At 59.0% G+C, this 53,594-nt stretch carries 68 protein-coding genes and 3 pseudogenes (1 of these 71 running past the window's edge); 17 read left to right on the top strand and 54 right to left on the bottom strand.

What is annotated here, in order from left to right:
* Positions 1–674, top strand: a 674-nt coding sequence (locus tag C7534_RS25575) for a polymorphic toxin type 44 domain-containing protein (protein WP_256594817.1), incomplete at its 5' end; no start/stop codon positions are given.
* A 10-nt stretch (positions 675–684) separates the two neighbouring features.
* Positions 685–1,074 (top strand): hypothetical protein, encoded by a 390-nt coding sequence (locus tag C7534_RS25580; RefSeq protein ID WP_177412278.1) that lies wholly within the window; start codon positions 685–687, stop codon positions 1,072–1,074.
* Between the two features lie 415 nt (positions 1,075–1,489).
* Here the strand turns inward: C7534_RS25580 and C7534_RS25585 are convergent, their stop codons facing one another.
* The 26 genes and pseudogenes from C7534_RS25585 to C7534_RS25710 all read right to left on the bottom strand — a co-directional run bounded on the left by C7534_RS25585 (position 1,490) and on the right by C7534_RS25710 (position 22,809).
* On the bottom strand, positions 1,490–2,023 hold the full coding sequence (locus C7534_RS25585; protein ID WP_109787421.1) for a glycoside hydrolase family 19 protein: 534 nt from the start codon (positions 2,021–2,023) through the stop codon (positions 1,490–1,492).
* 57 nt (positions 2,024–2,080) lie between these two features.
* The gene (locus tag C7534_RS25590) at positions 2,081–3,127 is read right to left on the bottom strand and encodes a phage late control D family protein (protein WP_109787511.1); all 1,047 of its coding nucleotides are present in this window, start codon (positions 3,125–3,127) and stop codon (positions 2,081–2,083) included.
* Positions 3,128–3,207: 80 nt separating this feature from the next.
* A complete protein-coding gene (locus C7534_RS25595) occupies positions 3,208–3,414 on the bottom strand; it encodes a tail protein X (protein ID WP_109787422.1) in 207 nt (68 codons plus the stop codon).
* The gene (locus C7534_RS25600; RefSeq protein WP_109787423.1) at positions 3,389–4,249 is read right to left on the bottom strand and encodes a phage tail protein; all 861 of its coding nucleotides are present in this window, start codon (positions 4,247–4,249) and stop codon (positions 3,389–3,391) included. Before C7534_RS25600 ends, C7534_RS25595 begins: the two co-directional genes overlap by 26 nt.
* 12 nt (positions 4,250–4,261) lie before the next feature.
* Complete coding sequence (locus C7534_RS25605; RefSeq protein ID WP_109787424.1) at positions 4,262–7,009, bottom strand: phage tail tape measure protein; 2,748 nt, start codon at positions 7,007–7,009, stop codon at positions 4,262–4,264.
* 149 nt (positions 7,010–7,158) lie between these two features.
* Complete coding sequence (locus C7534_RS25610) at positions 7,159–7,479, bottom strand: phage tail assembly protein (protein WP_109787425.1); 321 nt, start codon at positions 7,477–7,479, stop codon at positions 7,159–7,161.
* 13 nt (positions 7,480–7,492) lie between these two features.
* Entirely contained in the window at positions 7,493–7,996 is a 504-nt protein-coding gene (locus C7534_RS25615; RefSeq protein WP_109787426.1) for a phage major tail tube protein, read from the bottom strand.
* A 12-nt stretch (positions 7,997–8,008) separates the two neighbouring features.
* Complete coding sequence (locus C7534_RS25620; RefSeq protein WP_109787427.1) at positions 8,009–9,175, bottom strand: phage tail sheath subtilisin-like domain-containing protein; 1,167 nt, start codon at positions 9,173–9,175, stop codon at positions 8,009–8,011.
* Positions 9,176–9,279: 104 nt separating this feature from the next.
* Positions 9,280–9,891, bottom strand: a complete 612-nt coding sequence (locus tag C7534_RS25625) for a phage tail protein (protein ID WP_335739952.1) — start codon at positions 9,889–9,891, stop codon at positions 9,280–9,282.
* A 10-nt stretch (positions 9,892–9,901) separates the two neighbouring features.
* Positions 9,902–11,362, bottom strand: a complete 1,461-nt coding sequence (locus C7534_RS25630; protein ID WP_109787428.1) for a phage tail-collar fiber domain-containing protein — start codon at positions 11,360–11,362, stop codon at positions 9,902–9,904.
* Entirely contained in the window at positions 11,355–11,963 is a 609-nt protein-coding gene (locus tag C7534_RS25635; RefSeq protein WP_109787429.1) for a phage tail protein I, read from the bottom strand. The genes C7534_RS25630 and C7534_RS25635 overlap by 8 nt, the downstream gene beginning before the upstream one ends.
* Positions 11,960–12,847, bottom strand: a complete 888-nt coding sequence (locus C7534_RS25640) for a baseplate J/gp47 family protein (RefSeq protein WP_109787430.1) — start codon at positions 12,845–12,847, stop codon at positions 11,960–11,962. Before C7534_RS25640 ends, C7534_RS25635 begins: the two co-directional genes overlap by 4 nt.
* Positions 12,844–13,170, bottom strand: a complete 327-nt coding sequence (locus C7534_RS25645; RefSeq protein WP_109787431.1) for a GPW/gp25 family protein — start codon at positions 13,168–13,170, stop codon at positions 12,844–12,846. Before C7534_RS25645 ends, C7534_RS25640 begins: the two co-directional genes overlap by 4 nt.
* Positions 13,171–13,175: 5 nt before the next feature.
* Positions 13,176–13,421: a hypothetical protein gene (locus C7534_RS25650; RefSeq protein ID WP_109787432.1), complete on the bottom strand. Its 246-nt coding sequence runs from the start codon at positions 13,419–13,421 to the stop codon at positions 13,176–13,178.
* A gap of 63 nt (positions 13,422–13,484) precedes the next feature.
* Positions 13,485–13,787: a hypothetical protein gene (locus C7534_RS25655; protein ID WP_109787433.1), complete on the bottom strand. Its 303-nt coding sequence runs from the start codon at positions 13,785–13,787 to the stop codon at positions 13,485–13,487.
* Positions 13,788–13,794: 7 nt separating this feature from the next.
* The gene (locus C7534_RS25660; RefSeq protein WP_109787434.1) at positions 13,795–14,457 is read right to left on the bottom strand and encodes a phage baseplate assembly protein V; all 663 of its coding nucleotides are present in this window, start codon (positions 14,455–14,457) and stop codon (positions 13,795–13,797) included.
* Complete coding sequence (locus tag C7534_RS25665; protein ID WP_109787435.1) at positions 14,454–14,984, bottom strand: hypothetical protein; 531 nt, start codon at positions 14,982–14,984, stop codon at positions 14,454–14,456. Before C7534_RS25665 ends, C7534_RS25660 begins: the two co-directional genes overlap by 4 nt.
* A complete protein-coding gene (locus tag C7534_RS25670) occupies positions 14,977–15,633 on the bottom strand; it encodes a hypothetical protein (protein ID WP_109787436.1) in 657 nt (218 codons plus the stop codon). Before C7534_RS25670 ends, C7534_RS25665 begins: the two co-directional genes overlap by 8 nt.
* On the bottom strand, positions 15,630–15,950 hold the full coding sequence (locus C7534_RS25675) for a head-tail joining protein (RefSeq protein ID WP_109787437.1): 321 nt from the start codon (positions 15,948–15,950) through the stop codon (positions 15,630–15,632). Before C7534_RS25675 ends, C7534_RS25670 begins: the two co-directional genes overlap by 4 nt.
* Positions 15,951–15,952: 2 nt before the next feature.
* Positions 15,953–16,948 carry a major capsid protein gene (locus C7534_RS25680; protein WP_109787438.1) on the bottom strand — a complete coding sequence of 332 codons (996 nt, stop codon included), beginning with the start codon at positions 16,946–16,948 and terminating at the stop codon, positions 15,953–15,955.
* A gap of 63 nt (positions 16,949–17,011) precedes the next feature.
* Positions 17,012–17,356 carry a head decoration protein gene (locus tag C7534_RS25685; RefSeq protein ID WP_109787439.1) on the bottom strand — a complete coding sequence of 115 codons (345 nt, stop codon included), beginning with the start codon at positions 17,354–17,356 and terminating at the stop codon, positions 17,012–17,014.
* Positions 17,353–18,528, bottom strand: coding sequence for a head maturation protease, ClpP-related (locus tag C7534_RS25690; RefSeq protein ID WP_109787440.1), 1,176 nt, complete (start codon positions 18,526–18,528; stop codon positions 17,353–17,355). Before C7534_RS25690 ends, C7534_RS25685 begins: the two co-directional genes overlap by 4 nt.
* Positions 18,525–20,007, bottom strand: a pseudogene (locus tag C7534_RS25695) (phage portal protein). Before C7534_RS25695 ends, C7534_RS25690 begins: the two are co-directional and overlap by 4 nt.
* Entirely contained in the window at positions 20,007–20,213 is a 207-nt protein-coding gene (locus tag C7534_RS25700) for a phage head-tail joining protein (protein ID WP_109787441.1), read from the bottom strand. The pseudogene C7534_RS25695 and the gene C7534_RS25700 overlap by 1 nt, the downstream one beginning before the upstream one ends.
* Before the next feature lies 1 nt (position 20,214).
* On the bottom strand, positions 20,215–22,230 hold the full coding sequence (locus C7534_RS25705; RefSeq protein WP_109787442.1) for a phage terminase large subunit family protein: 2,016 nt from the start codon (positions 22,228–22,230) through the stop codon (positions 20,215–20,217).
* A gap of 3 nt (positions 22,231–22,233) precedes the next feature.
* Positions 22,234–22,809 carry a terminase small subunit gene (locus tag C7534_RS25710; RefSeq protein ID WP_109787443.1) on the bottom strand — a complete coding sequence of 192 codons (576 nt, stop codon included), beginning with the start codon at positions 22,807–22,809 and terminating at the stop codon, positions 22,234–22,236.
* Positions 22,810–23,171: 362 nt separating this feature from the next.
* On the opposite strand from C7534_RS25710, the gene C7534_RS25715 reads away from it, so the two are divergent.
* Positions 23,172–23,501, top strand: a complete 330-nt coding sequence (locus C7534_RS25715; RefSeq protein WP_109787444.1) for a hypothetical protein — start codon at positions 23,172–23,174, stop codon at positions 23,499–23,501.
* 60 nt (positions 23,502–23,561) lie between these two features.
* Here the strand turns inward: C7534_RS25715 and C7534_RS25720 are convergent, their stop codons facing one another.
* From C7534_RS25720 to C7534_RS25810, 19 genes are all read right to left on the bottom strand, one after another.
* Positions 23,562–23,981, bottom strand: coding sequence for a hypothetical protein (locus C7534_RS25720; protein ID WP_109787445.1), 420 nt, complete (start codon positions 23,979–23,981; stop codon positions 23,562–23,564).
* 45 nt (positions 23,982–24,026) lie between these two features.
* Positions 24,027–24,356, bottom strand: a complete 330-nt coding sequence (locus C7534_RS25725) for a phage holin, lambda family (RefSeq protein WP_109787446.1) — start codon at positions 24,354–24,356, stop codon at positions 24,027–24,029.
* A 282-nt stretch (positions 24,357–24,638) separates the two neighbouring features.
* Complete coding sequence (locus tag C7534_RS25730; RefSeq protein ID WP_109787447.1) at positions 24,639–24,941, bottom strand: hypothetical protein; 303 nt, start codon at positions 24,939–24,941, stop codon at positions 24,639–24,641.
* A gap of 79 nt (positions 24,942–25,020) precedes the next feature.
* On the bottom strand, positions 25,021–25,374 hold the full coding sequence (locus tag C7534_RS25735) for a hypothetical protein (protein ID WP_109787448.1): 354 nt from the start codon (positions 25,372–25,374) through the stop codon (positions 25,021–25,023).
* A gap of 212 nt (positions 25,375–25,586) precedes the next feature.
* Positions 25,587–25,973 carry an antiterminator Q family protein gene (locus C7534_RS25740; RefSeq protein ID WP_109787449.1) on the bottom strand — a complete coding sequence of 129 codons (387 nt, stop codon included), beginning with the start codon at positions 25,971–25,973 and terminating at the stop codon, positions 25,587–25,589.
* Positions 25,970–26,257, bottom strand: a complete 288-nt coding sequence (locus tag C7534_RS25745; RefSeq protein ID WP_109787450.1) for a hypothetical protein — start codon at positions 26,255–26,257, stop codon at positions 25,970–25,972. Before C7534_RS25745 ends, C7534_RS25740 begins: the two co-directional genes overlap by 4 nt.
* A complete protein-coding gene (locus C7534_RS25750) occupies positions 26,250–27,611 on the bottom strand; it encodes a tyrosine-type recombinase/integrase (protein ID WP_109787451.1) in 1,362 nt (453 codons plus the stop codon). The genes C7534_RS25745 and C7534_RS25750 overlap by 8 nt, the downstream gene beginning before the upstream one ends.
* Positions 27,608–28,981, bottom strand: a complete 1,374-nt coding sequence (locus C7534_RS25755; protein ID WP_109787452.1) for a replicative DNA helicase — start codon at positions 28,979–28,981, stop codon at positions 27,608–27,610. Before C7534_RS25755 ends, C7534_RS25750 begins: the two co-directional genes overlap by 4 nt.
* Positions 28,978–29,775 (bottom strand): ATP-binding protein, encoded by a 798-nt coding sequence (locus C7534_RS25760; RefSeq protein WP_109787453.1) that lies wholly within the window; start codon positions 29,773–29,775, stop codon positions 28,978–28,980. Before C7534_RS25760 ends, C7534_RS25755 begins: the two co-directional genes overlap by 4 nt.
* Positions 29,759–30,547 carry a hypothetical protein gene (locus tag C7534_RS25765; RefSeq protein WP_109787454.1) on the bottom strand — a complete coding sequence of 263 codons (789 nt, stop codon included), beginning with the start codon at positions 30,545–30,547 and terminating at the stop codon, positions 29,759–29,761. The genes C7534_RS25760 and C7534_RS25765 overlap by 17 nt, the downstream gene beginning before the upstream one ends.
* Positions 30,544–30,768, bottom strand: a complete 225-nt coding sequence (locus tag C7534_RS25770; RefSeq protein WP_109787455.1) for a hypothetical protein — start codon at positions 30,766–30,768, stop codon at positions 30,544–30,546. Before C7534_RS25770 ends, C7534_RS25765 begins: the two co-directional genes overlap by 4 nt.
* Positions 30,765–31,097, bottom strand: coding sequence for a hypothetical protein (locus C7534_RS25775; protein ID WP_109787456.1), 333 nt, complete (start codon positions 31,095–31,097; stop codon positions 30,765–30,767). Before C7534_RS25775 ends, C7534_RS25770 begins: the two co-directional genes overlap by 4 nt.
* On the bottom strand, positions 31,094–31,822 hold the full coding sequence (locus tag C7534_RS25780; RefSeq protein ID WP_109787457.1) for a Rha family transcriptional regulator: 729 nt from the start codon (positions 31,820–31,822) through the stop codon (positions 31,094–31,096). Before C7534_RS25780 ends, C7534_RS25775 begins: the two co-directional genes overlap by 4 nt.
* Positions 31,819–32,115, bottom strand: coding sequence for a hypothetical protein (locus C7534_RS25785; RefSeq protein WP_109787458.1), 297 nt, complete (start codon positions 32,113–32,115; stop codon positions 31,819–31,821). The genes C7534_RS25780 and C7534_RS25785 overlap by 4 nt, the downstream gene beginning before the upstream one ends.
* Positions 32,112–32,417, bottom strand: a complete 306-nt coding sequence (locus tag C7534_RS25790) for a hypothetical protein (RefSeq protein ID WP_109787459.1) — start codon at positions 32,415–32,417, stop codon at positions 32,112–32,114. The genes C7534_RS25785 and C7534_RS25790 overlap by 4 nt, the downstream gene beginning before the upstream one ends.
* On the bottom strand, positions 32,414–32,689 hold the full coding sequence (locus C7534_RS25795) for a hypothetical protein (RefSeq protein ID WP_109787460.1): 276 nt from the start codon (positions 32,687–32,689) through the stop codon (positions 32,414–32,416). The genes C7534_RS25790 and C7534_RS25795 overlap by 4 nt, the downstream gene beginning before the upstream one ends.
* Entirely contained in the window at positions 32,686–33,018 is a 333-nt protein-coding gene (locus C7534_RS25800) for a hypothetical protein (RefSeq protein WP_109787461.1), read from the bottom strand. Before C7534_RS25800 ends, C7534_RS25795 begins: the two co-directional genes overlap by 4 nt.
* A gap of 197 nt (positions 33,019–33,215) precedes the next feature.
* Positions 33,216–33,554 (bottom strand): hypothetical protein, encoded by a 339-nt coding sequence (locus C7534_RS25805; RefSeq protein ID WP_109787462.1) that lies wholly within the window; start codon positions 33,552–33,554, stop codon positions 33,216–33,218.
* Positions 33,551–33,844, bottom strand: a complete 294-nt coding sequence (locus C7534_RS25810; RefSeq protein WP_109787463.1) for a transcriptional regulator — start codon at positions 33,842–33,844, stop codon at positions 33,551–33,553. Before C7534_RS25810 ends, C7534_RS25805 begins: the two co-directional genes overlap by 4 nt.
* Before the next feature lie 110 nt (positions 33,845–33,954).
* On the opposite strand from C7534_RS25810, the gene C7534_RS25815 reads away from it, so the two are divergent.
* The 11 genes and pseudogenes from C7534_RS25815 to darG all read left to right on the top strand — a co-directional run bounded on the left by C7534_RS25815 (position 33,955) and on the right by darG (position 41,370).
* Positions 33,955–34,716, top strand: a complete 762-nt coding sequence (locus tag C7534_RS25815; RefSeq protein ID WP_109787513.1) for a helix-turn-helix domain-containing protein — start codon at positions 33,955–33,957, stop codon at positions 34,714–34,716.
* 117 nt (positions 34,717–34,833) lie between these two features.
* Positions 34,834–35,148 (top strand): response regulator transcription factor, encoded by a 315-nt coding sequence (locus C7534_RS25820; RefSeq protein WP_109787464.1) that lies wholly within the window; start codon positions 34,834–34,836, stop codon positions 35,146–35,148.
* 112 nt (positions 35,149–35,260) lie between these two features.
* A complete protein-coding gene (locus C7534_RS25825) occupies positions 35,261–35,776 on the top strand; it encodes a Rha family transcriptional regulator (protein ID WP_109787465.1) in 516 nt (171 codons plus the stop codon).
* Positions 35,777–35,861: 85 nt separating this feature from the next.
* Positions 35,862–36,110, top strand: coding sequence for a hypothetical protein (locus C7534_RS25830; RefSeq protein WP_109787466.1), 249 nt, complete (start codon positions 35,862–35,864; stop codon positions 36,108–36,110).
* Entirely contained in the window at positions 36,107–36,934 is an 828-nt protein-coding gene (locus C7534_RS25835; RefSeq protein ID WP_109787467.1) for an SPFH domain-containing protein, read from the top strand. Before C7534_RS25830 ends, C7534_RS25835 begins: the two co-directional genes overlap by 4 nt.
* A 53-nt stretch (positions 36,935–36,987) precedes the next feature.
* Positions 36,988–37,158: pseudogene (csrA, locus tag C7534_RS32960) on the top strand (carbon storage regulator CsrA); the annotation flags it as partial.
* Positions 37,159–37,663: 505 nt separating this feature from the next.
* On the top strand, positions 37,664–37,858 hold the full coding sequence (locus C7534_RS25850) for a hypothetical protein (RefSeq protein ID WP_109787470.1): 195 nt from the start codon (positions 37,664–37,666) through the stop codon (positions 37,856–37,858).
* Complete coding sequence (locus C7534_RS25855) at positions 37,851–38,228, top strand: hypothetical protein (RefSeq protein WP_109787471.1); 378 nt, start codon at positions 37,851–37,853, stop codon at positions 38,226–38,228. The genes C7534_RS25850 and C7534_RS25855 overlap by 8 nt, the downstream gene beginning before the upstream one ends.
* A 159-nt stretch (positions 38,229–38,387) precedes the next feature.
* On the top strand, positions 38,388–39,566 hold the full coding sequence (locus C7534_RS25860; protein ID WP_109787472.1) for an Arm DNA-binding domain-containing protein: 1,179 nt from the start codon (positions 38,388–38,390) through the stop codon (positions 39,564–39,566).
* A 50-nt stretch (positions 39,567–39,616) separates the two neighbouring features.
* Positions 39,617–40,216 (top strand): DUF4433 domain-containing protein, encoded by a 600-nt coding sequence (locus tag C7534_RS25865; RefSeq protein ID WP_109787473.1) that lies wholly within the window; start codon positions 39,617–39,619, stop codon positions 40,214–40,216.
* Between the two features lie 5 nt (positions 40,217–40,221).
* Positions 40,222–41,370 carry a type II toxin-antitoxin system antitoxin DNA ADP-ribosyl glycohydrolase DarG gene (gene darG / locus C7534_RS25870; protein WP_109787514.1) on the top strand — a complete coding sequence of 383 codons (1,149 nt, stop codon included), beginning with the start codon at positions 40,222–40,224 and terminating at the stop codon, positions 41,368–41,370.
* A 294-nt stretch (positions 41,371–41,664) separates the two neighbouring features.
* On the opposite strand, the gene C7534_RS25880 is transcribed toward darG, so the two are convergent.
* The gene (locus tag C7534_RS25880; protein WP_046031887.1) at positions 41,665–41,928 is read right to left on the bottom strand and encodes a hypothetical protein; all 264 of its coding nucleotides are present in this window, start codon (positions 41,926–41,928) and stop codon (positions 41,665–41,667) included.
* A gap of 216 nt (positions 41,929–42,144) precedes the next feature.
* On the opposite strand from C7534_RS25880, the pseudogene C7534_RS25885 reads away from it, so the two are divergent.
* From C7534_RS25885 to C7534_RS25895, 3 genes and pseudogenes are all read left to right on the top strand, one after another.
* Positions 42,145–42,219: pseudogene (locus C7534_RS25885) on the top strand (hydrolase); the annotation flags it as partial.
* A 51-nt stretch (positions 42,220–42,270) separates the two neighbouring features.
* Entirely contained in the window at positions 42,271–42,474 is a 204-nt protein-coding gene (locus tag C7534_RS25890) for a hypothetical protein (RefSeq protein WP_109787515.1), read from the top strand.
* A 329-nt stretch (positions 42,475–42,803) separates the two neighbouring features.
* Positions 42,804–43,112 (top strand): DUF6124 family protein, encoded by a 309-nt coding sequence (locus C7534_RS25895; protein WP_109787475.1) that lies wholly within the window; start codon positions 42,804–42,806, stop codon positions 43,110–43,112.
* Positions 43,113–43,242: 130 nt separating this feature from the next.
* On the opposite strand, the gene C7534_RS25900 is transcribed toward C7534_RS25895, so the two are convergent.
* The 8 genes from C7534_RS25900 to C7534_RS25935 all read right to left on the bottom strand — a co-directional run.
* Positions 43,243–43,665 carry an organic hydroperoxide resistance protein gene (locus tag C7534_RS25900; RefSeq protein WP_046031885.1) on the bottom strand — a complete coding sequence of 141 codons (423 nt, stop codon included), beginning with the start codon at positions 43,663–43,665 and terminating at the stop codon, positions 43,243–43,245.
* Between the two features lie 136 nt (positions 43,666–43,801).
* Positions 43,802–45,172, bottom strand: coding sequence for an exopolysaccharide Pel transporter PelG (gene pelG / locus C7534_RS25905; protein ID WP_109787476.1), 1,371 nt, complete (start codon positions 45,170–45,172; stop codon positions 43,802–43,804).
* Entirely contained in the window at positions 45,173–46,687 is a 1,515-nt protein-coding gene (gene pelF, locus C7534_RS25910) for a GT4 family glycosyltransferase PelF (RefSeq protein ID WP_109787477.1), read from the bottom strand. It abuts the gene before it with no gap.
* Positions 46,684–47,673: a hypothetical protein gene (locus C7534_RS25915; RefSeq protein WP_046031882.1), complete on the bottom strand. Its 990-nt coding sequence runs from the start codon at positions 47,671–47,673 to the stop codon at positions 46,684–46,686. The genes pelF and C7534_RS25915 overlap by 4 nt, the downstream gene beginning before the upstream one ends.
* Positions 47,651–49,018 carry a PelD GGDEF domain-containing protein gene (locus tag C7534_RS25920; protein WP_223522694.1) on the bottom strand — a complete coding sequence of 456 codons (1,368 nt, stop codon included), beginning with the start codon at positions 49,016–49,018 and terminating at the stop codon, positions 47,651–47,653. The genes C7534_RS25915 and C7534_RS25920 overlap by 23 nt, the downstream gene beginning before the upstream one ends.
* A 5-nt stretch (positions 49,019–49,023) precedes the next feature.
* Entirely contained in the window at positions 49,024–49,542 is a 519-nt protein-coding gene (locus tag C7534_RS25925) for a hypothetical protein (protein WP_046031880.1), read from the bottom strand.
* A gap of 28 nt (positions 49,543–49,570) precedes the next feature.
* The gene (locus C7534_RS25930) at positions 49,571–53,164 is read right to left on the bottom strand and encodes a tetratricopeptide repeat protein (protein WP_109787479.1); all 3,594 of its coding nucleotides are present in this window, start codon (positions 53,162–53,164) and stop codon (positions 49,571–49,573) included.
* Positions 53,142–53,594, bottom strand: the final stretch of a protein-coding gene (locus C7534_RS25935) for a bifunctional glycoside hydrolase 114/ polysaccharide deacetylase family protein (protein WP_109787480.1). It continues 2,361 nt past the right edge of the window; 453 of the gene's 2,814 nt are visible here — the last part of the coding sequence; its start codon lies off the right edge, out of view; its stop codon occupies positions 53,142–53,144. The genes C7534_RS25930 and C7534_RS25935 overlap by 23 nt, the downstream gene beginning before the upstream one ends.

Raw genomic sequence — 53,594 nt, forward strand, 5'->3', positions numbered from 1 at the left:
TGATGGAAGAACTGGCTGCATATATTGCCAGCGAAATGAATACCAACATCCACCACCCATCAGTCTTGAAGATGAAGGAACTATTGAGCTACGACGTTGCTGAAGAGACCCGCAAGCAGATGGCCCTGCCTTGGTATGCCCAGATTGGCACCACCAGCCCCCAAGCGATTGCTGCTTCCAACGGCACGGCTGCTATGGCCCTTTTTACTGAGCGTGTGGGTCAAGATCGTCCGTGGGACCACAAGCCCACATTGCTAAAACTCTTCGGTGGCAAACCCCGCCACAAACAAGGCGCCTACGACTACTTTTACGACATCTGGTCGAACATCCACTATGGGTATGTAGGTAGGGCTGGCGGGCTTTCAGAAAGCGTTCTTTCCGATGGTGCTGGGGCCGAGCAAATTGTCTCGGACTCCGAACGGAAATTACGAGAGCTGGTCGGGCTGAACTCAGGCAAAAAACCACTCCCAGGCCCACATCGTTCAGCAGATGTTGACGGGCTAAGGGCTTGGGATGATGCTCCTGACCGGATATCGATTAGCATCGGCATAAAACTCTATAACCAACACCCCAATGGAGGCATCACAGCCAAGATGGTCATGGACGAAGTATTGGCAGTATCGCCAGAGGAATGGGGGGACGGTGCAAGTGAGCACAAATGCGAAACCAACTAGATATGGGCGGATATTCCTAGCGCCCCTGCTCCTGTTACTTTCCCCGTTTGCATTCTGGTATTTCGCAACACCTACGGTAATCGTCCACTACTCAGAGGATGCGACGGAAAAGCTGGGCTGTGTCTGGAATACACAGCACAGGATCTACAGGAGTGGTCGCGGAGGGTTGTACCCCGGCGAGAACTCGTTGGACTTCGGCCACATCTTTCCAGATGAAAACTTCTTTATGGAGTTCTACTGGTGGGGCAAAAAGACCCGCAACCACTGCGTTAATGTCACTCCAAAGTGGCCGACGACACATATCTATCTGGATGCAAACGGCGATATCGACACCAGCGAAGGCAGCGGCACGGACATTGATCGCTTGAAGCAATGCACCACCGACACGGCGAAACCATAGGGCGATATATTCCAGAACTGGCCCCCGATTTTTTGGAGAGTTGCACAGAGTGCGCGGTCTGTGGGCCAGGTGGAAACGATAAGTTGGTGGCCCGCTCACACCAAAGGACTGTCATCCTGCACTGCGGTTAAACTGAAGATGTGAGCGAGCAAGAGAATTCTACAATACTCGCTCCCGTCAGCTTCCCTACCGCCGCCAAAATTTCCAGCCTCATTCATACGGAGTTAGTAACTCTGGCTGGATAATAATGGAGGGGGTCCTCCTCGGCGTCCTGCCGAACGAACACAATCCCACAATTTTAGTAGTGAATTTCCAACGCATCGCTGGTAGCCTCGTCGCCACGTTCGCCAGGCATTGAGGGATGCCGTCGAAAATAGAAGCCCCGAGGCCGCGAATTTTGGGGCTTTGCTTTTTCTCAAACCAGCACCGCCATCGCACTGCCCCAAAGCTTCAACCGATCCTCCTGACCATTGAGCCCTCCATTGATGCGCCGGGTGATCTTCTCGAAGTCGCCCTTGTCGGCGAAGGTATTCAACCCGGCGCGCTGCCAGAACCAACCTGCCGACAGGCAGGCGTATTGCGGCTGCTCCAGCAGTTCGGGGTGCGCAATCAGATCAATGCCCAGTGCATCCCCGCATGCCGCGTAGTTGGCACGCCCGGTGATCTGGATCAGGCCCCGACCGCGATACTTGAAGCCGTCACCGGCCACGGTGTTGCCCAGGTCTGCCCTGCCCTCGTATCGCGCCTGGGCGGGTGTCGGCCCCCAAATCTCACGCACGTAGACCAACTGGCCGGATTCATGGCCGATCTGGGCAATGAAGGCGGCAACCCGTTTACTGCCAACAATCTGATAGCGCTGCATGGCAGTGTTGAGAGCAGGAACAAAAACGCCGGCTTTCGTGCCGGCGTTCGGAAGAATTTGCAGCAATTGCTTCGTTGTGATGGACATACAAACTCCAGGCGTAAAAAAACCGCACTCGGCGGCTATGGATGCGCGATAGCGCAGTTACAGGTTCACGACTTCGAGCGGTTTAGTTGGTTTCTTCGATTTCTTGCCCTTGGCTTTCGCCTTGCCATGCTTGCCGCCGTTGCACTCGACGGTGGTCGACCAGCCGGCTTGGGTATACACCTGCTCGACCGAATCGGTCAGGTACTCGCCATCGAGGCCGACCTTGAAGCCTTGGGCAATGATCGGACGCTCGGCAAACAGGTCCGTGCGGCCCGGCATCTCAAACCGCACGCCGGCGCTCGAGCGATTGAACGCAGCCAAGCGCGCCTTGGCGGCGGCCTCGGCGGCGGTTTTGTCATGGTAGATATGCCGATCGGTATGCACCGAGGGCAGCCCGGTCGGCAGGTCGTCATTGTCCAGCGACACGACCTCCAGCTTGCCGGTTTTCTTGTCTTGGTGTTTGGCTCCCACCGACTTGTGCGTGTTGCGGTCGCCCAGGCTGAACTGCCAACGACTGACGTCCGCCCGGGTCAAGGTGATCGCGCCAAAGGCCTTGCCGCTGGCCGTCTGTCCGCCCTGACGCGGCACGACCAACAATTTGCCATCCGCGACCTTGGCCGTGCAGTCGTATTGCTTAGCCAGGCGCGTGATGAAGTTAAAATCAGACTCGCCGTGCTGGTCCGCCCGGGCGACCTTGGTCGACACCGGACACCCCGCCGCCCAGCCATTGCGCGCGGCGATGTCGCCGACGATCTTCGACAACGGCACGTCCTCCCAACTCCCGCTGCGGATGGTCTTGCCACTGCCGCGCATGTCGCTGGCCTTGCCTTTGATCACGATCGTATCCGGCGGGCCGGACACCGTGACCTCATCGACCACGTAACGGCCCAGCCGGGCCAAGCCGGTCTCGGCGTAGCCCAGATAGACCTCGATCCCGATGCCACGCCGAGGCAGCGTCACCAGCCCATCACGGTCATCAATGCGCAACTCGAAGGTGTCCGAATCCATGCCCGGCTTGTCGGTGGTGCTGAGTTGAATCAGCCGGTCATTGATCAGCCCGGTGATATCGGCTCCGTCGGCCACGATGCGAAATTGAGGTGTCATGGATTTTTTCCGAAAAAAAACCCGCACAAGGCGGGCCAGAAAGTAAGGATTTGAAAAGGGAGCAATGAAAGTGTAGATCATCAATCCCATAACGTGACCTGCTCCTGGGCGGGTGCGACCAGCGCCGGCAACACGATCAGCACGCCGTCGCGGTAAGGCTGAGGTTCATCGGCCAACCCCTGATTGGCGTCCAGCACCGCCTCCACGCTGCCGATGAGGTGGCCATAAAAGTTATGGCAGATGGTGTCCAGCAGATCCCCTTCAGACGTTCTGCATGTCGTCGCCATAGCGCGCAAACTCCAGAGTGAACCCTTGTTTACGCGGGATACCGCCCTGCATCAGCGCGCTTTGTTCTTCCTCGAGGCTTTTCAGGCACCAGGTACCCAGCGCATCGCCATAGCCCGTCGTCAATGTCAGCGGCTTGAGCTGGGCGCCGATCGCGCGCAACGTGTCGAGCTGCTTTAGACCACCCTTGAACCCGGGAAAAATCGCGCCCTTGAGCGTGATTTTTTCGTCGCCCATGCCGACGCCTTGCTGGGCCGGACGGCGCGACAGGCGCTCCTGGGATGCCCAGCGGAATTCGGTCGAGCGGCGCAGCTCGTCAAACGCCGCGGTGTCGAGGTTGAAGAAATACGGCTGCGCCTTGGGGTCTTCCGGCTGGATAATCAGCAGGTGCGGAAACGGCTTAACCGCCTCCGGCGCCGGCGTCTGATCCGTGGCAAAGGCCCCCGTGGGCACGATGTTGGCCAGCGACGGACTGACCATACCGGCGATCTTGTTGATCGCCGTCGCCGCCTTGCCCGCCTGTTCCTTCAGCACGCCCATGCGTTCATCAATTTGCGACAGCGCCCGGGTGGCCGTGCCGTACATGGCCACCACTTTCCCGACTTGAGCCTGAGCGGCATTCACCCCGCGCATGACGCGCTGAAGCTGGGCGCCGACCGCCGGCCCGACAAAGGGCAGCCCCTCCAGTTCGGACGCGGCGCCGGTGATTTCCCCGATCGCGCCATTCACCGGCCCCAGCATACCGTCCAGACTGCGTCGCCCGGTCTCCCCGGCCGAGGCCAGGTATTTCAGCCCTGACTGTAACTGCTGCAATGCCGTCTTTTCCTGATCAGACATACGCCCTCCTGATTAAACGTGCGGCTCGTCATAGAGCTGACTGCTGCCCACCTGCTTGGCCATGTCGCGATAGTACTGATCGAGCTGCGGCTTGATCTGCGCAAAAAGCTGATTACCATCCTTCACGTCACCGTTGACCGTCAGCGTAAACGGCGCCTGAATGTCCACCTTAGACTCGATTTTTGGCGCTTCGGGCTTCGCCGCCATCGGTTTCACCAGCGCCGCCGCGTCCGCGCTGGCCGGTGGCAGCATCATGGCCTTGGCCGCCGCTCCCGGCGCCGGCGCGGGATCTTCAAGGCCCGACTTGATCACCGGCGGACGACGCAGCTCCGAACCCGGAAAGCGCACCTTATTGGCAAAGTGCGGCAACAACATAGCGTCTTTCGAGTTGAGGTCGCGCGGGTCATACGACACCGGCGACGCCGGTACGACCGGTGCGGTGGTATTCGACGTGGCCGCAACACTCGCCCCCGGATTGGCCAGCATCAACGGCCCACTGGTCGACGGGGCAAATGACTGGGCAATCCCGCCCAGCACCGGAGGAATGTCCTTGCCAGCATTGGCCATCATCAGCGGCCCGGCGGCCGGCATCCGCTTCAGGTCGTCCGGCGTGCCAAACGCTGCCTTGCCCAGAGAACCGCCCAGCGCGTCACCGCCCATACTGCCGAGATACCCGCCAATCAAGCCGCCGACAATAGTGCCAATTACCGGAACCACCGAACCAACCGCCGCCCCCGCAGCGGCACCGGCCAACGTGCCCGCCAGTCCACCGACCGCCGCGCCATACCCTTCAGCTTTTTCGTCTTGCGTCACCGCGTTGTCGTAGGTGTCCTTGGCTTTCAGACCGGCCTGAACGACCGCAAAAATCGCCGGCCCCTTGACCCCGGTCGCCACGGTTTTACCGATACCACTGACCGCCTTCCCGACCGAACTGGCGGCGCTCGCCGCGCTGGCCACTTTGGCCGTGTTAGACGCCACCTTGGCCGTGGTGTTGGCCGTCGACGCCACGCGCTCCAACTTGCCCGCCCGCCCGCCACGCCGCCCCCTGCGGCCTTTTTTATCTTTTTTATCGCTGTCCAGATCACCCGCATCCAGACCACTGCCGCCCCCGCTGCCACCCACCACAATGACCTTTTGCGGGATGTTCGGATTGCCCATCAGCGACGACCCGCGCCCGATGTTCAGCAAACCCTTGGCGATCTTGAACGTGCTCATCGCACTCTGAAAGGCAATCACCGCCGCGACGGCCGTGCCGATCCCCGTCACCACTTTGGGCGACTCGTCGGCCAATTTACTCAGCCCTTGGGTGACATAGGTCAGTCCATCCGCCACCTTGTCCGTGACCGGACGCATCGCGTCACCAATAGCACGCATGGCCTCGTCCATGCCTTGCGCCATCTCCGCCCACTTCTGCGCCGACGTCTGGCGGCGCTCCTCAAGGTTTTTGTCCAAAATCCCCGTGGCGCTGGCCGAGTCTTTTTTCAGCCTGTCGTACAAGTCCTTGTTCTGCATGTAAGCGGTCAGCGCCGCTTTGACCTGCATGTCGGCAAACAGATCGCCGGTGCGCAAGGCTTGCTCCAGGGAGGCAATCATGGCCTTGGCTTTTTCCGGGTCCGTCTCTTTACTGATCTTGGCCGTGGCTTCGGCCATGGCTGCGGCTTTCTTCGGATCGGTCGCCGCAATGTATTTTTGCGCCAGCTCAAAGCTCGATTCCAGCGTGGACTTGCCATTCTGCAGCCCGGTGTTCATCGACCCTTGATAATCGATCCCGGCCTTTTTATACGCTGCTACGGTTTCGCCGGAGCCGATCTTGCCCATCCAGTTTTTCAGGTTATTGGCCGCCTCATCCGAACTGCCAGCCGTTTTCATCTGTACCTGGAGCATGGAACCCAATTGAGTCACCGCATCCATGCCGGTGATGTTCAGAGCGCCCATGTTCGCCAGCAGTTCAGGAAACCACTTAGCCATGTCGGCCGCTTCAAAGCTGCCGGCTTGTCCTTGATAGGCGATCGCCTCCAACGCCTGCTGCATCACGGCCGGGTCGGAGATCTTGGCGTTTTGCCCCAGGGCGTTGATCATCTTCGCCGTTTCGGTGCCATCCGAACCCTGCCCCACGACGAACTTCGCCGCTGTCGGGGCATACGCCATGGCCTTGTCCAGTTCCATACCGGCGCCCACCAGGGCATTCACCACCTCGGCCACCTGATTACGCGCCATGCCGGTGTCGCGCGAAGTGTCGATAATGGTCCTCGACATCTGCGCTTCTTCGGGTTTGTTGGCAATGTTCGACTTGATCGCAATGTCGCGGATGATCGCGCCATAGTCCGCGCTGACCTTGGTCGGAATGGCCATCGCCGCCGTGGCAGCCACCGCCTGACCGACACTGCTTTTGAGCTTCTGCTTGCCCTCATCAACCTGCAGGTGACCTTTGGCTTTCAGTTCGGCCTTGTGCGCCACCTGCCCCATGGCTGAATAAGCCTTGGTCAAATTGCGTACTTCCACACCCTCTTTCTTCAAGATGCCGAGGTTGCGTTCCAACTGCTTTTCCAGCGCCGAGGCGCCTTTCTCGCCCGCCAAGTGCGCCTTGCGCCATTCATCGCGCAGACGCATGGTGTCGCCAATGGTCTTTTCCAGCACCCGGGCTTTTTTGCCGGTGGCCTCTAGCCGCTCGATGCGACCGGTGACGTCCTTGAACGCCGAGCCCACCGTGGAACTGACCGCCCCGCCAATGACCAGACCGAGCGCGAGTTTGTTCGCCATTTGCGTGCCCTATACGTCGGAGGAGTTCAAAGGCGGCTCAATCCGTGAGCCACCACAGCATCTGATCAAAGGGCAGCGACTCAATCTCGGCCACAGAAAACCCTGTTTCTCTGGCCAAGCGTTGAGCCGTGTCCCTGAGCGTGACGGCGTTAAACGTCGTCTTCTTCGACCAGGCGAAAATAGCCAGCCGAAAGGCGGTTGTAGTCCTTGTATTTCAAGGTCAACAGTTCCGCCTCGGTCAGTCCCACCAGGCTGCTGAACAACGACAGCTCCTGCTTTTCAAAGTCGCCATTGCCGGCGGCCTTGGATGCGCGCCAGTCGAGCATGCTGGGCGCACGCATGGTCAGCGCGTCGGTCTGCACACCGCTGATTACGGTTTTGTATTTGAGCGTTACCGTAACGCCCTCGTCGGTCAGCTTCAGCCACTTCGGCAAGGTCGGTTCGCTGGTGTCTTGGGAAACTTGAGTCATGTGCTTTTAGTCCTTAGAGGCCAACGGCCGAGCGTTCTGCGGCCAGTTGATCGACGCCGTCGATCACCTGAATCATGTTGAGCGGGTCGATTTCGTACATCACGCGACCCTCGATTTCGAGTTTGTAATAAACGGCCTTGATCGCGTGTTTGATTTCCGCCTTGTCGCCCGGCTTCCAGTCGCCCATGTCGACCTCTTTGATGCCACCGCGCAGGGTGACCACGACCGGCGTCATTTCGCCTTTCAGGCCTCGGAAGGCGCCACGAAAGACAATGCTGCACGCGGTCTGATCGGCCAGACCGAAGTACTTCAGCGACTCACGGCGCACGCCGTTGGTGGTAAACGCCGCTTCCAGCTTTTCCAGCCCCATGGCCATCTCGATCGGGGCGGACATGCCGCCGCCCTGATAGTCATCGGTCTTTTGCGTAAGCTTGGGCAGCGACAAAGTGGGCACGTCGCCGGCGAAACTCACGCCGTCGACAAAGGCGTTCATGTTGGAGAGAACTTGAGGAATCATTACGCGGCCCCCTTAGGCGGTTTCAATAACTTCGGTCAACCATTCGTTGGTGACTTCAATGAGGAAATTCGGGTTTTCGGCCGGCGGCACGTCGGTGAAGCGGATGCGCCAGAACACTTTGCCCTGCTCAATTTGGCTGGCCGTGTTCTTCTCCTTGTCTGCGTAGACTTCGAAGTTGATCACCGCGCCGGCGTTCTTCTGATCGCGCATGAACGCCTGAAGGCCCTCGGTCACGTCCTGCACGTAGGTCTTGGTGATCGAGCGGTCGACCGCCCACTTGTGCCCCGCCTGGATCGCATCCATCAGGATGTCGCAGGTCCGTACGCGGGTGACGAACGCCCATTTCGGATCGCTGGACAGCGTGCGGTTGCCCCACAGGCGATACCCACCGTCACGCAAAATCGTCGCGATGTTCGCGTTGTTCAGCAGGTTGGCCCGGCAGGTTTCGTCGCCGTCCAGGTACTCGATCGGGCGCGTGGTGCCGGTGATGCCGACAAACTCCTTGTTCGACGGCGACGCCCAGTAGCCGTAAGTGGCGTCGGTCCAGGCAAACAGCCCCGCAACCCACGCCGAGCCCGGCGCGTCGATGGTTGCGCTCAACACCGTGTCCCAGTACTTCACGCCGGGATCGACCATGTACAGACGCTTGCTGCCGAACTCCAGCGCGTAGGCCATGGCCGCCTCATCGGTCGTGTTCGGGCCATCGATGATGGCCATCGCGCGCAACTTGCCGGCCAGCGCATCCATGGCGGTGGCCACGGCCTGGGTCGACGAATGCCCCGGGGCGATCAGCAGCTTGGGTTGGGCGTTGTGCTTGCTCTTGCCGTCCAGCAGCGCTTGCAGGCCGGTACGCTGGCCCGAGGCCAGAACGCCACCAATGACGGCGGACGTTTGCAGCGCTTCGTCAGCGAGCTTAGGCACGCCAATGGCGACGATCACCGCCTTGGCCCGCACGTAGATCGCCTGACAGGCCTTGGTGATCGCCGAGTCGGGACCGAAGGCAGCGATCGCCTCGCGCTCGGTGGTGATCAACTTCAGCTCGCCGGCCTTGGCCGTGCCGCCACCGAGGATGCCCGGGGTGAAGGTGTCGCACAGGCCGATGATCGACGACGACGGCAGCGAGATGGTGCGCGCGCCGGTGTCGATCAGCGAGGTGGTGACGCCGTGAAAGAAACTCATAAGGCTCAATCTCCAGAAACGGAAAAGCCCCGCATTCGCGAGGCTGTCGGGGGTGTTCGTGTTGCGCGTAACGGAAAAGAAAACGCCCCGTCAGTGCGGGGCGTTTATTGGATCAACGTGGCGATCCAGTCCGGGGCCGAGGGTCGATGCTCGATCAAAGGGAACCCGCCCGCGTCGGGCCATTTGCGCAAGGCGAAGCGGTACGCCTGAAGCTCGGTGTATTGAGCTGGCGTCAACGTCGTTGAACCGCCCTCCAGTTCGTCGCGGTGCCGCGAAACAAGGCCGTCGGTGGCAGCAAGCAGTCCACCCCGCCAACCCCGCTCTATTGCAGCAAGATCCTCCGGAGAGGGCGGCGGCGGACCAATCAGCAGCGGGTAGCCATCTTCGCCACTTGAAATTTGCTTACCCATGGCCTGCCCCGCAAAAAGTTCTGCATGTCGCTCCTGGGTGATTTCTACCGCATCCGCCGGAATCAAGCAGTCCGGGTTATCAACCTCCAGCATGTCAGGCGTTGCGTTCATGTCGGGAATATTACGGTAAGTAATCGGCTCAGCCCCAGTGTTCGACGTCAGCTCGTCGCCCACCCATGCCGACTCACCCGGTTGCACGACGATATCCACCGATGGTCTGATCCAAGCCGGGTCCTGAATCTTGACCAGGCGCGCCCCATGAATCGCGCCGTCATAGAAGCCGCCAGTTTTTGCGAAATAGAACATTTTTTACTCCTTAGTAGCCGATGGCCGTCCAATAGAAGGTGCCAGCCGCTGCCGTCTTGTACCAAGCCTGGAAGGCTGACCCACCAATGATTTGCGCGCCCATGGGCTCTACAGAACCCTGGCTCGACGCTTGGTCGCTGACAACAACGTTCAGACCAGCATTGGGGAATGTAATAGGGAAATACACCGTTGTGCCGCCGTTCGCGGGAACACTTCCCGCACCCCATTGAATGATCAGCCCGGTCGGGAACTTCTGGTAACCGTTAGCACTAATCAACCCCACAAACTCATCGGCGAACTTCTGCATTGTCGCTATCGCGGTGCCCCGAACACCGGTGTCGGGGGTCGGCGCAGTCGGCAACCCCGTAAGCGCAGGGCTGGCAAGGTTGGCTTTGAGTGCACCCGCAGCGGCAACAAAGGCTGTTGTTGCAAGCTGCCCCGTATTGGTTCCCGGCGCAGCCGTGTTCGCGATTGGGATGCCCGTAAGCACAGGCGATGCAAGTGGGGCTTTCTGGGCATCAGCCGCAACCAGAGCCACCCGCACCGCCTCCACGAATGCCGTGCTCGCAATTTGCGTGGTGTTAGTACCGGCTGGGGCTGTGGGCGCCGATGGAGTCCCCAGCAAGGCCGGGGAGTTGATCGGCGCATAGCCCTGAGTGACGTCCTGAAAAGTCAGGGCCGTGGTGCCCAGGACAATCACCCCATCGGTAACCAACTGCCAACGGGTGTCGGCCAGCGTGGCGCCTTGCTCAACGGACACCATCAGTGCCGAGGTGACCTCGGCACTGATGTCGGCATCCGGGGCGCGCGTCCACACGCCGGCGGCGGCGATGTACAGGCCGTTGTCCTTGGCCACGTTCTGGTTTTTCACCAGCACCCGATCACCGGCCACCAGGACGACCGTGTCGAGAGCCTGAAGCCCGGCCAGTGCGATGTTAGCCGTAGTGGCCGCCCGCACCGACTGCTTGCTGTCGAGTTTGTACAGCTCTTCTATGATTCGCAGATCGACGTATTCACGCGTCGCCAGCACGACCGCCGGATCGATTTTAAGCGTGATGTTGCCGGAGTTGTTGACGATGAAATTCATCCGTACCACTTGCGTGCGGCCCGAGCCCTGCGACAGCAAAGGCTTGAAGCTTGGCGCACAGTTGGCCACCGCCACCATGTCCCCGTCCGCGTCATACAGGGCGATTTCGCGAATCCACTTACCGCCCTCATCCGCTGGAATCACCTGTTCGGCGATAATCACCGCCGCATTCGCCGGGTCGACCTTGAGTTGATTCAACGGCCGGCGGCGCCATTCGTTGATCAGATGGGTTTGTATTGCGCTGGGGATCGGGTCGGTGCCGCTGGCATCGCCCACGCCCATGTCCGTAATTTTCCACGGCACACCGAGCGCGTCGGCGTTCGCCTGCTTGGCCATCCCCACATTCGTGAGGATCGCAAAAAACTGTGAATTCACATCAACCATGGTAAATATCCAGAGTGTCTATGGAGAGTTCGCGCCCCACCACACCGAAGGTGCCGCTGACCTCGATGTCGCGCATCACCGGCGGGTACACGTCGATTTCGTCGCCTTCGTAGAGGCAGGCGGCAATGTTCAATTGGCCTTGTGTTTCGAGGCTGATCGCCAGCCCGGTGAGGTGCCGCGTAACGGGCTTGGCGTCGTCAATCAGGCGTTCCAGTTCCTGATACATTTCCTCGGTGATGCCGGTATCCAGCACGCCGACCTTCAGCGCGAAGGTGCCCGGCGTCCCCTCCGGCACCGTGTTGAACCACTCGGTAATCTCGATCAGGTAGCCCAGCGGCTCGACCACCCGACGCAACGCGCCGATGGTCCCCTTGTGGGCATGGATGTAATACGACGCCTTGATGGCCGCGCGCTTGGTCGCCTCCGACCACCGATAATCCCAACGGTCGACCGACCACGCCCACGCCAGGTGGGGCAGCAGACGCACCGGACAGGTATCGGGGTTGTACAGCGTGCGCAGCGGAACAATCGTTCGCTCGTAGAAACCCGCCTCCAGGGCGCGCTCCAGTGGCGTGCTATTGCTCGGCAGCAGACTGTTCATGTCGCCCCCGCCAGTGTCACCGTGTAATCGATACACCACGCCGCCTGGGCCTTGGTCGGCACCAAGTCGACCCAGCCGACCAGTTCAACCCGGGCCACGCCGGCGACGTGCAATTGCGCGTCCACCGCCGAACGGGCCACCTCGACCCCCAAGCGCTTGCGCGGATTGATCCACGCCGCCAAGCGTTTCTTGGCCTCGACCAAACTGGCATCCCCTTCGGGGCCGGCGCCGCTCATGTGCAGAATGGCGTCAATGCGGTAGTCGAGAATCTGCGCACTCTGCACCGCGACCCGGTCGCCCACGGGCCGCACGTCGTCGTCATTCAGCGCGGTCGCGACGGTGGCCAACAGCGTGGGACCGACCTCGCCGCGCCCTTCTGCACCCAGCACCGTGACCGTCACGTAACAAGGCGCCGGGCTTTCGGCCGTGGCATCGGCCACCAGACCCGAGGCATTACGCGCGTGCAGGATGTAGCTGTTACGCGGGCCGGCCGTGGTCAAACCTTCAAAGGCTAACTGGATGCGCTCGCGAAACGGGTCGTCCAGCTCCTTGACCTCGGGCACCGGCGGCACCGCCGCCAGATCCGCCGCCTGAATCACCAGGCGCTTCAGGTTGTAGTTCGCCCCCAACTGATCAAGATCAGGGCCGATCGCATGCGCCAGCAACAGCGCCTTGGCGGCATCGTTGACCCGGGCGCGGTTACCGACCTTCAGATAGGCCGCCACCTCCAGCAACTTCACCACCGGATCACTCTCCAGGTGCGCGCTCCAGTTGTCGCCCATGTAAGCGCGAAAGGTGCTCAGCGTTTCGTCATAGGTGACTTCAAAGTCCAACCCTTCCAGCACGTCCGGTGCCGGCAACGCCGACAGATCAACGATGCTCATACGCTCACCTCAAACAGAAAACGGTCGCCGAGGTATTCGCCGGCCAGACTCAGCCCGACCTTGCCGCCCAATACCGACACGACACGGATGCGCTCCAGCTTGACGCGCGGCTCCCACCGCCCGATCGCACGAACCGCCTCGGCTTGCACCGAGCTTTTCCAGCCCTCGTTAACCGGCATGTCGACGTATGAGGGAACTTTGCTGCCGTACTCCGGCCGCTGCCGGCGACTGCCCAACCGCGTGCCCAGGATGTCCGCGATGGACTGGCGCAGGTGCTCGATGCCGGAGATGGGCTGGCCGGTGTGGCGATCCATTCCGATCATCTAACTCACCCCAACGGTTCGAATTCTTCGTGAGCTTTCAGAAACCTGACGGCCTCGATGTCGGAGTCCGGCACTTCGACCACGCCCTTGAGCACCGGCAGGGTGCGCCGGGTCTCAGGCAGGATTAGCTGTCGAGAGGTGTAGACCTTGTCGCGAAACTTCAGCGGTGTCGAAGCCGACACCGACGCAGGTTGCGCCAATGGTTCAGGATTCGTTAGGGGAGCGTTGTTCGTCGCATCGATCTTGGCCATGTGTTTACTCCAGGCATAAAAAACCCGCGCTATGCGGGCTGATAGAAATAGAAGGTTTGAAAGCTACGGGTACCCGGCAATGGCAGTCTTTGCCACAGCATCTGCAATCGCGACCGGATCGCCACCGCTACAAGTGATGGTGATATTGGTCACTATCGAACGCTGTTCGCGCGTTACGTATCGGCCATGGCTCAACACCCGAACGAGGGCTTCGGCAACGTCTTCCGGATTAGCCTTGTTCAAGATGATTGGCCAGCGACTACGCATTCGATAGGCGTCGTAATGCTGGGCAATCTGTCCTTCCAACAACTTCACGATTGTCTCAATGTCAAACGCCGATTGCTCGGAGATGGGTTCGCCCGCCATTTTGACCTCAATGTTTGTGATGGTTGCTGTTCCCAGCGGTATCGATGATCGACATATCACTGTTGATATTCTGGGTAACGTGGAGTGGACCCTCGATCAACACCGCGCCCACCAACTGGATGACCATGGCTTTAACCGTCGCCGATTCCGGCGTGAGCTCTACCTTGGAACCACCGACTTTGGCCGTCACGGCGTCACCCGTAACGACCACCTCAGTACTACCGACCCTGGCCGTCACCGCGTCATCGGTAATGACCACCTCGGTGCTACCGACTTTGAGGGCGACCGTCCCGGTCGGCAGGGTGATGCTGTAGGCCTTGGCCTGCCAGTCGTAAACCAACGAGCCACCGTCGTCAAAACGCCAAACTTCCACGTGGTCGCGATTGTCCGGTGGCGGACCAGCATCACCGTACAGACCCGGAATAAACGTGCCTTGTGCCATGTCACCGCTGGCACTAACCAGTGTGCCCTGCTCGCCGATGGACGGTGCCCGCCAGTGCCTGGCCTTGCCGGCGGCGAGACTGTGCCAGCGCACCCAGGCGCTGACCCATTCACCGTCCGACACCCTGCACGCAGGGGGCGAGGCAGCCAGATCGACCGCCACCACATAACAATCCTTGACCACGCCTGCGAGCATTCGGTCATGCTGGGCGTTTGCGTAGCCGCTCATACACACGGGTCCAAATCAAAGTTTCCCGTCGGGCCGAGTATCACTTCAACGGGGAATTCACCACCTGCTGGCACTTCGGGGGGCTTGTCGGACCACGGCCATTCTTCAACACCCAGGTAGAGCTGATGGGTCCACTCCACCACCCAGACGGTGTAGCCATCCAACGCCGGCCGGCTCCAATCCTGCATCGCTTGGACGAACTCGGCAGGCTCCACCGCAATGCCCCAGGTTTGCATACGCAGCAGCACCGCCAATTGCGCCGCTAGGTGCGCGGCATGCTGACAGTGTTGAGGCTGTATGGGGTCAACAATGATCCGCGCCTCAAACCGGCAATTGAGAGTGATCTCCCCCGTTCCGATGTCCGGGCCAGGCTCCATCTCGGCCATCTCAAGGAACACCGCCGGCAGTGCAATACGGTCCTTGATATCCGGCCAAGCTGTCACCGCTCGGACTCCCGGCAGGTGAGCCAAAACCCCCTGCTCCATTGCCCGATAGAGTTGTTCAAGACTAAAAGGCTCTTCAGACATTGGCTGCCCCCTTCAGGTATTTTTGCAATTCAAAATTGAGTTCTTGTTGGAGGACAACCAGCAAGTGCTCATCCGCTTGCCGCACCCAGCTCTCAAAGTGGGGCCGGGCTTGTTCCAACGAAACCTTGGCCTTGGCCAGGGGAAAGCGGTGGTCGTTTTCTTCGATAAACCCCGAGCGGCGTCGCCCTTGCTCTGTATCGGGATAGTCATCCTCGGAAAAGTGCTTGCTCGCCGTGCGGATCCAGATGTCGGCTTTGCCGCCATACACTTTTTTATAGAAGGCTCCCTGAAAACGACGGCCGCCTACCGAGACCCCGCTGCTGGTTTGACGTGCTCGACCGGTGCGACTGGCTTCAATGGCATTGAGACCAAACCACAGCTTGCCGCGCATCGTGCCGCCATTGACCGGATACGCCTTCAGTCTCTGTCGAACAGCGGCGACGGCGATGCCCTCTTGCCTACCTACCGCCCCCGCAATTTTCGAGCGTAGCCATCCCAGGGTTTTGTTGATCGCACGTCGTTGGGCGGCGGCGGCCGCCTTCGGAAGCAATCTGGCAAAGTCCTGCAGCACTTGGATGTGCGCCGTTGACGGCTGGATAGTGAGCATGCCGCTGTTACGCTTTTGCTCGGAATAGCTGCCGACACTCATGCGCGCATCCTCAGGATCAACGCCACCAGACCGTCGCCGCTCGGCTCCAGCTGCAGCAAGTCGTAGTCGCCGCCGCCATCCAAGGCGGGCAAATCGACACTGACCAACAGACCGGGCTCCAGCCCTTGCGAATCGCTGACGCGGATTTCGAATCGCGGTTCACGCAGCCCGGTGTTGAGCTTGCCGAACTTGGGCTGTAACCAGGGCGCGGCGAACATCCCGAACACCGGTTCTTCGCGACCCTCGATCCGTGCTGTGTCGCCCAGCGTTTCGAACACCACCGCATCGACGTCGGCGATCAGATCGCGAAAGCCCACCGTCAGAGCTCCAGCAGAATCTGCGCCCGAGGTCGCGTGCACAGGTGCAACGGGTTGGACTGGGCTTCGCCGGCCATCCCCTTGCCGAATTGCATCGGCTCGATCTTGCTGTAGTAGGGGATACCCTGAGTGTTGACCGTTTCCATGTAGTCCGCCGGCGCAAACACCGAGATGTACAGATCAGGGACGCCCTCAGGGATCAGCAACGCCTTGTCGTCATGGATGAACGACACGCCGGCTACCTTGCCACGGTAGCGCTCCCAGATAATGCCGCCGAACTCGAAGCTTTCCCGGGCGTCCCCGCGCAACGCCGCGGCCTGCTGGCTGTTGAGGTAGGTCTCCTCGACCGACTTGTGCACAATCAGCTTGCTCCAGAAGTGCTTGCCACAGAAGGCGCGGGAACTGGTGCTGGTCACGGAGCCCAATGCGTCTTCTTGCATGTCCAGTGCTTCAAGGCACTTGACCCGTAATTTCGTGCTCGGGTCGGCCAAGCCCATAGACATCGTCTGTTTCTCGACGCCAAAGCGATCGTAAATATTCAACAGCGGCGTTTGGCCATCGGCATCGAGGATTACGCCATTGAGTGCACCCATACGCTGGAATTCGTGGGTCGCGTCCAACTGACGGCGCGCTTTGGCCAGACGGGTATTGACCACGTCCTGCACCGCCTGCAACTCGGTGCGAGTACCGAAGGCGCGAATACCCTGAATTTCGTCAGCCTTGATGGTGAAGCGCTCCGGCAGGTGCACGGTGTTGAACGGGATCAGTTGGCGCTTGCTGGCCGCGACCACCAGGCCCGAACTGCCCCGCTCACCGGCCGGTACCAGGGCCAGGGTGTCGCCGTCCTTTTCGATCTGCAGGGTCAGGGTGGTGATGCCCTCTTCGCGAAACAGGCCCAGGGCGCTGATACGACCCGGCAGGTAGGGTTGATCGTTGAGCGCAGCAGTCAGTGCAGTGACGGTGAACGCTTCGTCGTCAAAAATGGCGATATCGGCCATGGGTACTCTCCAGAAATGAAAAAACCCGCTCAAGGCGGGCTGGGGCAACGTGTCTGAGGGGCTTTAACGCACGATCAGGAAATGATTGGCCAAGTCTGTTTCAGCCTCTGGGTCCAGCCCAGTCAGGTGCACTTCGCTGACTTCAGCCAAACGCACCACCGCACGCCCACGGCGCACGATGTCCGATTCGCCCAAAGGGGCAAAAAGGATCGCGACGGCCGTCTGGGTACCGTCGTCGGCAGCCGGATCATAGGGGGCAAACTCGCCCGAGGCGGTGACCAGGCCGAGGACTTGGCCCGACATCAGCGCGGGGCCGGCCGCGACGTTGATGGTTTCCCGTGAAATGTTGCCGGCCCCCTCAGAAAGGAGAAACTCACCGGCGTGAATCGGTTCTTTTTTGATGGTCATACTCTTGCTCCTTTTGCGCCGCGCGTGGTGGCCGATAGAGCCGCTTGTCGCGTGGCCCAGATCGAAGTGGGATCAGGTTGTTTGGCCAGCACCTTGGGGGCCGGGTCATTCTCTAGGGGCAGGCTGTTGTCGATTTCAAAGCCCTTACCGCTGGTGACAATCTTGTCGAACAGACGCGCCCGCACCGCCGGGGCATCCAGCCCTGCAGCTACATATTCGGCACTGAACTCCGGCAACCGGGCCGCCACGCAGAGATCATTCACCGCCTTGGCTCGGACCAGCCCTGCCTCGACGATGGCTTCACTTTCGAGACGGGTCGAACTGAGCAACGGCTCAACTAGGTTGCTGATGCCCGCCGCGGCGCAACGCTGGGTGATCATCAGGGCCAGCTTGGCCGAATCGACCACGGGCGCCGGTAAGGGGTCGACAATCTCCACCGTTGGGTCAGGGTCGGGATCCGCATCGGGGTCCGCCTCCACCGGTTCATCGAGCTGGGCCAGCAATTCAGCCGGGGCGTGCTGATAACGCTGCAGCACACCACCCTGGCCGAGGCAGGCCTTGACCTTGATTCCCTCTCCGATTTCGTCGGCCAAGCCCAAGGCCACCGCTTCATTGGCGGTCAGCCAGGTTTCAGCGGCGACCAAGCGGCGCAACTCGACCTCATCGATGTCCGGGGCCTTGGCCTTGTAGGCCGCGATGATCGCCTCCATGGTCTGGTCGAGCACGTCGGCCACTTTGCGAAAGTCTTCGGCGTCCCCGGCCGCATACGTCCAAGGGTTATGGATCATCAACATGGCGTTAGCCGCGATCACTACCTTGTGTGCACCGCAGACCGCCACGCTGGCGGCACTGGCGGCCAGTGCATCGACCCGCCCGGTGCAGCGCTCCCCCAGGCGCGACAACGCATTGTGCATAGCAAGTCCGTCGAACAGATCACCGCCGATACTGTTGAACGCCACGATTACCGGCGAGACGCCGTCGTCCATCGCACGCAGATCCTGCACGAACTGATTGGCGGTGATGCCCCAACCGCCGATCTCGCCGTAGACAAAGACCTCAATGACGCGCTCGGTGGCCTCACCGCTGGCGTGTACGGCGTACCAGGTCTTGTCCTGCACCGGCACGCGTTTGCCCGCCCGGTTGTAAACGCGCGGTCGCGTTTTTTTGCTCATGGTTGCTCCTTGTCGTCGTTGGTGTCGACGGCATCCAGGGTGTTGTAATTGAGGCCCAGCTTGGTGGCCCGCGCCAGATCAGCGGCGTTTTCCAGATCGACCGTTTCCGCGTCGTAGCCGGTGCGCAGCACCATCTCGCTACGCGAGGAGAAACCGGCCTGCACTTCCATGCGCCGGGCCTGCACGTCCTGCACCGGCTGAATGTAAGCCCAGCCCTGCGGCACCCAACGGGTACGCAGGTAATGGCGGCGCTTCTGCGCGTAATCGTCCAGCACCAGTGCGCCTGACAATACCGCCATATCCATCCAGGCGGCTCGCACCGGGCGGCACAGCTGGTGGACGTACACGCTAAATTGCAGCTGCTCTAAACGGCGGCGGAACTCGTTGAGCACCACGCGCAGCGCTCGGTCGTTGATCCCGCGCATGTCGCCAGTGAGGATCTCGTACGGCGTCGCGGTGCCCGCGGCGGCGGCCATCAATTGCTGTCGCATGAAGTCATGGGTAGTTGTTGCCTGCGTCCGGTGGCTTGGAGAACTCCACCTCTTCACCGGGTCCCAGCTCCTGCATGGTGCCGGGCTCCAGCGCGACCATCGGGGTGAAACCGTCGCCGTCCATGTCCAACAGCTGACCGGTGACCGGATCGCGGGGTGTCTGCCCGGCGTCTGGCGCCGGGCGACTGATAAAACCGGCAAACAGATTGGCTACTTCCTGACGAAACAACACCGCGTCGTCGTAGTTGTCGAGACTGCGCAGGCGTTTGAGCACTGGCGACAAGCGCGGAACCCCACGCAACTGACCCGGTTCGACCGGCTCGAAGATGTGCAGCACCTGGGCGGCCGGCACACGGACCAACTGGTTGAACCCCGCGTTCAGCGACGCCGCATCGCGCGGATGGGACAGGTACATCCAGTACGCCGCGCGCTTGCCACCGGGCGTGAACTCAATGCCGGCGCGGATGATGTTGCCGCTTTTGGTGGTCTCGAATTTGTCATGGGGCACAAACTCTGGCGCCAGGATCTGCAGCTGCAACGGCACGGCGAGACCTTCGTCCAAGCCGCGTGGACGCAAGCGCACAAAGCACTCGCCCGAAGTTTCCACCGTGCGCGCCACCAGGGCTTGCTGGCCGTAAAAGTCGGTGCGTTCATCGGCGTCCGCTTCATCGACCCAATCCGCCCACAGCTCCTGCTGCACCTTGCGTAACACATCATCGTCGAGGGTCGGTCGCGGGGTGATGCCCGTGCCGATCAGGTTGCTGACACGCTTGTCGATGACGTTGAAGGCATACGGGTCGTTACGAACCGCCGCCCGGGAACGCGCGCGCAGGTTACGCAGGGCCGGTGTATTGATGCTGTTGATGCCGTTGTCCGGCGCATCCCAGCCCGCGGAGCGACGACCCTCGCCGGCACCTTCGTAACTGGCCTTGATGTTCGACGGCAGGACAAAGCCATTACGGGTCAGGGTTGGGAATTGGCGAGCCATTAGAGTCCTTTGCCTCCATGGTATAGCCGCACCACACGCGAGCGTGGTCCGGCCGAGTTGACCAATGACGTGCGGATCTGGTCGCGCGCCTTGAGCAGCTCATCGACCGTACGGTACTCCACGGTGCGGTCGGTGTAGCGCACGGTTTTTTCACCGCGTGCGATGGCCGCCTCAACCGCGTCGAGGTGCTTTTTTGTAAATGACATATCAGCGTCTCTTCAGGTAGCTGCTGCTGGAACTGCGGCGTGGAGGAATTCGTGCGGGTGGCGCTGGAGCCGCCGAGGCTTTGCGTGGTGCAGCGGCTTCGGCAGGCTTTTGCATCGGCACCGCAGGGGTGCGAATACGTTCGGCGACGATGGGTTTCTCCTCGAACAAACCGGACGATGTGCCAGCCTGCATCAAGGCGTTTTTAACCCGCTGCCAGTCGTGTTCCTTGTAGCGGTTGAGCCCCAGGTAATGCGCCATGGCTAGGGAGTACACCATCAGGTCGAGGGCTTCGTTGCGTTCAGCTTTGCCTTTGACCCACTCAATCTTTTTGTACCCTTTGACATACCGGGCCACCTTGCGCTCGGCCACACACTGGGCAAAAAAATCATCCGGCAAATCGTTGGCAAAGTGCAGTGCACCCGGACCGTCTTCCACCGGGTAACGGTTGTAAATCCAGTCCTTGGCGGTGTCCGTGCCGATGAGCCAGAGTTCAACACCGTTGCGCTCGGTCAAACCTTTCCAGGTCACGTCCATCATGGACGGGCGCTGGGCAATCACTGGCCGGCCAGGTTTACTGGCACCCTTGACCGCAAAAACATTACGCCAACGGCGCAAACGACAGAACTGGTACACCTCATCCACATGGTTGCCGCCGGAGTCGATGGCCGTGGCCAAAATGGCCAGTTCCACGCCGCACGGATGCGGGTACCGAGCCTTGAGCTTTTCATCGAGCGCCGCCCAGGTGCGCTCATCGGACGGGTCGCCCCAGATAATCTGGTAATCAATGATCCAGCGCTCCATGCCAGCGCCCCAGCCCACCACCATGAACTCCAGGCGGTTGCCTTGGGTGTCGACCGAGGCGGTGAGCATCAGGACCGCGGACGGCATCGAACCCAGGCCAAAATGCTCCAAACGCGCCCGAGCCATCAGCACCGATGCCTTGGTTTGTTCCTGAGCACTGTCCCAGACCTTGGCCAGACGCGTGTTGTAAAACACCTGCATGGGCTCAAGATCGCCTTTGTTCTGAGCCACCTTGGCCTTTTCAAACTGCATGGCCAATGCCGCCCAACCGGTCCAACCGGGTGGCGAGTACAACGCATTGAGGTTAAAGCCGACGGTTTCGCCATCGCCTTGAGCATGGGCGCGCCACTCCCCCTTCGCCAGCATCTCGCCCTTGTGGTGCTCCTCAATCAGCACATCACAATCAGGCCCGGCGCATTGGTAATGCACCACCTTGTAATCGCTCGAGTAATGCAGGCGCTCCCACTCCAGAATCTGCATGTGTCCGCAGGTTGGGCAAGGCACGTAGTAGTAGCGCTGGTCGCTGCTATCAAATAGATCCGCAATGCGCGAAGCGCCCTTGATCGTCGGCGAGCTGGAAAAGTAGAACTTGGCGTTGCGGCCAAAGGTACTGGCCCGCGTTTCCGCCAGCTCGACAGGATCGCCCTCTTCACCCACGTCCACGACCCAACGGTCCACCTCGTCGCCATATATATAACGGGCCGACAGCTCCGATAGGTTGGCCGCGGAGCCGGCGGTGGTGATGTACAACGATCCGCCTTCAAACTCCTTGGTGTCCATGGTGTTGCGCGCATCACGGGAACGGTTAGCTGCCACACGCTCACGCAACACCGGTGTCGCCTTGATAGTTTTGCCAATCCGCGATGACACGCGCTTGGCCAGACCCAGGCTCGGCAACAACGTCAAGACATTGGACGGCGCCATATGGATCAGACCGCCGATCCAGTTCAGCGCAATCTGGGTTTTCATCAGCTGCGAGGCCACCATGGTGACCACACGTTTGCAGGGGTGTGCCGGAGACAGGCAACGCATGGGCTCCCGGGCATAGGGTGTACGCGAAGTGCGGTACTTGCCTGGCTCAGCAGCCCCCGTATCGCGTGGAATACGCATGTACTCATCAGCCCATACATCAATCCAAACATCCGGTTCTGGTCTTAGCCCACGGAAATAAGCCTCACGGTACGCCTCTGCACCGTTTAGCATTTCCGGTGACATAGGTTAGCTCTCAGCAGTTAATACATGGGCAAGGTCCGCCGAAGACATGCGCTCTGCATCCTCAAGAACTCGGCGCAACTCCGCCGTCAAACGCTTTTCGATTTCCCAGTGACTGGTCATCGCGGCCAGTTCGGGTGCCAATTGCGGTGACATGCCCAGCAACAGATCACGCAGCGTGCGACCGGCGCTGTAGGCGGCGAGTTCCACTTGGGTCCGCTCAACCAAGAGACCTCGTCGCTCGGACAATTCGATCCCGGCCAGCTGCGCCAGATTGTGCTCACGCAGGGCACGGGCCTTCTGGAACTCGGGCTCTTCGTCCTGACCGAAAGTCGCTGTTAAGGACATCGGCAGGCCGTGACCGTCGCGCTGAGCACGATCCTGCTGGTGACGAGCGGCAACGGCGGCCTTGCTGGGATCGGCGGTTTCAAGAATCAAGGCCTCGGTGGCGAGGACATCGACCTTTTTCCCATCCGGGGCCAGCACCAAGCGGCTGCTTTCCTTGAGCTGGGTGACATAGCTGGGCGACCTGCCAATACGATCCGCAAAGGCCTTCTTTGACAGGTAGATGGGCGCCGTCACCGTCTTTTCCTTAGGATTTTTCTTACTGAAATTTTTCGCTGAAAATTTTTCTTACTGAAATCCTTACTGAAATTTCGCGCGACGCGCTTTAGCTCGGGGCTTTCAGCCTAATTTTTGAAATTTCAGTAAGGCATATTTCAGTAACTTTGCAGGGGTGCCGCTAACGCTTTCTCGCGGGTTTGCGACCCCGTGTCCTTTGGATAACTCCAGGGTCCCCGGCGTTTTTCGGCACATCAACCCTATGAACGGCCAATGGGTGTCGCAATTGGTCAAGGTTGCTCAGAAACACGGTGCTAGCATCGCGCGCACCACTGACCCATATCAGCGAGACACGCGCAGCAACCGGAGGCAAGTGACAATCAATGGCCATGGACTTCTCCCAAAAGATTTTTACAACACTGGACAAACTCGATAGCGTCTTTCAGCGACACAATCAGCCGGGCATTAATCAGTCCGCCCTCAATCAGGTACGTTCTCTCTGCATTGATATGAAAGGGCATGACGACTACATCACCGATAAGGCAAGCCGGATCACTCGCTTGGCGATCATTTACTACAGCGCCCGGAAATACCTAAAGCACTCCGGCGGCCACGAGTCGCTTATGACTGAGATGGGCTACCAACTGCCGAATGTGATTCGTAGCCAGGTCTTTCACCTAATCTCTTTGTCGACACACCCAAAATACGATTAGGGGTAGTCACGGATTAATTCCGGGCAGTAGCTATCGCCTGGTAGTAAACGGCCTCCTTGCCTATTGGAGACAAGACGGCGCCTTCACTGCCGCGCACAATTGAATGCGTTGTTCGCTCAGCAAAATCTCAAGATGGACAGACATAGCACCTAGCGCGGCCAAACGATCCGGGCGACCAGAATGGCAATCCTGAATCTCCAGATCAGCAACGACCCGCGCCGTGGATTCGATCGCCTCGACCAAAGGGCTGGCCGGCGATAAAAAGGAAGACACGACACCAGGGGTGTAGCTGATCGGCTCTGCGGCAGACAGAGCGGGCAACGGATCCAGCTCATTCACCACGACACTTTCTATGTGCGGAAAATGGGCTTTGATTTGGTCGCCAACGAACAGAGTCACCTGCTTGTCGATCAACTCCATACGCTCAGCCTTGACCAGTACGGACGATTCTTTATGCGGAGTAATCCAGTATTTTTTCAATTTATCACCTCGTTATAAGTTACGGGAGTTGATCAGTTGCATTGATCACTCCTGCCGTTTCGGCAATTTGATGTCAGTAAAACGGTCGGCCAGTGCGGCCACTTTCTTCACGCCAAGAGTGCCGATGACAGCACCGACAGCCGCCGCTAGGCTCGATGGAAGGTGAAAGTACTCGAGCAGCGGGAACGCACCCGACGTGATTGCGCCGCACAAGCAGGACTCAAGCACGGCCTGTCGCCGCCCCCCTCCCCCGTAGATGACGCGCAAGAAGGCGATCCAGCACGACAACGTCGCGGCATAGAACATCGGGGAATGTTGGCTGAGCCAGGCCATGACGATCAGCCATGTATCTGGTTTGTCGGGCATGTTTGGCATCCGGATTCCTCCCTTTCGGGGAGAGCGAGAATAGGTCCGGCACTCCCCGCCTCTCTCATCCGCTCGGAGCAAAGACGATGGCGTGGGTGCCAGATACGAAAAAGCCCCTGCGGATGCAGAGGCCTGAATGAGACCCTCTGTGAGCGAGCCGATTACGAGCTCAAGAGGGTGAGGAAAAATGTGTACAACCGGGAAAGCGTCCACACGGGTAGCTGCTTTCCTCGGGGGTACAAAAAAGCCCGCGGCATGTGCGCGGGCTTTTTCCATTGCAACCAGACGTATTCAGCAGGGGGTCAAGCCGACACCGTCAGGCGAAGCCTTGAACGTGGTTATCACGAAGTGATTGCTGGATGCGCGGAGGTTGCTTTTCAGGGCCTGGCCTTCGGGCTGACCACACGTTCGCCACATGGCCAGGGTCAGGTCCAGTCGCTGCATGGCGACACCCTGCGGCTCGGCAAGAGCCGACAGGTAATGCGCGGCGTAGTTGACGCCCGTGCGGATCGGCTCGGCAAATGCGCCAATCGAAAAACAGGACAGGCAGGCGGCGAACGCCAGCCCCAGGTACATCGTGACTCGCTTCATCATCGGTCATTCCTTGCTGGTTAGTTTTTCTTGGGACACAAAAAAACCCACACTAGGTGGGCTTTCGAGAACTATCTTCGAGTTACCAGTTACGCCGTTCAACCACCAAAAACGAACCTAAAAATGCACTAGCAGCCCCTACTATGGCACCGAAGAAATCAGCTTTTAAAAGTGAACTATGAGCGATCACAGCGCGCCCTGCTCGCAACGCCTCCCAGTCCGGTGGCGTGTCAACGAATGCAGCTTGCCAGCCATGCGGAAAGAAGATAATCAAAAAAAGCCCAACCGCGGCAACGATGTAAAACCAAAAATTTTCAGAATGCGTCAATACAAAATAACGCATAGAAATAACGCCTGCGATAAAAAGAAACGCAGAAAAACCGGTCCCCAAAAACTGTATCACTAGTGCGACCCACTCACCCAAGGTTGAAAGCATAAATCACCATTCGTCAATTATTTGAACAAAAAAGATACCAACTAATTGACGCACACAACAGTGAGAAAACAACATTTAAATGCAAACGACGATGGCTTCGAATACGGACATAAAAAAGCCCGACGCAATGGCCGGGCTTTCTCTGTGGTGTCGCGCTGAAACAGCTGAACACCGTGCCATGAAAACAGGTGTTTATCTGTACGGAAAGCTTTTTATGCAGCTTCGGTAGATCGATCAATCGCCCCGTCGATCCAGGCTACTCCGGCCTTGATCAGCTCCCAAGCCTTCCGCTCAGAAATCCCATGTTCCCGAGCAACCCTGTTTGCTGGCCACTTCGCGCCAAAGTAAAACCATACGAAGTCTCCCATTTGCTGCTCGCGCTGGATCAACCGAGCGAGCGCTGCATCCACAACCAGCGCTACGTCATCGGTGATCACATACGACTGCGTGCTGGGCTCGGGATTGAACTGGTTAATCATCGCGGCCACCGGAGACACGTACCGAGGAACACCCATTCCGGCCATCCGCCAGGAGCCCCACTGCTCCAACAGGTACTCAGTATCGCCCAGAGGCTTATCAACGTACGTTCGCTTTTTCATACGGCCTTCCTCGGATCTGGATCGCTCAGGCCAAACAGGTCACGGAGCAACCGGTCAGCGGGTTTGTTTTTTGCGTTACCGTCGATCAGCCAACGCTGGCCAAAGTCGTGAAAGCCGATCTGGGCACGACTTCCGTGCCAACTGGCGACCATATCCAGCAGGTAAGCCAGCGCGTTCGGCCCGCCGACTTTGACCTTGGCCAACTCCTCTCCGGCGATTTTCAGAAAGCGCCGTTCCAGGTCGCTCATGCTTTTGCGCGGCAATGCCGCTGTTACGTTACTCATTGCCGTCTCCTGGCTGCTGGTTTGGGGTGCCTTGGGCGTTGCCTTCGTCTAAAAACCTCCTCCTATGAGGTGGATACTGATTGGCGCTGCACGCCGCGTTATTCATGGCTTCCCCCGTTTCGTCAGTACTTCCTTGTCTCGCGTATGTCCCACCGTGCAGCGCATTAAATCCGCGCGCATCCAGCCAGACATGCCACGTCTCCAGCGCTTGGCGTTTGAGCGATTCGGCGCTGGTGTGGATGTACGCTTGGTCGAGATCCTTCATCGCATGGTTGAGCAAAATCTCACCGATCATGTAATCAACGCCCAGATCCGCCCATGCTGTTCGGGCCACCTTGCGCAAGTCATGGCTCGACCATTCGCCCTTGGCCATCGCCTTGAACAGGGTGCTGGCCTTGGTCGCACTCAGTGCTCGACCGGTGCTGCCGGGGAACAGGAACGGACCGGCGTAACCGGTCAACCGCTGCTGCGCCCGGTAGCGTTCGATGAGCGCACAGGCACGGTCTGTCAACGGCAACGTATGCGCCGCCTTGGTCTTGGTGTCCGCCGCGGGAATGAACCACTTGCCCGTGCTGGTATTGACGTTTTTCCATCGCGCCAGACGGGTTTCACCCAGCCGCGTACCGTGGCACAGCATCAGCGCCGCGAGCATGGCCACAGCGGGTTCCGTTGCGAATCGCGCCTCGAGCATCAGCAGCAGATCCCGCACATCATCGCTGTGCAGACGAGCGGCCTTGGGCTTGATCTTCGCCCGTACGAAATCGGTGAACTCCAGTCCGGCCAGCGGATTGGTCGGCAACAGGTCGAGGCGGACAGCCTTGCGCACCGCCACGCCGAGCACACCCCAGACCGAGCGCACGAACGACAGCTCATAACGCTGCTGCAGCGGCATCATCAATTGACGGTCAATGGTGGGGCGGTCCAAATCGGCCAGCGCCAGATTGTCCAGCCGGGGATGCAGATGGCACTTCAAGGCCGACTTGGCACTGGCCTTGCGTTTCTCCGACAGCGAACGGTCACCGATCATCCGGTCCTGATACCAATCCAGCAGTTGCCCAACCGTTGTCCAGGTGCTGGCAATGGATTTCGCCGTTGGGTTCGCTGACCGGCGCATCAGAATGCTTGGCAGCGTGGCCAGCATGGCCTTGGCGTTGATGCCCGGGTAATCGCCCGCCTTGCCCCACTTGCCTGCCACCACAACGTGCCACGCGCCTCGGGTCCGGTCCACGGTCGAATAGCGAAAGCGCAATTCGCGGTACCGAGGATCGCGCAGCTGGCGGATATCGCTGTTGGCGTGTCGACGAATCTCGGCATCACTCAGGGACACGGCCAGGGTTTTCGGAGTCAGGGTCATGACCGAGCCCTCCCCTTGTACTGACTGGCGAAAGGACGTTGCATCTCGACCTCTTCGTTGGAAGGCTCGCGCCCGGCGAAGTTGACGAAGCGGGCGAACTGGCCTTGCTGCTGGACCAGGCACGAACTCACAGGCGCATGCCTGCACTTGGGCATGATCAACTCAGTGACACCGTTCTGGCCTTCCTCACTGTCCATGTCGCGATGGACCAAGATGATGCAGTGGGCGTCCGCCTCGATCTGGCCGGAGTCGCGCAGATCGGAGGCGATCGGCTTCTTGCCCGGCCGCTTCGTTGATTCGCGGTTGAGCTGGGCCAGTAGGATCACGGGCACGTTGAGCTCTTTGGCGATGTTGACGATCCCGGTCGAGATCTTGCCCAGCTCGGCGGTACGGTTGAACGCCATGCCGTCAGACCCGATTAGGCCGATGTAATCGATCACCACCACGTCCAGACCATGGGCACGTTGCACCTGGCGGCAGATGCTGCGAATCCGCGCGACGGTGAGACCCGACTTGTCGCTGACGTACAGAGGCTTATCCATGATCTTGCTGACCGCCGACGTGAGCCGGGGCCAGTCATCGTCCTGCAGTTGGCCGTCATCGAGTTTCCGCAAATCGATGCCGCCGATGGATGCCAGCGCACGATTACCGAGTTCCTCTTCAGGCATTTCCAGTGAGAACACCATGCCCACGCCGGTGCCTGAACAGGCGATGTGCTGGGCGATCTGCAAACCGAGAGTGGTCTTGCCGCTACCCGGCAGGCCGGCAACAATCGTCACGGTTTTTTTGCGTAGTCCGCGGATCATCTTGTCCAGATCCACCAGCCCAGTGGAAAGACCCGACTGCACAACTCCGTTGAACTTGGCGTCAATAATGTCGACGTTTCGGGCCACGACTTCGTCCATGCGCTTGTAGTCCGGCTCACCCGTGTCCAGGTCGCGAAGATCAGCCATGGCCTGCTGGGCGCTGGCGATGATCTCGGCCACAGGCCTATTCTCGCTGGCAGAGTCGCGTACGACGTCCGCCGCATCGACCAGCCGGCGCAACACGGCACGCTCGCGCACCGTTCGGGCGTAGGCTGTCCAGTTGGCGGTGCTCGGCGTGTTTTTGGCCAGCTCCCCAGCGTAGGCCAGGGTGATATTCCCGCTCGGTAGGTAGGGGCGAAAATCATGGAGCGTCACCGGATCGATGGGCGCGCCAGTGCCATGCAGGTCAATCATCACCTGGAACAGCGCGGCGTTTTCCGGATCGTGGAAGTCGGCTGCCGCCACGTTGGTGGTGATCGAATCGAACAGGGTACCGTCCAGCATCAGTGCGCCAAGCAGAGCGTGCTCCGCTTCATCGCTGTACAGCTCGCGATAGTCGTTCATGCGCGCCTCCGCTCGGAGTCCCAGGTGAATCCGGCCAGCAGCGCCTTGTTCTCGCGTAGGCGGTCGAGCGCTCGCTCACCGATGTACTGGCCAAGCCCTTTGGCGTCCATGTTCGAGACCACCACCGTAGGCCGGACCAACTGATAACGGCGATCAAACACTTCATGCAGCATTGCCAGCTCGTAAGCGGTGCCGGCCTGGGCACCGACCTCATCGATCACCAACAGGTCCAGGTCCGCGAGTTCGGCAATCACGTCGCGCTCGCTGTAGCCGGCGTCGCGATCCATCGAGCCTTTGAACACCCGAATGATTTCGGCAGCCGACGTGATCACCGCGACGGCGCCGAGCTGGCGAACAACCTGCTGGACGATGCTGCTGGCCAGGTGAGTTTTCCCGGTGCCGACGTTGCCGCACAGCAGCAGGTTCCGACCGGCTCGGTAGTGATCCTCGAAGTCATTCGCATAGCCCTGACAGATCGCCAGCGCCTGGCCCATGGCCGAATTGTCGACACGGTAGTTGGCGAACATGCTGCCAGCGAAACGTGGCGTGATGCCAGAGCCTACAAGCGCGCTGTTGACGCGTTCAGCGCTCAGGTGAGCCAAGGCCTGCGAATGCTCAGAGCTCCCGACAGCGGCTACGCGCAGGCCGCGGAATTGGCACTGCTTGCACGGACGGACCAACATCGAACCGTCGAACTGCTCGACCTCGGAGCGAGCAATTTCGCCATGGATTGGACATTCACCTGTGAACATGCGGCTTTCGGGTTGACGACGGAAATTAGAACGCTGGGCCATTGGTCGCCTCCTGGTACATGTCGGGGGTGTGGGTCGGTAAGTTGGTGTAGCTCGATGACTTACCATTTTTGGCACCTGCGCCAGGCAGGATCGACTCTGGATAGATATCGCTCCACGAGTTGGTGGTGGACTTATCCAACACCGCATCCGGCTCCGAATGGTTAGCCAGCTTCTTGGCGATCAGTTCGCAGGCCCGCAGCGTCAGTGGTGCCCGCTTCGCCTTTCGCATCTCGCAGAAGTCAGCCCATGCCTGATCAGATGCGTTCGCCGGCTTGGCAGTCAGCGGATTGAACCTCAAAGCCTTCTTCTTCGGCGCCGAGGGAGCGTCAGCGACCGTTGGTTCTTTCTCTATTGATTGAGTAATAGAATCCTTTATTAAGTAGTTGCCGGTTTCCCCACACTTCGGAGAACCCACACTTCGGCTAACCGAATATTCGGAAACCTGTAGGTTCGGTTCGTAGTGCACGATTACGCGGCGGCCGAGCACTTTGCCGGTGCCCTCCTCGCGGACTACTTCATGACTAACCAACCCCAGTTCCTTGAGGCAGGCCATGGCCTTCGAGTAGCGGTCACGGCCGATCGCGAAGCGTTCTTGCAGGTGCGAGCCGATCACCTTCCAATCACTGGAGCGAGTTTGCAGGTAAGCCCAGATGGCCAGCGCGTCAGGGTTGACGATCATGGCCACCACGTCATTGCTGACCGAGCTATACGGTGCCTGCTTGGCGTATAGGATGGTCGGCGTGGCCTTTTGCACGTTCACCGGCTTGGTCATAAGTCCAACTCCCGACTGACACGGCGGACGAAGTCGTCATACCCCTCATCCATCACCAGACCTTCGTTCTCCAAGGCCTCGCGGTAAGCCCTGGCGCTACCGTACAGAACCCGGCGATCACGCTCTGGCAGCCCCTTGTAGTGTCCATAGCAAGGCCATGGGCCGGCGATCACCGACACCGGGCCTTTCTCGGCGGTTGTGGCTTGCGGTCTGGTGCTCATTGCACGGTCTCCCACGCAGGGAGTTGCTCGACATTCGGTTCCAGCACCAGCTTTTCTAAACGGACTTGCATTACCACTTTGCGTAGGGCGTCTGGGTCCATGCCCGTTAGGCGGCGAAGAAGCACACGCAATGCAACGCATGCATGGGCTATTTCAAACTTCGCATCGTCAAGACTTTCCGCGCAGGATTCATCGTCGAAAAGTATCTCCTGCGCAAGATCGACGCCGGTCCAGGCCTTGTAAGCCAACTGATCGTTCGTAAACTGCTCCATATGCGCGTCATCGATCAGTATCGGCTCTGACGAAAGCGTCTTTTCGTTTTCACTCATGCGGAAGTCCTCTGGCGCAGCTTGAACCGGCCTTGCTGAATGTCGGGATGGGTGGCGCGCTCGGCGGTGACGAAGCTACACTCGGTAACGAACCGGTCGAATCGACGTGTGATGTCTGCCTTCGGCCAGATGGCGTATGGCTGGCCTCCGTCGTCTGCGTGCTTGCTGCGTACCATGGCGAACGGCAAAGGGGCGCTGGGGATATCACGCATCACGGCATTGATCACCCACGGTGGGATGCTGTGGCGCAGGTTGATCCTGGCGCGGATCGAAGTCATCGACTCGAAACCCGCGGGCATTGAGTCCAGATAGCGAACCTGCTCGACGTTGGCCACCCGGGTTTCGATCCGCTCTAGCGCCACCTGTTGTTCCCGCTGCTGGCGCTCGACAGCCACCAGGTGGTTAGCATTGGCGGCCGTGATCTCGGCCTGGGTCATTGGCCGGGCGGCCTGTTCTTCCAAAGCCTGCCAGCGATCAACCAGTGCGGCGGTGAACTCAGGACTGAGCTGCGCGACCACCACAAAGCTGTCGCGCTTGCATACTTGGTACTGCTCGACGGTCTGCCCGAGGTGGTTTTTAACTTCCTCAATTTGAGGGAGTTGAATGGTCTTACGCTCTGCCAGCGTTTCAATAGTCCGCTTCACGTTGTCGTGACGTTTTCCCACCAGTTCGGCGATCTCTTGCGAGGACATGGTGACGGCATCTTGGAATTTGGCGATGGTCATAGAACGCCCCCTGCATTGATAGCGCCGTGCGCGGCGCCAGCGTGACGATGTGGCCAAAGGAAGTTACGGGAAACGAACGTGATGGATTCGAGACGACTCTCGATCTCTGTGGCGATAGGGTTACTCCAGCCGCCGAGCGCAGGAACAACTTGCGCGAGAAGGATCGACCGGAGCTCGTTGAAAACAGCACGAGCTTCATTCATGCGAACCATGTCCTCGGGACTGACGAGCACGTCGCGCAAAATTTCACCTTTGATAACATCAGGGTCGATGAGTGACAGAGATGTCTTCATGGGCGCGCCTCCTTTGAAGTACGCGCCACGTTTTCATCACTCACAGAATGTGGCGCAGCGCCCGCTTCGGCGAAGACCGCATCGGTGCGCCGCTCCAAACTCTCGCGTTCGCAATCGAGTTGGCTGTGCCAATCGTCTGCGTTGTAGATAGCCAGGTTTGCGACGGCGGCGTAATGCTCATCGCATCCTTGCCTCAGTCGATCTTCAAGAACATGGAGAACGCCGCGCATCCAGGCAAGGTGTTCCACGGCGCAAGCAATCTGGAACGTCGCATCCCGCGCGATCTGTTTTTGCTCGTTCATTCGGCACCGCCTTGGGCGATCACGGACTCGATACCTGCATGAGACGCGTAAACAAGCGCAAGCGCCGCCTCGGCCGCGAAGAACACCAATGTCGCCTGGTTGGAGCAGTCAGGCGTCGACATGAGGTCACGCAGGCCTGCCACCACGGCCTCGAGGTAATCGGTTGCGGCCTCAAGTGAATCAGCCACTCGAATACCGCCTGCTGCGTTGAGAACAGCGCAAGGACCGCGCACGCAGTACTCATGTTCGAGAGTCAAAAGTTCAGTGTTCATACCCGCGGTCCCTCGTTGCCGCCAGAGGGAAGTCCCTTCTGAACCGACCACACCAGCGCGCTGACCGTCTCAGCCAAAAAGCCCAACGCCGCCATGCCGTCGCAATAGGCCAGTTCGCCCATGTTCAGGCTGTCGTGCATATGACGGCAGAGTTGACCAAGGCCGGAAGACAAAACCTTCGCTGTTTCGAGTGCGTCCTCTACGTCTGCGCCAGCTGCGACGCGGAGCAAATGCACGCCTCGGTTATCGATTGGGGTCTCACAAAAACCAACACAGCCTGTCAGCAATGCTTGCGCTGATAATTGGGTAGTGCTATTTTTTGGGTGCATGAAATCGTCCTCTAGACGAAGAAGTTTCTAAGTTGCTTGCTCGACACAAGCGATGGGTTTACGAAGGCCAGCCTCGACAGCTGGCCTTTTTGTTGCCTGGGATTCAGCCGGACAACAAAAACTTGAATGTGGCGTTGTGGCTCATGCCGTCTTCCTTTTCATTGGGCAGGCAAAAGCCAACCATTGGAAGTCGCTGACTAGGTCCTACGAAGGGCCTTCCATTTTTCTGCGCCATGCAGTACTTGACGATACTTACGAAGCGAGGGCCTCAGGAGGGTCAAGTAGTCCTTTTCTGTAATAGTGGGTACCGAGTGACCCATTTCTGAGCTTTTGTCCTGCGCAGAGTTGAATAATCCGCTCACACCATCGGGAAAACTTTTAATCTCGATTAAAGAATCGCTACCGCAGCTTGCAAAAGATTCAGCATGCGGAATCACTACGGTCCGATCTGCACGGACTTGCGGATTGATGAAGCCGACCTTCAGTGCTGAGTTGATCAGACTTGCCCTAATAATCGAGGGGATGGCGTTGTTCATAACGCCACCTCAGCGCTGGATGGATTTACAGCAGGTTTTTCGGACTGCTGAGGAGCGACCTTCCCGGGTAAGCTTTGCTCCAAAGTCGCCGGGGAGTCTGGATAAAGATCAGGTCGCAACCGAGAGCGAGAAATACCAGACGCAGCCTCAATTCGAAGAACGTGCTTGGCCGGAACATGACCGGTGGCGCACATGTGCTGAACGTTTTGCGGCGTGCATCCAAGCTCCTTGGCAAGATTAGTCTGGCTCCCAAGCGCTTCAGCGGCGCAGGCCATGGCTTCGATACTCATTGGCGATCCCAGCGGACTTATGACATTGCGGCCGAGCCTACAACTGCGCATTGAATTTTACAAACGAAATTTGCAATGCCGCCTACAAAGGACGCTTGTACCCTATGGACATGAGCAAACTAAATCTCCCGAAAGTTATTGCTGAAGCTCGCGAAAAGCTTGGACTCAACCAGTCGGAGCTAGCTCGGCGTTTATCTGTTTCGCCGCAGGCCGTCCAAGCCTGGGAGTCAGGTCGCGCCACTCCGCGAGCAAGCAAATTTCGCGACCTGGCTAAAGCCCTCGAAATCCCTGCACACGTTTTACTCAGGGCGTCCGGTGTAATCACCGAGGCCAACGCCTCGGAATACCATCTCAAGTACCAACGCGAGGGCCAAGCAGCATTTGAAGAACAGATGCTTAAAGACTTGAGCATTTGGGATGAAACGACCCCGCTAGAGGATGATGAGGTCTACGTTCCCCTCCTACGCGAAGTCGAGTTATCAGCGGGCTCTGGACGCTTTGCGATTGAAGAACGGCCAACCTCCCACCTTCGATTTTTGAAGCAGGACCTCAGGGCCAATGGAGTGCAGCTCTCCAACGCAAAATGTGTCGGAGTAAGCGGAAGTAGTATGTTTCCTGTCCTTCGGGATGGCGCTACGGTAGGTGTCAATATTGGAAAAAATCAGCTGACTGACGTTGTAGATGGCGAGATGTATGCAATCAGCCACAATGGGCAGTTACGCATCAAACAGTTGTTTCGACTCCCTAGCGGCCTGAGGCTTCGCAGCTTCAATCGGGATGATCATCCCGATGAAGACTATTCCTTTCAGCAGCTACAAGACGAACAGATCGCCATCATCGGTCATGTTTTCTGGTGGGGCATGTTCGCTTAAACCTCGCTTGGAACTGCACCCGCGGCATTCTTCGCACGAAAACTACAAATTTTGTTTGCAATTACAAATTTGTAATTGTAACTTTGCATCCATCGAAATCAGCATGGAGCAAGCGCGATGCAATCCGAAACCCTCTCCGCACATGGATTCAAATGCGTCCTCGGCCGTGGCGCAGCCCCTCGTGAGTTGCAATGCTTGATGGCAGTTGCAGCCGGTCTGACTTCAAAGGAAGCGGCTCGTGATCTTGGTGTTGCTCAGGACACGGTTGACAAACGTCTTTTGTCGTTAACCACAAAGCTTGGCGTTACGCGTCGCGCCGCTCTGGTTGCCCAAGCGATGCTTCTCGGATTGATCTCAATCTCCGGCAATCCACCGGTGTTTCCTGACCCGCAGCGCCCAACGAGCGAGCACGATGGCATCTTCATCGCCTGACAGCAGAAGCAGTGGTGTGCGCCCTTCGCCAGGGCGCAGTCCGGTGCGTAAGCCTCAGCAAAGCGACATGGAGTCGCGTTTCACGACCTCATATTCGCGAAGATCCAGCAACATGACAGACCTGATTTTGACCGAAGACGAATATCGCCAGTTGGTGCAGTGCGAAGACGGGAAGCCGACAACTGACTCGTTGAAGGTCGCCGAGAAATTCGGCAAGCGTCACGACAACGTACTGCGCTCAATTGACAGTCTGAAATGCTCGAAGAAATTCCGACTCCTCAATTTTGAGGAGTCCTCCTACATCAACGAGCAAGGCAAGCTGCAACGCATGTTCACCATGACCAAAGACGGCTACATGTACTTGGTCATGGGGCTCACCGGAAAGAAGGCGGCAATCTGGAAAGAGGCATTCATTGAGGCTTTCAACTGGATGGCGAATGAACTCACCTTCCGCTCAATGTCGTACGAGCAGCGCCGGAACTATTTGATGCTCGAGTACAAGCAGGAAAAGAGCTTGGCAAGTTTTGCAGGTAAGACCATGCGCCGCTGGCAACTTAAGAAGCCCGTAATTGAGGGCAAGTTGCTGGCAATTGAGCAGTCCGGGCAGCACACCCTGCTACTGAACTAGAACCACCGTAACGCCCGTTTAACCAAAACCGATTTTCGCGAAAGCCAACAACGCGGCCGGGATTCGTTCGGCCTGGAGAAAGTAAATGCCACAGAAAACACTGACCCCATGGCGCCTTTTCAAGGTGCTGATCTCGATCTTGATCTACATCGCCATCTCGGCGGCGTGGCTCCTATTCGCGGCCCGCGACCTGATCAGCAGCAGCTCTGACCTTGATGTCGTTGGCGGCTTCTTCGGCACCGCTGTCTGGCTGATCGCGACCGCCTGCCTGCTCCTCCTCATCGCCTCACCAAAACCTGGCCAATCGGCCAACACCACGGAGAAAGACCAATGAAGCGGATTGCCGCCATTGCAATGCTATGCCTGCTCGCCATCACGGCCGGTTGTTCGAAGGTCCCAGCCGGCTACACGGGCGTGATCGTAAACTTAATGGGGAGCGACAAGGGCGTGGCGCCCACCGAGGCCACTGTGGGCTACAAGTGGCTGACGCCGAACGAGGAACTGTTCCTGTTCCCGACCTTTAACCAAAACTTCAACCTTCAACAGGTCAAGTTCCAGGACCGAGACGGCATGACCATCAGCGCGCCGATCGGCATCACGCTGCGAGCGAAGCAGGGGGCAGCCCCCCTGCTGTTCCAGACCTACCGCAAGTCGATGGATGAAATCATCGAGGTCAACGTCCCGCAGGTGGTGCGTAATGCCTTCAACAACGCAGGCTCCAAGGTCAAGGCGTCCGAGGTTTACGGTCCCGGTAAAGAGGCCTTCCTGAAAGCTATCGAAACCCAGGTGCAGCAGCACTTCGACAGCAAGGGCATCGTGGTCGAATCGCTGTACCTCAATGGCGAAATCGTATTGCCACCCCAGGTAGTCGAGGCCCTGAACGCCAGCATCACCGCCACCCAGAAAGCCCAGCAACGCGAGAACGAATTGCGCCAGACCGAAGCCGAAGCGGCCAAGGTGCGTGCCGCCGCCCAGGGTGACAAGGACGCAGCGATTCTCAAGGCCCAAGGCGAGGCCGAGTCACTGAACATCCGTGGCGAAGCGCTGCGCAAGAACCCGGGCGTCGTGGAGCTGAACGCGATCGAGAAGTGGGACGGAAAGCTGCCCGTTTACATGACCAGTGGCACCGCCACTCCATTCATTGGCATCGGCAAGTAGGCCGAGCCCCCGGGGCGGTGAAATGCCGCCCCCCCCTATCAAGGAGAAATCCCATGTTGATCCTCACCCGCCGAACTTCCGAAACCATCCGCATCGGCGATGACATCAGCCTCACGGTACTTGGCATCAGTGGACAGCAAACGCGCTTGGGCATTAATGCGCCCGCCGGGGTCGCAGTTCATCGTCAGGAGATCTACGAGCGTATCCAGGCCCAAGCGGTTGCGGCTGGCCAACTCGAACAAACTACCGACATCCCGGTAGTTACCGAGTCAATGCACATCGACGACCGCGTGAAGATGATCGGCGCCGAGCCGGCCTATCTGACGGTGGTGTTCAAGCTGCCAAGCCTTAACGACGCCCAAGCGCTGATCGACAAGCTGCCTTACCGCCAAAAAGCCATGGGAACCGAAGCTGAGGTGTTCGGGTACTCGGCAGGCAATCTGATGGAGGATGCCCCATGCGCGTAATGATCGCTATTGCCCTACTTCTGATCGTCGGCCAAGCCAGCGCCGATCAGCCGCAAGCGCTGATCGATGTCCAACACGACAGCCGACACCAGGTTACTTGCTGGATCACCCCGCAAGGCGGCATCAGCTGCTTGCCGGATAGTTCGCTCCCACAGAAGGCCACCCCATCAAGTGAGACGGGCCGGGCCTCTCCGACCAAATCTGCATACAGAACCGGGTCTTTGCAGGCCGCTCCGCTCCCACAGGTAGAGGGGTTCCAGCTATGAATACGAGCACGCAAAAACCTGTTGCCATGGGAAACGAGTTTGCCAGCCTGGGCACTCGTCTCGTTCGCCTCGGTCATGCATTGCAGGAGCCGAGCACCACGGTTCATGAATTGGTGGCTTTGGCGATGGCCTGCGGTATCAAGCTGCAGATGCGTGCGGTCGCCGAGTCGGAGGGGCGTTGCGATGGCTAAAACAATTCTACGGGTGCGCCAAGGCGCGATTGCCTATTACCTGAACGAGTCATCCACTGGCGCCAAGAACAGCGGTCGTCGATTCATCCTGAGCCGCACCAGCGATCACGGAAAGACCAAAGATGGCTGGGCCAAGGTCAACACCACCGAGCACCAGGTGCTGGTGGATACCGTTGGGGATGCTGATCGCTTCGCCGCCTGCGCCAGCCTGTACGCAAGCAAGCCGCATCGCCAGCACGTCGACCGTCACCACATACGTGGAATGGCCGGCAAGTGGGAGGGCGTGGCGTTTCCAGTGCGCGTGACGCACGGGCGTGACACGACACAAAACGCGAACGCTGAAAACGTGTCGCGACACGAAACACGGTGAAGCTATGCGCTATGTGACTGTCAGGAAATTTGCCAACGAATCTGGCTACACAGAAGACGCGATCCGCTCGAAAATTCGTGACGGCATCTGGCGGCTCGGTGAGATATGGATTAAGGCGCCGGATGGCCGGACGCTACTCGACGTAGAGGGATATGAATCATGGGTAGAGGCGGGAGGGGAGTTCGGGCGGTCTCCGATACGAGTATCGAAATCACGTTCATGTATCGGGGCGTCCGGTGCCGCGAGCGCATCACACTCAAGCCCACCGCCACTAATCTGAAGAAGGCGGAGCAGCACAAGGCGGCGATCGAGCATGCGATATCGATCGGTACCTTCGACTACTTGGTGACATTCCCAGGGTCTGCCCGTGCCGCGAAGTTTGCGCCCGAGGCATCCCGCGAAACCATGAACGGTTTTTTGACCAGGTGGCTCGAGGCGAAGAAGAAGCACGTGGCCAGCAGCACATTCGATGGATACCGAAAGCTCGTCACCCTTCGGCTGATCCCTGCCCTGGGTCACACGATGCTGGTAGATCTGAAGCGAAAAGCCGTGCGCGACTGGCTCGACACGCTGGAGGTGAGTAACAAGACGCTCAGCAACATTCAGAGCTGCCTGCGCTCCGCATTGAATGACGCGACCGAAGAAGAATTGATCGAATTGAATCCGCTGGCCGGATGGACCTACTCCCGCAAAGCTGCACCACCGAAAGAGGATGATGTTGATCCCTTCAGTCCAGAGGAGCAGCAGGCGGTGTTGGGGGCCCTCTCCGGTCAGGCTCGCAACATGATGCAGTTCGCCCTATGGACCGGCCTGCGCACGAGCGAACTGGTAGCGCTGGACTGGGGTGATATCGACTGGCTACGCGAGGAGGTGATGGTGAGTCGTGCGATGACCCAAGCTGGCAAAGGTACGGCAGAGACTACAAAGACTGCCGCTGCACGTCGAAGCGTCAAGCTGCTCAAACCCGCTATGGAAGCACTGAAGGCACAGAAGACGCACACGTTCTTAGCTGATGCTGAGGTCTTCCAGAACCCGCGAACTCTCGAACGATGGGCCGGTGACGGGCCGATCAGGAAAACGATGTGGGTGCCTGCGATGAAGAAGGCAGGAGTGCGATATCGCCGCCCTTATCAGACGCGGCACACCTATGCGTCGATGATGTTGTCAGCCGGCGAACATCCGATGTGGGTAGCCAAGCAAATGGGGCATACCGATTGGACAATGATTGCCCGCGTGTATGGGAGGTGGATGCCCTCTGAATCAGATAATAGTGGGACAAAGGCAGTAGAACGGTTTTCAGCTAGCCAAACTGAAATCTTACTAACGGTAAAGGCATAACGCTATCGTTGAGGTATAGTTCGCGGTTCCGACGTCAGGATGGGAAGCCGATGAGTCACCGCGTAGTTGAACTGCATTGCATTATGCCGATAGAGAACATTCCATCGGTGCTGCAGTATGGAATTCTCAGCCATGAGAGAGCCTCGAAGCTTCCCCACTCGTCGGTGGCAAAGCAAGAGATCCAAGATAGGCGCGTGGGTAAGACCGTGCCTAATGGATTGCGCCTGCACCAGTACGCGAATCTATACTTTTGCGCACGGAATCCGATGCTATACCTGCGGAAGCCTAATCACCCTGACCTGTGCGTCGTCCAAGTCAGTCGTCGTGTCCTCGACCTGCAGAATGTAGTCATTACCGATCAGAATGCCGCGTCAAACTGGGTACGGTTTTATTCCTATCCAGAGGGGTTGCGGTGGATCAATTTTGACTATGTATTCGCGGACTCTTGGCAAGACGATGATGAACGTATTGGATGGCAAAAAAAGGCTGCGAAGTGCGCGGAAGCGCTCGTGCCTGGAGTGGTGGCCCCCGAATTCATCACAGGGTTCTACACTTGCGATGCTCGGGCCAAGGCAAGGGTCGAAGCCGTCCTAGCTCAACAGAACAATGGGCTAGCAGTGACATTGAATTCTCATCTTTTCTTTAGGTGAATAGTGTGATCAAAGTTCTGATAGGAGACATATTCCAGAGCAACGTGCAAACGTTGGTTAATACTGTGAATTGTGTTGGCGTAATGGGCAAAGGTGTTGCGCTTGAATTTAAAAAGCGTTGGCCTGGTCTCATGCAGGACTATGAAAACCAATGCGCCAAAAAGCTGGTGAAACCAGGAATCCCTTACATATATAACGACATGTTCGGGACTTCGATTGTAAACTTTCCCACCAAAGATCATTGGCGCTCAGCATCACGCTTGGCTGACATCCAGAAAGGCCTAGAGATTTTTGTAGAACACTATAAAGCATGGAACATCACTTCCGTAGCATTCCCTCCCCTTGGATGTGGGAATGGCGGCTTAGAGTGGGAGCTAGTAGGACCTATCATGTATAAAACACTCTCAAAAATAGACATACCAGTTGAAATGTATGCGCCATTTGGAACTCCCGCGAATCAGCTAACCTCGGACTTCTTAAACCCTTCACAGTCTCGACTGTTTAGCGAAAGTGACCATAAAGGCTCTCGAAACCAGAAAATCAATGACAACTGGTTCGTACTGCTTGAAGTTCTTTATCAGCTTGAAAATCAACAATTTGCGCCAAAGGTTGGAAGGACAATTTTCCAAAAAATATGCCACGCGATAACTGCGCTAGGTGTAGAAACAGAACTTGATTTTAAAAAGGCTAGCTACGGCCCTTTTTCTGACCAAGTAAAAAAACTACTCGGAACATTAGCTAATGCGAATCTGATAGCCGAGAGTCAATTGGGGCGCATGAACACCTTGTCGACTGGACCAGAGTATCTAAAGGCGAGAGAAAAACGTCAAGATATCCTTACAGTTAACATGTCTAAAATTCATAAAACTGTTGACCTATTTAGTCGCATCAAAAACACTGAGCAGGCCGAAGAAGTAGCTACTGTATTCTATGCAGTTAGCAAATTGAAAGATGAGCAAAAGGTAGCAATTGTGCCCGAGCGTGAAGTCTTCGACTTTGTCTTATCTTGGAAAAAAGCTTGGGATAATGACGCGAAGCGGGAAGCCATTGCCTCAGCGATTCGAAGCTTGTCCATGCTTGGCTGGATTCGGGTTAGTTCAAGCGACTGTCTTCCTCTGGTAGAGATGACCGAGGAGGAGTTCTGCTTTTCCTAATGACAGCTTTTCGCCAGCTTTGAAGCTAGAAGCCCCGTACAAGCAGACTTAGACGGGGGTTCAAATCCCCCCGGCTCCACCAAATACGAAGCAAGACAAAACCCGCCAAGTGCGGGTTTTGTTGCATCTGGGGTTTGGAAAATTGCGGAGGATTGTTGTGGCGTCCTGTCGACTCACGCCCACATCGGCGACTTATCAGCGGCATCCTCTCCGGCACTCTGCCGACCGCTCGAAATCCCTGATCGCTTGACCGACGCGTGGAGCGATTGACCCACTGGCAGACCACGTTCACGATCAGTACTTGATGTCCCGGGCTGTGCGACGGGTATCTTGCTTGGTACTGCGCTTGTCCTGGCGACACTCTACGTTGCTCTTGTCATTGCCCTTTCTACACTCATCCTTGGTTTGCCGGGCATCGGAGCGCCCTTCCTGCCGGGTATCGCGAGCATCACGCCGTTGTTCACCCTGCTCGGTCGCGTAGGCGGGCAGCGTCACCCACTGCACGCCAGCGGCGATGAGCAGCGTCGCCAAGGCTTTCAAGTAGTGCTTGCGAATCATCATTTTTCTCCCATTTTTTATCGCTCAGTCGCTTCGTTTGCTCACCGAAGAACTCAGCGAAAACGTGTGTTACAGCGTGCGCTCGCGACTCTCAAAGCACTTTGCGGTATGTGAAATCTGACGATATGGACAGACAGGCAGTGGCGCAAGGCTGTTATCTGCATGATTGCAAGATGGACATCGGTAACGACTCAGTTTGTTCTATGAAAACCCCAAGATGCGGGGTTACAGCCAACGTTGATTACGGATTTGACCGTGGGCTCATCACTGGATCGAACCGGCGGGCTGGGCAGCCCAACACAATCGGGCCTATGCTGGCGTTCTATTCGCAAGGAAGCCGCCATGAAATTCAAAATGCTGATTGTCGCGTTAACCCTCTCCCTGACGTCCGGTTGCGCGTACTACAACGACCGCACCACGGACACCAACAAGAACGGGCGGATTGCCTGTGATGCCGAGCCGGCCAATCAGCCGGGCTGTTATACGAAACAGTCGAAGGATTGGAATTGGGGTGGGTTGAAGTTTGGGGTCGGGGCTTCGAATTAGTTTCGGGTCCTACAGACGCTGTGATTTTTGGAGAGATTTCCGACAGGTTTTGACGGTTGTTGGGTGGGAAGCAGAGCCCGTAGGCTTTGTCGGTCGCTGCGCATCAGCGATCGGGTGTGGAATCCCGAGATAAACAAACTTGCCCCCATGGCATACTGCGGCGCTTTTTCAGCCGCAGTTTTAAGTTATGGCGGCTGTGCGTGGGAGGCCTTCGGGTCTGCCGGGTTTTGTCCGTTTATCTCGGTTATTCCACCCCGCGCACAGTTGCCACCCATTCGAGTGGAATCGGAGCAGGGGCAGCGCCTATGACTCAACGGACGATATTTGCCATGATTAAAGAAACCCCAAATCCGCCTACTGCGGACGACGCGCCCCCCTGCTCCGCCCTCAAATCCCCCGCATCCCGCAAACCCAGCACGATGTTTTTCGTTTCGCCGGATATCAACGACGAAGACCTGTTGGCGCATGCCTGTGAGTCATTGGCTTCGGCGAGTGTGATGACGAGTAATTTTGCGGGGTATCTGGAAGGGCCGCATCGGCACACGGCGATGGCGATTCAGCAGATTGTGATGCTGGCGGAACTGGCGGTGAACCGGATGCTGGATAACGTTGAGTTGCCAAAATCACCACACTGCTAGTCCCCTGTGGGAGTTAGCTGCTCACGATGACGATGGTTCATTCGATATCCATATTGAATGAACCATCGTCATCGCGGGCAAGCCCGCTCCCACATGGGTCAGGTGTATGACTGAAATTTCTTCATCACACCTAAACCACCTTCAACTCCACCTCAACATGCCCACGGGTCATCCGCGAATACGGGCACATCTGATGCGCCGCCTCAGCCAATTCACGCTTCACCCCCGCCTCCAGCCCGGGAATGTTGACGTTCAGCCGGACCGCCAACTGAAAGTCCCCGGCACTGGTTTTACCCAGATCCACCTCTGCATCCACCGAGGTATCTTCTGGCAATTTGATTTTCATCTTGCCCGCTGCCACCTGTATCGCGCCGATGAAACAGGCCGAATAGCCCAGTGCAAACAGTTGCTCCGGGTTGGTGCCGGGCTTGCCCGAACCGGGGGAGCTGAAGGTGACGTCCAGCTCGCCGTCGCTGGATTTGCCAGTGCCGGTGCGGCCACCGACGGTGTGGGTTTTTGCGGTGTACAGAACGGTTTCCAGTGCAGTACTCATGGCCGTGACTCCTGAAGGGAAGCGACAGAGTAGGCAAGCCTAGCAGTGCAATCCCTGTTCACAGGTGACGTTGGTCGGATGAAAAAAAGGCACTGGGCGATCATCGCCAGTGCCTTTTTTGTGCCTGAATAATCCGTCAGCGCGACAACATAAACGTGTCGTACTCCAGATCTTCCAGTGCAGTGGTCAACCTGTGCAAACCCAGCAATACACAAATCAGCAACGACAAGGTAAAGCCATAACCGAAGAAGCTTGGCCCCAGGTACATGCTGAACAGGGTCAACATGGCGTTCAACACCGCGAACAGCACGCACAACTCCAGCACCACGGTGCGTTTGTCCAGGTAGAAGAACACGTTGAGCAAGGCCATGAACACCACCTGGATGCTCACACCGATCAAGTCGATGTAGAACAGCGGCAGGTAATAACTGGAAATGCCCAGCCACTCCAGCAAGCGCGGCGCGAACAGGAACAACAGCACCGCCGTCAGCCCCTGCACCTTGCAGATTTCCACCAGGCCCTGACGGATCGACAAGGTCATTTCGGTTTTCAGCTGACCGATGTGCTGCAGCGTTTCACCCTCGCGGATCGCCCGAAAAAGTCGGTCGTACCACTCGGCAAAATCGGTCTCGATGCGCACCAGAAACACCGCCATGCCAGGGATGATCGCCAGGTATGCGAGGAAGATCGGCAAGTCGTACAGGATCGAAGCGCGCAGCGGGCCGACAATTTCGCTGGAGGTGCCGGGGTTGAACCAGAACATGAATTTGTCGATCCAGATGCCCAGGTTGTAGAAGAAGCCGGTGGCCAGCAGGCTGAGGAAAACGTTGCGCCGTGCGAGGAAATCGAAGGCGATCAGTTTCTCGGCGCGGTACTCGCGCAGGATGTCGTAGAGGAACAGGAACAGCAGCGTGCTGTGCCCGATCAACAGCGCCAGCAACAAGCCCGGCATTTGCAGAAAGCTGAGTACGTAAGCACTCGCGACCATCAGCGAGTACCCCACCAGCATCACCAGCAGAATGCGGTTATAGGCCTTCATCCCCGAGAGAAAAATGATCACCAGCCACAAGTTGCACAGCACCACAAAGTTGGCCAGGACCAACACGCGGTAAATCAGCGGCTGGTCGAACAGCAAGCCCAGCACGACAATCCCCAGCAGCCCGGCGCCCAGCGTCACCAGCAACAACACGCCCAGCAGGTTGGGCAGAATCTGATCGTACTTGTGTTCAAACAAGCGGTCGGACACGAAGCGGGTGAAGAACAGCTGCAAGCCGCCCGTGAGGATCAACGAGCTGGCCATCAGGTACGTCACCGTCACCAGAAACTGCCCGACCAATGCGTTGGGCAGTAACAAGCCGAGGCTGATGATCCCCACCAACATCACGCTGATGATCGACAACACCCACGGGCCGGAGCTGATCAAGCCGGCGTACACGTAGGCGTGCAAGGTGGCGGTGTAGGAGTCACGCGAAAGGATTTTTCGCAGTTCGAAGCCAATCCCGGCCATTTAACTGTTCTCCATGGCAGCTTGATACAAGTCGCGATAACGCTGCAGCATCAAGGCTTCGGTGTAGTAACGAGTGACCCGCAACAAGCCGCTGGCCTGCGCGGCCTCCCAGCGTTGCGGGCTGCGCAGCAGTTCGAGGATCGCCGCGCAGGTGGCTTGCGGGTCGGCGATGGCCACCACTTTGCCGGCGTGCCCGAGGTCACGGTCCTCGGCGCTGCCGCCTTCGATCAACTCGCGGCACGATCCCACGTCACTGCTGACCACTGGTGTACCGGCGGCCCAGGCTTCGAGGATCACCAGCGGCTGTGCCTCACTGATCGAGGTCAGCACCATCAGGCCGAGTTTGGGCAGGATGTCCTGAATGCGCTGGAAGCCGAGAAAGTGCACCTTGCCTTCCAGCCCGAGACTGGCCATCAGGCTGCGGCATTCGTTGACGTATTCCGGGTCTTCCTCTTCCGGGCCGACGATCCAGCCTTCGGCCTGCGGCATGGCGCTGATCACGCCACGCATCGCCCGCAGAAAGGTTTTTACGTCTTTGATCGGCACTACTCGCCCGATCAGCCCCACCACCGGTGCAATACCCTGCGCACGGGATTCCAGCGCGGCCGTCCAGACCGGCAGGTCGATACCATTGGGAATCACCTGCGTGCGGGCCCCGATGGCGCCGTCCTTGATTTGCCGCTGACGATTACCGTCATAGAGCGCGATGATGTTGTCGGCGCTGTTGTAAGTCAGCTGACCGATGCGCTCGAAAAACCGCACCCACAACGTGCGGATGTACCCCGAACCGGCGTCGAGACTGCGGTTCAACGCCTGACCGGAGCTCTCGGCGATCCAGCTGGCCTGCGCCAGGTCGATCTTGCGTTCCTTGGTGTAGATGCCGTGTTCGCTGAGCAAATAGGTGCAGTTCCAGCGCTGCTTGAGGATGCACCCCAGAAAGCCCGCATAGCCGGTGGAAATCGAGTGCAGCACCCGCGCTTTCGGCATCCGGCGCGAGGCTTCGGCGAGCATCAGCAGTGGCGACTGCATCGAGCGCAGGGTCCAGAAATAATTGACGAAAGAAGGGTCGGCGCAATGCTGACGGTAGCCTTCGCTCAATGCCGACCAACTGGCGCGGCTGCGCAAGACGTCGTCGAGGGTCAAGCGGCCCTGTGCGATGCAGTCGAGCAAGCGTTCACCCAGCTCCGCTTCTGGCGCATCCGGGTGATGCAGGAAACGATACAAATCCTGCAATTGCTGCTCGTCGGCCTCTCGCGGATCGCCAAGGGTGTCGGTCGGATGCGTCGCATCTTCGAGAAACACCTCTTCAATGTGCAGCACGTTCGCCGGCACTTCGTAGCGTCGCGCCGAATACGCCTGACGCTGTCCACCGATGAACATCACCGAGAAGGTCAGCTCCGGCAGCCCCAGAATCATCTGGTGAATCCAGCTGGAAACGCCGCCGCGCACATAAGGCCAGGTGCCTTCGAGCAGCAGGCAAATGTCGGCAACGGGTGCCTGTTCCTTGTGAGTCATGTCCAGCTCCTGACCAATGCGGCGAACGGCGGACGCTGACGGGTTTCCTCGGGAAGGCGCGCCAGCAATCCGGGAATTTCGTGATAGCGACCGGCCTCGAATGCCAGCTCGGCGTGAAAGGGCAGCACCTGCGCCGCGCCCATTCCGTTCTCCTGGGCCTGACGGAGCAGCACTTCGGCGCGCTCGATATCGCCACGTTCCAGGGCGATGCGTCCGGCCAGCAGAAACAGTTCTCCGCCCTCGCCCGCTGCCAGGCCAAGCTCGGCGTGCTCACCCGCTTGAGTCAGCACGTGTTCGAGCACACTGCCTTGCGCCAGCCCCAGATACGCGAGTTCCCAGTACCAGCGCGCCAACCGGCCATGCAGCGAGCCCGCCGCTTTGGCATTGGCGTCAGCCAGTTCACCGAGCGCGATCTGGATGTGCAGGTTGATGTCGCTTTCCTGCTTGTCGAGCATCGAATACGCCAGCAGCCGCACATCGTCACTCGGGTCCGCGAGCGCCAGTTTGAGGATCGGCACGGCTTCTTTGCCGGGCATGCGCCGGGTGGCCAGCAACGCGGCCAGACGCTGATCCGGATCGGGCGCATGACGCAACACGTCCTGCAAACCGCCATCGGCGAAGATCGGCTTGTGCAGTTGCAACTGCGCGCGGTACGGCAGGCTCGGAATACCCACGGCTTTCCAGGCCTGCTTGTCGCGTTTGCGCGGCAGGTACAGCGCCGGGAAAATCGCCGCGACCACGCCCACCGCCCCCAGCACCGGCACAAAAAACGCCAGGCTGAAGATGAACAGCGGGCTCCACGGCAACGGCGAACGGTAACGCGCCGGCAGCAAAAGCCACACCGCCGCGCACAGCATCACGCAGGCCAGACCGTGGCTGAGGGTGAACACCAGCAATTGTTGTAACTCGGGCGCCGCGAGCCACAAACTGGCCCAACTGCCCGCCTCTAACAACAAGGCTCCGCTAAACAGCCACTTGCTGATCATTCAGGCCACACTCGTTGAACAGGAAATTACGCAGCCCGTTGCGTTCGCAGCCAGGCTCCAGGTTGAACGGCAGCACGCGTACGCCAAGGCTTTCCAGGCTACTTTCGACGCCAAAGTGCTCGTGCAGCATCAGGTTGATCCGAGCCAGATAGCCTTCAGTACCTTGCGGGCTGGTCAACGGCAGCAGCACCAGCAGCAATTGATGATCGAGGTTGTTACGCAGCGACAAATGCAGATCGAGGCCGCGCTGACTACGTTCAAGCAGACGCGTCAGCTCATCGTTGTGACGAGTGATTTCGAAGGCAAACAGCCCGGCCGCCAGTTGATGCTGCTCGACATCCACCAGCGATCGCTTGAGTTGCAACGTGAACTGCTGCGCGTCGGCGTCGGCCAGTTGCAAGACTTGCGGGTCGCGGCGCAACAGGTCGGCGATGTGCCCGGCGAGCAACGCCAGCAGGCTCAGGGTGCGATCCTGGAAGGCGAAGAACGGCATCTGCCGCACGGCCAGAATCGCCAGCAGTCGACCTTCGGCATCGATCAGCGGAATGCACGCCTGTAGCGACGAGAATTGCGCCGAGCTGCCGGCATCGATCAGTTCCTGACGCACGCTGACCAGCTCACCGCGCTCCAGGCACAGCTTGACCAGACCGTCCTCGGTGCCCAACGGCCCCATGACGCCGATGGTCGCCAAGGCTTCGGGCAACACATTTTCTTCACGCTCGTCGACGCGGTACAAACCGGCCACGCGCAATGCACCGTACTGGCCGAGCATGGTCACGATCGGATCGGCCAGCGCGAGCAGCGCATCGCCTTCGTTCGGCATCACCCGCAGCTTGTCGCGCAAGCCCAGCAGGGAACTGCGCAAACTCTGATCGCTGCCGGCCACGCGCTGTTCCAGCAGGTCGTGAGAGACCCGCAGAATCTGGTGTGCCCGGGTGAATTCATCGAGGCGATACTGACGGTAATCGTTGGCCATCTGCAGGCGCTGCAAACGTCGCTCCCACAGATCACGCACCTCGCCCACCAGCATGCCGCTGACCAGCACACCGACGATGAACGACGGATCCAGCTCTGTGTAGCCGTCATGCCCGACGTAGCGCAGGGCGAACAGCGCCATCACCAACAGACTGGCGCTGACCAGCCCGCGCACAAAACCGTAACGCACACCCAGCAGCAACGGCGCCAGCACCGGCCAGGGGAAACCGCTGTGCATTTGCAACGGGTCTTGCGGGGTCAGCCACAAGCCCAGGCCGATGGCCGCACCGGTCACCAACAGCGTTTCCAGCCAAGACACCGGGCCGCTGGCACGCGGCGCGAGGCTGTAATCCATATGGGGAGAATTCATTGCATTCACTCGAACTTGAGGGCGCCAACAAGTGTGTCGAGCACCGTTTGCGCGGTGCCGGCCAGGCTTTCACGGGACCAACCGGCGCGGGCGCCGCTTTTGCTCCAAAGCACACGACCGCTGCTGGCTTCGAGCACGCGCAGGCTGATGCCCACCGCTGGCTCGCCGTCCAGACCGTTCTTGTACTGCCACTCTTCAACGCTGCCGGACAGGACGTAATCGAGCTTCTGATCGCGTGCCCAATCGAGCGCGCCGGCCAGGCGTTCGGTGTCATCCATCAAGGCTTGTTCGCCTTGGGTGCTGACCGGGTAAACCCGGGGTTGCAGACCGTGGCTGCTGAGCACGCTGAGCAGAATTTGCTCACTGCGCTCGCCGGCCTGCGGGGTCTGCGAATAGTTGACCATCGGCACCACGCCCCACTTCGCGTTACGCGGCAGATTGGGGCTGGTGTCGCCGGTGAAACTGGCGCAACCGGCGACGAACAGGACGGCCAGAGCCAGGCTCAGATTACGAATTGCTTGCATCGGTATTACTCCTGTAAACAGTTGATGATCAGCGTCCGAAACGCACGCCGTAGCTCACACCCAGTGTTCCGCCCGCCTGACCATCCCCGCCCTGTGGCGCAGATTGGTAACCGAAGGTCAGGGCCAATTCGTCATTGCCCAGCACTTCGACGCCGATCCCGGTGTTGATGCCGTAGTTGAAGGTTTGATCGAACCATTGCCAGCCCGCCGTCACGTCCACCAGCCAGGTGTATTGCGGGCGGGTGCGCACCAATGCGCCCGGCAAACCGCGACGCCAGGAGCTGCCGACATACAGTTGGCCGTAGCGGCTTTGCAGCAGATCGCTGGCCGTGACGACTGAGGGATCATCCGAGTTATCAACGTTTTTCACCGGGCCGCCGTTGGCGCTGGACAAGTCATTGAGCGTGCGGTCATCCACGTTGTTGTGCTGGTAATCGACGCCGCTGCGCAGGGTCCAGTTAGGTCCGGCGAATTCCAGCGTGTGGTTGTATTCCATCTTCAGTGCCTGGCCGTTGCCCAGGGAATCGCCTTCACGGGTGGAGAACGATTTCTGTGCCACTTCCCAACTGAGCTGGTCTCGCGCCGACAACCCGTGACGACCGCCGAGCCATACGCTGTCGTGCTGACCGAAAGCGCGCATCAAACCGCTGTCTTCGCTTTTGCGATGCCAGTCCAGGCCGCTCTCGATTTGATCACTGGCGCCCAACTGCCAGGTCCGGGACAGGCCCAGGCCATTGCGGTCGTCGTCCTTGCGCTGGCTGGTGTCGGCGAACAGTTTGTAGCTGCCGTCCTCGACGAAACGCTGCAAGGTCAGGCCGGCGTTGTTCTCTTCGCCCATGCGCGATTCAATCAACTGATCGCTGTTGTACGTGCCCTGCTCCAGCTCAACGTTGGCGTACCACTGATCGCCAATGTTGTGCCCGACCTGCAAGCGCGGGCCGTTGATTTCCAGGCCGCCGAAATCCTGTTGATGCCAGGACAGCAGCGCGCCTTGCGGAGTGAGCTCCTGGAGTTCCACCGCCTGGCGACGCAGTTGCTCGCGCACGGCGGCCGGTTGATCGTCACCCAATGCGGACTGGCTGAGGTCCAGGGCCTCGCCGAAACGGCCGAGACGACTGAGGGCCTGCGCGCGTTGCGCCGGGTTCAGGTCGTTGCTGGCCAACAGCGTTTCGACGTGCTGCTTGTTGCGGCTGCGCAAGGCCTGCTGAATCTGCTCATAACGCTCGACCTTCAAGCCCTGGCTGCGCGCCCAATCCAGCCATTGGTCTTTCTGCGATTCCTGGTTGGTCGCGTCGAGACGCGCCAGCAACCGTTCGAACCACAATTGCAGCATCGCCGGCGAGCCGTCTTTCCACTGCGACACTTCCTGCGACGCCTTGCCAGGCGAATAACTGCTGGCCATCAGGCGCAACCAGACCGCGTAACGCTGGGACGACGGCTTGATTTCTTCACCCTCGGGGCTGCGCAGTAACTTCAGACGCAAGCGTTGAGCTGCGTCCGTATAACCGGCGCTTTCCAGCGCGTCTGCATAAGCTGCGCGTACCAGCCAATCCTGCGGGCTGGTCTTGAGGTACAGGCGATACCAGGCCAGGGCCTCGCTTTCACGACCGAGCAACTGGCTGGCACTGGCGAACGGCAACCACAGAATCCGGTCTTCCCGCGCCTGCTTGCGCCACTCGGTCAGCAGCGGTTTCAGAGCCGTTGTGTTGCCCTGATCGATGTAGAGCCACATCAGGCGCTCGCGGAACTGGTTGTCATCCGGGTAACGCGACAAGCCCAACAAGTACAAGCGCTGCGCTTCTTCGGGCTGCCCTTGCTGCACCGCCAAGGCGCCCCGAATCGACAGTACCTGAGCCTGCTCGTAGGCGTCCGGGTTTTGCTCGGCGCTCTTGAGCAACGCGGCCACTTGCGGCCAGTCCTGCAAATCCTGGGCTTGCTGCAAGGCTTCGACCAGACGCTGCGGGTCTTGCAGACGATTCCAACTGCCGACCATCATGGTCAGCGCACGCTGGGGATTGCTGGTGCGGTACATCGTGATCAGCTGACTTTCGTCGCCACTGTTGAGCGAGCCTCGCAGCGTGAGCAGTTTTTCCAGCGACGTCTGCAACTCGTTGTCGAGTTCCAGATCCCAGGCCAGCGCCGAGCGCAGGCGCCAATATTCCTCATCGGCGATCTTGCGGTTATCGACCTGCATCACGCCCCACGCCGACTGATTGTCGAACAGCTTCAGGTAGGTGTTGGCCCAATCGACACGCTCGGCAGTGGTCAGTGCAAAACGTTTGGAGTAAGTCTGGTAGACCTCGGTCTTGTGTGCGTACTGCCCGGTGTTCTCCAGGTTTTGCACCAGCCGCGTCCAGGCCAGACGATGCGCCGGGTACTTTTTCAGGTAAGCGCGCAACCACGCTTCGGCTTGCGTCGGTGTGCCGCGCGATTCGTGACCGTAGATCAACGCATCGAGTTCGACGTCGGTCAGCGCACGCTGCTCCATGATCTGGGCAAGCAACGGGATGGCTTGATCAAAGTCAAACTGCTGACTCGCCAGACGCCAGGCGTGCTCGCGTGTTTGCGGGTCTTCGTGCAATGCCAGCACGCGAATCCAGTAGGCCAGCGCCGCCTGACCATCACCACGCCATTCACCCAGGTGCGCCATTTGTTCCAGCAAGGCCGGCTCATCCGGGTGTTCGGCCACGAGCTGTTGACCGCTCTCCCAGGCACCGGCCAGGTCGCCGAGGGCCAGGCGCATGCCAAATTCTTTCCGGAGAATTTGCGGGTTGTCCGGCTGCAAAACACGCCATTGATCAAGGAAGCGCTGCGCCAGATCAAAGCGCTGACTGCCGACGGCGACATCGACGCCCTGCTCCAGCCACGGTGCGTCGGTTTGCGGATCCTTGAGCTGATCCAGTTCATCGGCGAGCACACGCGACGCCTGGTCACCACGACCAGCGGCCAACAGGCTGTTGAACGCCAGTTGTGCATATTCACGACGCTCTGAGGCTTGCTGGCTGTCCTGTTTGAGCAGCAGATAAATGTCGGCTGCGCGCCCTGGCTGCTCACCACCCAGGTACCACTGCGCGGCGGACTTGAGCGCCTCGATGCGCTGCGCCGGATCACGATCGGCGATTTCTTCGTAGACGCTGGCGGCGAAGGCCGGCGCCTGCAACGTCAGGGCAAGCTTGGCCAGGTTCTGCAATTGCGGCAGCGGCAGCATCCGGTGATCGAAGCTTTGCAAGCGCTCGATCAAGGTTTTCTGCGCAACCGGATCCTGCGCCTTCGCCGCTTCCAGTGCGTCCAGTTCAAGCCGGTAATACGCCTGCAACTCCGGCATCGGTGTCGGCCAGTTTTCGAGGTGCTGGCGTGCCTTGGTGTAGTCGCCGAGACGGATCAACAGGTCGACCAATTGCAGTCGCAAGTGATCGTCGTCCGGGTGAGCCGACAACAGCAGTTCGGCGTAATTGGCCGACACCGCGTCCGGCTCGCGACCGTCGGGCTGGAACACTTCTTCGCGCTGGAACGTCAGCCAAAGGATGCCACCCACCGCCACTGCCACCACCGCCAATGTCCACGGATTGAGCAGGCGGCTGCTTTTAGTTGCTGAGGAGTTAGTTGCAGAAGAGCTGACCATGACTCACCTGCTTCATTGGTAATTGAAAAGTCCACAGGCCGGCAGATGCCTTGCCTGCAAAACGTTGTCCATCCACTTCAACCCGGCAGGTGCCCGCCGAGCGTACGGAGAAGGTCAGGTCGACCTGCCCCGCAAACGAAAAGTCCACCTGGTGCTCATCCACATAGCGCCAGTCCACCAACGGCAGATTGGCCTCCTCCAGTGCCGGTCTGTCATCCCGATCAGGGCGCAACACCAGCAACGCATGGTCGCTGCTCAAGGCCACGTAACGGCCTTGCGGCAAGTCGCGAACACCGGCCACGCCTTGCGAACGCATCAGGTCCGGCCAGCCCATTTGAGGGTCCAGTCGCAGGGTGCGCAGTGCGTCCAGCCCACGAATCTGCCAGGCGCCCTCGGCGGTCCGCGCCAGACTGACCTGATACAAGCCGTG

The organism is Pseudomonas sp. OV226 (genome assembly GCF_003148705.1).
Lineage (GTDB): Bacteria > Pseudomonadota > Gammaproteobacteria > Pseudomonadales > Pseudomonadaceae > Aquipseudomonas.

What these genes read in the sequence shown, in the direction of transcription:
- C7534_RS25730 (WP_109787447.1), bottom strand. Translation starts at nt 24,941, where the DNA reads ATGATGAAGCGAGTCACGATGTACCTGGGGCTGGCGTTCGCCGCCTGC.
- C7534_RS25725 (WP_109787446.1), bottom strand. Translation starts at nt 24,356, where the DNA reads ATGCCAAACATGCCCGACAAACCAGATACATGGCTGATCGTCATGGCC.
- C7534_RS25640 (WP_109787430.1), bottom strand. Translation starts at nt 12,847, where the DNA reads ATGAGCATCGTTGATCTGTCGGCGTTGCCGGCACCGGACGTGCTGGAA.
- C7534_RS25595 (WP_109787422.1), bottom strand. Translation starts at nt 3,414, where the DNA reads ATGGCGACGACATGCAGAACGTCTGAAGGGGATCTGCTGGACACCATC.
- C7534_RS25765 (WP_109787454.1), bottom strand. Translation starts at nt 30,547, where the DNA reads ATGACCAAGCCGGTGAACGTGCAAAAGGCCACGCCGACCATCCTATAC.
- C7534_RS25825 (WP_109787465.1), top strand. Translation starts at nt 35,261, where the DNA reads ATGACAGACCTGATTTTGACCGAAGACGAATATCGCCAGTTGGTGCAG.
- C7534_RS25625 (WP_335739952.1), bottom strand. Translation starts at nt 9,891, where the DNA reads ATGTTCTATTTCGCAAAAACTGGCGGCTTCTATGACGGCGCGATTCAT.
- C7534_RS25600 (WP_109787423.1), bottom strand. Translation starts at nt 4,249, where the DNA reads ATGTCTGATCAGGAAAAGACGGCATTGCAGCAGTTACAGTCAGGGCTG.
- C7534_RS25930 (WP_109787479.1), bottom strand. Translation starts at nt 53,164, where the DNA reads ATGGTCAGCTCTTCTGCAACTAACTCCTCAGCAACTAAAAGCAGCCGC.
- C7534_RS25915 (WP_046031882.1), bottom strand. Translation starts at nt 47,673, where the DNA reads ATGATCAGCAAGTGGCTGTTTAGCGGAGCCTTGTTGTTAGAGGCGGGC.
- C7534_RS25650 (WP_109787432.1), bottom strand. Translation starts at nt 13,421, where the DNA reads ATGGCCAAGATCGATGCGACGAACAACGCTCCCCTAACGAATCCTGAA.
- C7534_RS25715 (WP_109787444.1), top strand. Translation starts at nt 23,172, where the DNA reads ATGGCCATGGACTTCTCCCAAAAGATTTTTACAACACTGGACAAACTC.
- C7534_RS25585 (WP_109787421.1), bottom strand. Translation starts at nt 2,023, where the DNA reads ATGTCCATCACAACGAAGCAATTGCTGCAAATTCTTCCGAACGCCGGC.
- C7534_RS25635 (WP_109787429.1), bottom strand. Translation starts at nt 11,963, where the DNA reads ATGAACAGTCTGCTGCCGAGCAATAGCACGCCACTGGAGCGCGCCCTG.
- C7534_RS25690 (WP_109787440.1), bottom strand. Translation starts at nt 18,528, where the DNA reads ATGAGCAAAAAAACGCGACCGCGCGTTTACAACCGGGCGGGCAAACGC.
- C7534_RS25880 (WP_046031887.1), bottom strand. Translation starts at nt 41,928, where the DNA reads ATGATTCGCAAGCACTACTTGAAAGCCTTGGCGACGCTGCTCATCGCC.
- C7534_RS25785 (WP_109787458.1), bottom strand. Translation starts at nt 32,115, where the DNA reads ATGAAGACATCTCTGTCACTCATCGACCCTGATGTTATCAAAGGTGAA.
- C7534_RS25835 (WP_109787467.1), top strand. Translation starts at nt 36,107, where the DNA reads ATGAAGCGGATTGCCGCCATTGCAATGCTATGCCTGCTCGCCATCACG.
- C7534_RS25735 (WP_109787448.1), bottom strand. Translation starts at nt 25,374, where the DNA reads ATGCTTTCAACCTTGGGTGAGTGGGTCGCACTAGTGATACAGTTTTTG.
- pelF (WP_109787477.1), bottom strand. Translation starts at nt 46,687, where the DNA reads ATGACTCACAAGGAACAGGCACCCGTTGCCGACATTTGCCTGCTGCTC.
- C7534_RS25760 (WP_109787453.1), bottom strand. Translation starts at nt 29,775, where the DNA reads ATGGCCCAGCGTTCTAATTTCCGTCGTCAACCCGAAAGCCGCATGTTC.
- pelG (WP_109787476.1), bottom strand. Translation starts at nt 45,172, where the DNA reads ATGGCCGGGATTGGCTTCGAACTGCGAAAAATCCTTTCGCGTGACTCC.
- C7534_RS25790 (WP_109787459.1), bottom strand. Translation starts at nt 32,417, where the DNA reads ATGAACGAGCAAAAACAGATCGCGCGGGATGCGACGTTCCAGATTGCT.
- C7534_RS25645 (WP_109787431.1), bottom strand. Translation starts at nt 13,170, where the DNA reads ATGATCGGAATGGATCGCCACACCGGCCAGCCCATCTCCGGCATCGAG.
- C7534_RS25755 (WP_109787452.1), bottom strand. Translation starts at nt 28,981, where the DNA reads ATGAACGACTATCGCGAGCTGTACAGCGATGAAGCGGAGCACGCTCTG.
- C7534_RS25805 (WP_109787462.1), bottom strand. Translation starts at nt 33,554, where the DNA reads ATGAACAACGCCATCCCCTCGATTATTAGGGCAAGTCTGATCAACTCA.
- C7534_RS25920 (WP_223522694.1), bottom strand. Translation starts at nt 49,018, where the DNA reads ATGAATTCTCCCCATATGGATTACAGCCTCGCGCCGCGTGCCAGCGGC.
- C7534_RS25925 (WP_046031880.1), bottom strand. Translation starts at nt 49,542, where the DNA reads ATGCAAGCAATTCGTAATCTGAGCCTGGCTCTGGCCGTCCTGTTCGTC.
- C7534_RS25740 (WP_109787449.1), bottom strand. Translation starts at nt 25,973, where the DNA reads ATGAAAAAGCGAACGTACGTTGATAAGCCTCTGGGCGATACTGAGTAC.
- C7534_RS25590 (WP_109787511.1), bottom strand. Translation starts at nt 3,127, where the DNA reads ATGACACCTCAATTTCGCATCGTGGCCGACGGAGCCGATATCACCGGG.
- C7534_RS25705 (WP_109787442.1), bottom strand. Translation starts at nt 22,230, where the DNA reads ATGTCACCGGAAATGCTAAACGGTGCAGAGGCGTACCGTGAGGCTTAT.
- C7534_RS25780 (WP_109787457.1), bottom strand. Translation starts at nt 31,822, where the DNA reads ATGACCATCGCCAAATTCCAAGATGCCGTCACCATGTCCTCGCAAGAG.
- C7534_RS25620 (WP_109787427.1), bottom strand. Translation starts at nt 9,175, where the DNA reads ATGAGTTTCTTTCACGGCGTCACCACCTCGCTGATCGACACCGGCGCG.
- C7534_RS25820 (WP_109787464.1), top strand. Translation starts at nt 34,834, where the DNA reads ATGCAATCCGAAACCCTCTCCGCACATGGATTCAAATGCGTCCTCGGC.
- C7534_RS25860 (WP_109787472.1), top strand. Translation starts at nt 38,388, where the DNA reads ATGGGTAGAGGCGGGAGGGGAGTTCGGGCGGTCTCCGATACGAGTATC.
- C7534_RS25890 (WP_109787515.1), top strand. Translation starts at nt 42,271, where the DNA reads ATGAAATTCAAAATGCTGATTGTCGCGTTAACCCTCTCCCTGACGTCC.
- C7534_RS25605 (WP_109787424.1), bottom strand. Translation starts at nt 7,009, where the DNA reads ATGGCGAACAAACTCGCGCTCGGTCTGGTCATTGGCGGGGCGGTCAGT.
- C7534_RS25800 (WP_109787461.1), bottom strand. Translation starts at nt 33,018, where the DNA reads ATGCACCCAAAAAATAGCACTACCCAATTATCAGCGCAAGCATTGCTG.
- C7534_RS25680 (WP_109787438.1), bottom strand. Translation starts at nt 16,948, where the DNA reads ATGGCCGATATCGCCATTTTTGACGACGAAGCGTTCACCGTCACTGCA.
- C7534_RS25660 (WP_109787434.1), bottom strand. Translation starts at nt 14,457, where the DNA reads ATGAGCGGCTACGCAAACGCCCAGCATGACCGAATGCTCGCAGGCGTG.
- C7534_RS25670 (WP_109787436.1), bottom strand. Translation starts at nt 15,633, where the DNA reads ATGAGTGTCGGCAGCTATTCCGAGCAAAAGCGTAACAGCGGCATGCTC.
- C7534_RS25655 (WP_109787433.1), bottom strand. Translation starts at nt 13,787, where the DNA reads ATGGCGGGCGAACCCATCTCCGAGCAATCGGCGTTTGACATTGAGACA.
- C7534_RS25895 (WP_109787475.1), top strand. Translation starts at nt 42,804, where the DNA reads ATGATTAAAGAAACCCCAAATCCGCCTACTGCGGACGACGCGCCCCCC.
- C7534_RS25900 (WP_046031885.1), bottom strand. Translation starts at nt 43,665, where the DNA reads ATGAGTACTGCACTGGAAACCGTTCTGTACACCGCAAAAACCCACACC.
- C7534_RS25795 (WP_109787460.1), bottom strand. Translation starts at nt 32,689, where the DNA reads ATGAACACTGAACTTTTGACTCTCGAACATGAGTACTGCGTGCGCGGT.
- C7534_RS25865 (WP_109787473.1), top strand. Translation starts at nt 39,617, where the DNA reads ATGAGTCACCGCGTAGTTGAACTGCATTGCATTATGCCGATAGAGAAC.
- C7534_RS25850 (WP_109787470.1), top strand. Translation starts at nt 37,664, where the DNA reads ATGAATACGAGCACGCAAAAACCTGTTGCCATGGGAAACGAGTTTGCC.
- C7534_RS25775 (WP_109787456.1), bottom strand. Translation starts at nt 31,097, where the DNA reads ATGAGTGAAAACGAAAAGACGCTTTCGTCAGAGCCGATACTGATCGAT.
- C7534_RS25630 (WP_109787428.1), bottom strand. Translation starts at nt 11,362, where the DNA reads ATGGTTGATGTGAATTCACAGTTTTTTGCGATCCTCACGAATGTGGGG.
- C7534_RS25855 (WP_109787471.1), top strand. Translation starts at nt 37,851, where the DNA reads ATGGCTAAAACAATTCTACGGGTGCGCCAAGGCGCGATTGCCTATTAC.
- C7534_RS25665 (WP_109787435.1), bottom strand. Translation starts at nt 14,984, where the DNA reads ATGTCTGAAGAGCCTTTTAGTCTTGAACAACTCTATCGGGCAATGGAG.
- C7534_RS25685 (WP_109787439.1), bottom strand. Translation starts at nt 17,356, where the DNA reads ATGACCATCAAAAAAGAACCGATTCACGCCGGTGAGTTTCTCCTTTCT.
- C7534_RS25830 (WP_109787466.1), top strand. Translation starts at nt 35,862, where the DNA reads ATGCCACAGAAAACACTGACCCCATGGCGCCTTTTCAAGGTGCTGATC.
- C7534_RS25615 (WP_109787426.1), bottom strand. Translation starts at nt 7,996, where the DNA reads ATGATTCCTCAAGTTCTCTCCAACATGAACGCCTTTGTCGACGGCGTG.
- C7534_RS25770 (WP_109787455.1), bottom strand. Translation starts at nt 30,768, where the DNA reads ATGAGCACCAGACCGCAAGCCACAACCGCCGAGAAAGGCCCGGTGTCG.
- C7534_RS25610 (WP_109787425.1), bottom strand. Translation starts at nt 7,479, where the DNA reads ATGACTCAAGTTTCCCAAGACACCAGCGAACCGACCTTGCCGAAGTGG.
- C7534_RS25700 (WP_109787441.1), bottom strand. Translation starts at nt 20,213, where the DNA reads ATGTCATTTACAAAAAAGCACCTCGACGCGGTTGAGGCGGCCATCGCA.
- C7534_RS25745 (WP_109787450.1), bottom strand. Translation starts at nt 26,257, where the DNA reads ATGAGTAACGTAACAGCGGCATTGCCGCGCAAAAGCATGAGCGACCTG.
- C7534_RS25815 (WP_109787513.1), top strand. Translation starts at nt 33,955, where the DNA reads ATGAGCAAACTAAATCTCCCGAAAGTTATTGCTGAAGCTCGCGAAAAG.
- C7534_RS25750 (WP_109787451.1), bottom strand. Translation starts at nt 27,611, where the DNA reads ATGACCCTGACTCCGAAAACCCTGGCCGTGTCCCTGAGTGATGCCGAG.
- C7534_RS25810 (WP_109787463.1), bottom strand. Translation starts at nt 33,844, where the DNA reads ATGAGTATCGAAGCCATGGCCTGCGCCGCTGAAGCGCTTGGGAGCCAG.